The 52,203-nt window shown below is 71.0% G+C and carries 38 protein-coding genes and 3 pseudogenes (1 of these 41 running past the window's edge); 19 read left to right on the top strand and 22 right to left on the bottom strand.

Annotated features, from left to right (window positions below):
* From LJ657_RS06925 to LJ657_RS06905, 5 genes are all read left to right on the top strand, one after another.
* Positions 1 to 732: SDR family oxidoreductase (locus LJ657_RS06925; protein WP_232647392.1), on the top strand; the 732-nt coding region annotated here is incomplete at its 5' end.
* A complete protein-coding gene (gene eda / locus LJ657_RS06920) occupies positions 729 to 1,367 on the top strand; it encodes a bifunctional 4-hydroxy-2-oxoglutarate aldolase/2-dehydro-3-deoxy-phosphogluconate aldolase (protein WP_232647390.1) in 639 nt (212 codons plus the stop codon). The genes LJ657_RS06925 and eda, both read left to right, overlap by 4 nt.
* On the top strand, positions 1,355 to 2,392 hold the full coding sequence (locus LJ657_RS06915) for a sugar kinase (RefSeq protein ID WP_232647389.1): 1,038 nt from the start codon (positions 1,355 to 1,357) through the stop codon (positions 2,390 to 2,392). The genes eda and LJ657_RS06915 overlap by 13 nt, the downstream gene beginning before the upstream one ends.
* Before the next feature lie 35 nt (positions 2,393 to 2,427).
* Entirely contained in the window at positions 2,428 to 3,459 is a 1,032-nt protein-coding gene (locus tag LJ657_RS06910; RefSeq protein WP_232647387.1) for an aldo/keto reductase, read from the top strand.
* A 72-nt stretch (positions 3,460 to 3,531) separates the two neighbouring features.
* Positions 3,532 to 6,687: an RICIN domain-containing protein gene (locus LJ657_RS06905; RefSeq protein ID WP_232647385.1), complete on the top strand. Its 3,156-nt coding sequence runs from the start codon at positions 3,532 to 3,534 to the stop codon at positions 6,685 to 6,687.
* Between the two features lie 77 nt (positions 6,688 to 6,764).
* Here the strand turns inward: LJ657_RS06905 and LJ657_RS06900 are convergent, their stop codons facing one another.
* From LJ657_RS06900 to LJ657_RS06875, 6 genes are all read right to left on the bottom strand, one after another.
* Positions 6,765 to 7,454: an RICIN domain-containing protein gene (locus tag LJ657_RS06900; protein WP_232647384.1), complete on the bottom strand. Its 690-nt coding sequence runs from the start codon at positions 7,452 to 7,454 to the stop codon at positions 6,765 to 6,767.
* A gap of 2 nt (positions 7,455 to 7,456) precedes the next feature.
* Positions 7,457 to 8,077: a hypothetical protein gene (locus LJ657_RS06895; protein WP_232647383.1), complete on the bottom strand. Its 621-nt coding sequence runs from the start codon at positions 8,075 to 8,077 to the stop codon at positions 7,457 to 7,459.
* A gap of 232 nt (positions 8,078 to 8,309) precedes the next feature.
* Positions 8,310 to 10,310 carry a glycoside hydrolase family 31 protein gene (locus LJ657_RS06890; RefSeq protein WP_232647381.1) on the bottom strand — a complete coding sequence of 667 codons (2,001 nt, stop codon included), beginning with the start codon at positions 10,308 to 10,310 and terminating at the stop codon, positions 8,310 to 8,312.
* Positions 10,311 to 10,364: 54 nt separating this feature from the next.
* Positions 10,365 to 11,786 (bottom strand): GH1 family beta-glucosidase, encoded by a 1,422-nt coding sequence (locus LJ657_RS06885; protein ID WP_232647380.1) that lies wholly within the window; start codon positions 11,784 to 11,786, stop codon positions 10,365 to 10,367.
* Complete coding sequence (locus LJ657_RS06880; protein ID WP_232647378.1) at positions 11,783 to 14,677, bottom strand: glycoside hydrolase family 3 protein; 2,895 nt, start codon at positions 14,675 to 14,677, stop codon at positions 11,783 to 11,785. Before LJ657_RS06880 ends, LJ657_RS06885 begins: the two co-directional genes overlap by 4 nt.
* Before the next feature lie 69 nt (positions 14,678 to 14,746).
* A complete protein-coding gene (locus tag LJ657_RS06875; RefSeq protein ID WP_232647377.1) occupies positions 14,747 to 15,355 on the bottom strand; it encodes a hypothetical protein in 609 nt (202 codons plus the stop codon).
* A gap of 455 nt (positions 15,356 to 15,810) precedes the next feature.
* On the opposite strand from LJ657_RS06875, the pseudogene LJ657_RS06870 reads away from it, so the two are divergent.
* From LJ657_RS06870 to LJ657_RS06855, 4 genes and pseudogenes are all read left to right on the top strand, one after another.
* Positions 15,811 to 16,950, top strand: a pseudogene (locus tag LJ657_RS06870) (beta-galactosidase); the annotation flags it as partial.
* Between the two features lie 108 nt (positions 16,951 to 17,058).
* Positions 17,059 to 19,206, top strand: a pseudogene (locus LJ657_RS06865) (glycoside hydrolase family 36 protein).
* A 4-nt stretch (positions 19,207 to 19,210) separates the two neighbouring features.
* Positions 19,211 to 20,719, top strand: a complete 1,509-nt coding sequence (locus tag LJ657_RS06860; protein ID WP_232647375.1) for a glycoside hydrolase family 43 protein — start codon at positions 19,211 to 19,213, stop codon at positions 20,717 to 20,719.
* A 122-nt stretch (positions 20,720 to 20,841) separates the two neighbouring features.
* A complete protein-coding gene (locus LJ657_RS06855) occupies positions 20,842 to 22,593 on the top strand; it encodes a cellulase family glycosylhydrolase (RefSeq protein ID WP_232647374.1) in 1,752 nt (583 codons plus the stop codon).
* Between the two features lie 47 nt (positions 22,594 to 22,640).
* On the opposite strand, the pseudogene LJ657_RS06850 reads toward LJ657_RS06855, so the two are convergent.
* Positions 22,641 to 23,442: pseudogene (locus LJ657_RS06850) on the bottom strand (LacI family DNA-binding transcriptional regulator).
* A 141-nt stretch (positions 23,443 to 23,583) separates the two neighbouring features.
* Between LJ657_RS06850 and LJ657_RS06845 the strand changes: the two are divergent.
* Positions 23,584 to 24,801 (top strand): beta-galactosidase small subunit family protein, encoded by a 1,218-nt coding sequence (locus tag LJ657_RS06845; RefSeq protein ID WP_232647373.1) that lies wholly within the window; start codon positions 23,584 to 23,586, stop codon positions 24,799 to 24,801.
* Between the two features lie 27 nt (positions 24,802 to 24,828).
* Here LJ657_RS06845 and LJ657_RS06840 read toward each other — a convergent pair whose 3' ends face one another.
* Both LJ657_RS06840 and LJ657_RS06835 read right to left on the bottom strand, forming a co-directional pair.
* Positions 24,829 to 25,104, bottom strand: coding sequence for a hypothetical protein (locus tag LJ657_RS06840; RefSeq protein WP_232647372.1), 276 nt, complete (start codon positions 25,102 to 25,104; stop codon positions 24,829 to 24,831).
* Positions 25,101 to 25,919: a phytanoyl-CoA dioxygenase family protein gene (locus tag LJ657_RS06835; protein WP_232647371.1), complete on the bottom strand. Its 819-nt coding sequence runs from the start codon at positions 25,917 to 25,919 to the stop codon at positions 25,101 to 25,103. The genes LJ657_RS06840 and LJ657_RS06835 overlap by 4 nt, the downstream gene beginning before the upstream one ends.
* Positions 25,920 to 25,992: 73 nt before the next feature.
* Here LJ657_RS06835 and LJ657_RS06830 point away from each other — a divergent pair, with 73 nt between their 5' ends.
* Positions 25,993 to 26,853 carry an AraC family transcriptional regulator gene (locus LJ657_RS06830; protein WP_232647370.1) on the top strand — a complete coding sequence of 287 codons (861 nt, stop codon included), beginning with the start codon at positions 25,993 to 25,995 and terminating at the stop codon, positions 26,851 to 26,853.
* A 117-nt stretch (positions 26,854 to 26,970) separates the two neighbouring features.
* On the top strand, positions 26,971 to 27,450 hold the full coding sequence (locus tag LJ657_RS06825) for a GtrA family protein (protein WP_232647368.1): 480 nt from the start codon (positions 26,971 to 26,973) through the stop codon (positions 27,448 to 27,450).
* A gap of 22 nt (positions 27,451 to 27,472) precedes the next feature.
* On the opposite strand, the gene LJ657_RS06820 is transcribed toward LJ657_RS06825, so the two are convergent.
* The 4 genes from LJ657_RS06820 to LJ657_RS06805 form a co-directional block, all read right to left on the bottom strand.
* Entirely contained in the window at positions 27,473 to 29,113 is a 1,641-nt protein-coding gene (locus tag LJ657_RS06820) for a hypothetical protein (RefSeq protein ID WP_308117012.1), read from the bottom strand.
* A 363-nt stretch (positions 29,114 to 29,476) separates the two neighbouring features.
* Complete coding sequence (locus LJ657_RS06815; protein ID WP_232647367.1) at positions 29,477 to 30,745, bottom strand: alpha/beta hydrolase; 1,269 nt, start codon at positions 30,743 to 30,745, stop codon at positions 29,477 to 29,479.
* A gap of 144 nt (positions 30,746 to 30,889) precedes the next feature.
* The gene (gene rfbC / locus LJ657_RS06810; protein WP_232647366.1) at positions 30,890 to 31,495 is read right to left on the bottom strand and encodes a dTDP-4-dehydrorhamnose 3,5-epimerase; all 606 of its coding nucleotides are present in this window, start codon (positions 31,493 to 31,495) and stop codon (positions 30,890 to 30,892) included.
* 26 nt (positions 31,496 to 31,521) lie between these two features.
* Positions 31,522 to 33,531 carry a glycosyltransferase family 2 protein gene (locus LJ657_RS06805; RefSeq protein WP_232647364.1) on the bottom strand — a complete coding sequence of 670 codons (2,010 nt, stop codon included), beginning with the start codon at positions 33,529 to 33,531 and terminating at the stop codon, positions 31,522 to 31,524.
* Positions 33,532 to 33,752: 221 nt separating this feature from the next.
* Here LJ657_RS06805 and LJ657_RS06800 point away from each other — a divergent pair, with 221 nt between their 5' ends.
* From LJ657_RS06800 to rfbD, 3 genes are read left to right on the top strand one after another with little or no spacing between them, the layout of a single operon-like run.
* Positions 33,753 to 34,820: a glucose-1-phosphate thymidylyltransferase gene (locus LJ657_RS06800; RefSeq protein ID WP_232647362.1), complete on the top strand. Its 1,068-nt coding sequence runs from the start codon at positions 33,753 to 33,755 to the stop codon at positions 34,818 to 34,820.
* Positions 34,817 to 35,803 carry a dTDP-glucose 4,6-dehydratase gene (gene rfbB / locus LJ657_RS06795; protein WP_232647360.1) on the top strand — a complete coding sequence of 329 codons (987 nt, stop codon included), beginning with the start codon at positions 34,817 to 34,819 and terminating at the stop codon, positions 35,801 to 35,803. Before LJ657_RS06800 ends, rfbB begins: the two co-directional genes overlap by 4 nt.
* 32 nt (positions 35,804 to 35,835) lie before the next feature.
* Positions 35,836 to 36,684 carry a dTDP-4-dehydrorhamnose reductase gene (gene rfbD, locus LJ657_RS06790; protein WP_372487821.1) on the top strand — a complete coding sequence of 283 codons (849 nt, stop codon included), beginning with the start codon at positions 35,836 to 35,838 and terminating at the stop codon, positions 36,682 to 36,684.
* Between the two features lie 91 nt (positions 36,685 to 36,775).
* On the opposite strand, the gene LJ657_RS06785 is transcribed toward rfbD, so the two are convergent.
* Both LJ657_RS06785 and LJ657_RS06780 read right to left on the bottom strand, forming a co-directional pair.
* Positions 36,776 to 37,816, bottom strand: coding sequence for a hypothetical protein (locus tag LJ657_RS06785; protein WP_232647358.1), 1,041 nt, complete (start codon positions 37,814 to 37,816; stop codon positions 36,776 to 36,778).
* A gap of 1 nt (position 37,817) precedes the next feature.
* Positions 37,818 to 38,135 (bottom strand): hypothetical protein, encoded by a 318-nt coding sequence (locus LJ657_RS06780; protein ID WP_232647356.1) that lies wholly within the window; start codon positions 38,133 to 38,135, stop codon positions 37,818 to 37,820.
* Between the two features lie 178 nt (positions 38,136 to 38,313).
* Between LJ657_RS06780 and LJ657_RS06775 the strand changes: the two genes are divergently transcribed.
* Complete coding sequence (locus tag LJ657_RS06775; protein WP_232647354.1) at positions 38,314 to 39,522, top strand: hypothetical protein; 1,209 nt, start codon at positions 38,314 to 38,316, stop codon at positions 39,520 to 39,522.
* Here LJ657_RS06775 and LJ657_RS06770 read toward each other — a convergent pair.
* Together LJ657_RS06770 and LJ657_RS06765 are read right to left on the bottom strand one after the other, a co-directional pair.
* Positions 39,497 to 41,155 (bottom strand): sensor histidine kinase, encoded by a 1,659-nt coding sequence (locus tag LJ657_RS06770; RefSeq protein ID WP_232647352.1) that lies wholly within the window; start codon positions 41,153 to 41,155, stop codon positions 39,497 to 39,499. The genes LJ657_RS06775 and LJ657_RS06770 overlap by 26 nt on opposite strands.
* The gene (locus tag LJ657_RS06765) at positions 41,149 to 41,835 is read right to left on the bottom strand and encodes a response regulator transcription factor (protein ID WP_232647351.1); all 687 of its coding nucleotides are present in this window, start codon (positions 41,833 to 41,835) and stop codon (positions 41,149 to 41,151) included. Before LJ657_RS06765 ends, LJ657_RS06770 begins: the two co-directional genes overlap by 7 nt.
* A 374-nt stretch (positions 41,836 to 42,209) precedes the next feature.
* On the opposite strand from LJ657_RS06765, the gene LJ657_RS06760 reads away from it, so the two are divergent.
* Positions 42,210 to 42,632: a hypothetical protein gene (locus LJ657_RS06760; protein ID WP_232647349.1), complete on the top strand. Its 423-nt coding sequence runs from the start codon at positions 42,210 to 42,212 to the stop codon at positions 42,630 to 42,632.
* A gap of 104 nt (positions 42,633 to 42,736) precedes the next feature.
* The gene (locus LJ657_RS06755) at positions 42,737 to 43,468 is read left to right on the top strand and encodes a SigE family RNA polymerase sigma factor (RefSeq protein ID WP_372487818.1); all 732 of its coding nucleotides are present in this window, start codon (positions 42,737 to 42,739) and stop codon (positions 43,466 to 43,468) included.
* Here LJ657_RS06755 and LJ657_RS06750 read toward each other — a convergent pair.
* From LJ657_RS06750 to LJ657_RS06730, 5 genes are all read right to left on the bottom strand, one after another.
* A complete protein-coding gene (locus tag LJ657_RS06750; protein WP_232647347.1) occupies positions 43,366 to 45,045 on the bottom strand; it encodes an SWIM zinc finger family protein in 1,680 nt (559 codons plus the stop codon). The two genes, LJ657_RS06755 and LJ657_RS06750, sit on opposite strands and share 103 nt — an antisense overlap.
* Positions 45,046 to 46,223: 1,178 nt before the next feature.
* Positions 46,224 to 49,061: an SCO1167/SCO6262 family helicase gene (locus tag LJ657_RS06745; RefSeq protein ID WP_232647345.1), complete on the bottom strand. Its 2,838-nt coding sequence runs from the start codon at positions 49,059 to 49,061 to the stop codon at positions 46,224 to 46,226.
* Between the two features lie 101 nt (positions 49,062 to 49,162).
* Positions 49,163 to 49,744 carry a sugar kinase gene (locus tag LJ657_RS06740; protein ID WP_232647344.1) on the bottom strand — a complete coding sequence of 194 codons (582 nt, stop codon included), beginning with the start codon at positions 49,742 to 49,744 and terminating at the stop codon, positions 49,163 to 49,165.
* The gene (locus tag LJ657_RS06735; protein WP_232647429.1) at positions 49,741 to 50,889 is read right to left on the bottom strand and encodes an ROK family glucokinase; all 1,149 of its coding nucleotides are present in this window, start codon (positions 50,887 to 50,889) and stop codon (positions 49,741 to 49,743) included. The genes LJ657_RS06740 and LJ657_RS06735 overlap by 4 nt, the downstream gene beginning before the upstream one ends.
* A 216-nt stretch (positions 50,890 to 51,105) precedes the next feature.
* The gene (locus LJ657_RS06730) at positions 51,106 to 51,843 is read right to left on the bottom strand and encodes a GntR family transcriptional regulator (RefSeq protein WP_232647427.1); all 738 of its coding nucleotides are present in this window, start codon (positions 51,841 to 51,843) and stop codon (positions 51,106 to 51,108) included.
* Between the two features lie 129 nt (positions 51,844 to 51,972).
* Here LJ657_RS06730 and LJ657_RS06725 point away from each other — a divergent pair, with 129 nt between their 5' ends.
* Positions 51,973 to 52,203: the 5' portion of a Gfo/Idh/MocA family protein gene (locus LJ657_RS06725; RefSeq protein WP_232647343.1), read on the top strand. 792 nt of this gene lie beyond the right edge of the window; the window shows 231 of its 1,023 coding nt (coding positions 1-231); it begins with the start codon at positions 51,973 to 51,975; the stop codon falls past the right edge of the window.

Below are 52,203 nucleotides of genomic sequence, written 5' to 3'. Positions count from 1 at the left end.
GCCGTCGTCACCGGTGCCCGGCGCGGGATCGGCCGGGCCATGGCCCGCGCGCTCGCCCAGGCCGGCGCGGACGTCATCGGGGTGAGCGCCTGGCTGGAGGAGTCCGGCAGTACGGTGGAGAAGTACGTCACCGCCACCGGCCGCACCTTCGAGGCGATCCGCACCGACTTCGCCGACCCCGACGCCGTACGAGCGTTGGGCGCGGACCTGGCGGGTCGGGAGCGCCCGGTGGACATCCTGGTCAACAACGCGGGCACGATCCGCCGCGCCCCCGCCGCCGAACACACCGACGCCGACTGGGAGTTGGTGCTCCAGGTCAATCTGAACGCGCAGTTCGCGCTGACCCGGGCGGTCGGCGCGGCGATGGTGGCCCGCGGCCGGGGCAAGGTCATCTTCACCGCGTCGCTGCTCAGTTTCCAGGGCGGCATCACCGTCCCCGGCTACACCGCCGCCAAGCACGGCATCGCCGGTCTCACCAAGGCGCTGGCCAACGAGTGGGCCCCGCACGGCGTCAACGTCAACGCCATCGCCCCGGGTTACATCGCCACCGACAACACCCAGGCGCTGCGCGACGACCCGGCGCGCAGCACGGCGATCCTGGACCGCATCCCGGCCGGACGGTGGGGCAGCGCCGACGACCTCGCGGGCGCCACCGTCTTCCTCGCCTCGGACGCCGCCGCGTACGTCCACGGCACCACCCTTCCGGTAGACGGCGGGTGGCTGGGCCGATGACCGCCGACCTCACCGATCTGCTCGCCGACGCGCGGATCGTGCCGGTCCTGACCGTGCCCGACCCCACCACGGCCGCCCCGCTGGCCCGTGCCCTGTCCGCGGGCGGCGCCCGCTGCGCGGAGGTCACCTTCCGCACCCCCTCCGCCGAGCAGGTCGTGAAGGCGATGGCCGCCCAGGGCGATCTGGCCGTCGGCGCCGGTACGGTGCTCACCGCCGAGCAGGCGGAGCGGGCCGTCGCGGCCGGCGCGCGCTTCGTCGTCTCCCCCGGCCTGGACCACGAGGTCGTCGCCCGGTGCCGGGAGCTTGGGGTGCCCGTGGTTCCCGGCGTCGCCACCGCGACCGAGGTGATGGGCGCCCTGCGAGCCGGCCTCGACACGGTCAAGCTGTTCCCCGCCGAACCGCTCGGCGGCCGGGCGATGCTCCGGGCGCTCGCGGCGCCCTTCCCCGGGGTGCGGTTCATGCCGACCGGCGGGATCGACGCCGCCGGCCTGCCCGGCTATCTCGCCGAACCGTCGGTCCTCGCCGTCGGCGGCAGCTGGATGGCGACCCCTGCCCTCCTCGCGAGCGGCGACTACGCGGAGATCCGCAGGCTGACAGCCGAAGCGGTGGAGCGGAGCATGCGATGGCCGACGTGATCGCCCTCGGCGAGGTCATGCTGCGGTTCGACCCGGGTGAGGGCCGGATCCGCACCGCCCGCAGCTTCCAGGTGTGGGAGGGCGGCGGGGAGTACAACGTCGTACGCGGACTGCGCCGCTGCTTCGGGCTGCGCACCGCCGTGGTCACCGCCCTGGCGGACAACGCGGTCGGACGCCTCGTCGAGGACCTGATCCTCCAGGGCGGGGTTGACGCCTCGATGATCTGCTGGATGCCCGACGACGGCATCGGCCGCACCGCCCGCAACGGTCTCAACTTCGTCGAGCGCGGCTACGGCATCCGCGGCGCGCTCGGCGTCAGCGACCGCGCCCACACCGCCGTCTCGCAACTGCGCAAGGGCGACGTGGACTGGGACACGGTGTTCTCGACCGGGGTGCGCTGGTTCCACACCGGCGGCATCTTCGCGGGCCTGTCGGAGACCACGGTCGACGTCGCCGACGAGGCGATGGCGGCCGCACGCCGGCACGGCGTCACCGTCTCCTACGACCCCAACTACCGCCCCAGTCTCTGGGCCGACCGCGGCGGACCGGAGCGGGCCCGTGAGACCGACCTGCGGCTCGCCCGGCACGCCGATGTCGTCGTGGGCGCACTGGGTCTGGCGGGCGAGCACCCGGGCGCCGTGCGTTTCGGCGCGCACGAGGTACCGGACGCGCTCGCCGCCGTGGCCGGCCTGTTGCCCGATGCCAGGGTCCTCGCGACCACGCTGCGTGAGGTGCCCTCGGCGGGCGTGAACGACTGGACCTCGGCGGCCTGGTCCGCCGGCACCGGGTACGTCACCGGACCCCGCATGCCCGGCATGCACGTCCTGGACCGCATCGGCTCCGGCGACGCGTTCGCCTCCGGACTGATCCACGGCCTGCTCGCCGGCCACTCCCTGGAACGTTCCCTGGCCTACGGCACGGCCCACGGCGCCCTGGCCATGACCACTCCCGGCGATGTCTCCATGGCCACCCTCTCCGAGGTCGAGGCACTCATCGACGGAGGCTCGGCCCACGTCCGACGCTGACCGGCGTCCCCCACCCCTGTCCCCAGGAGCACGTCTTGCACCACCGGAAGATCCAGCACACACCGGTCACCGTCACCGAACTCGGCTTCGGCGCCTCGGTGATCGGCAACCTCTACCGGGTGACCGCCCCCCAGGCCGCGTCGGCCGCCGTCGACGCCGCCTGGGACGCGGGCATCCGCTACTTCGACACCGCACCGCACTACGGCCTCGGCCTCTCCGAACGCCGGCTCGGCGCCGCTCTGCGCGACCGGCCGCGCGAGGAGTACGTCGTCTCCTCGAAGGTGGGCCGCCTTCTCGTCCCCAACGAACAGCCGCGGGGCGTCGACGACGAGGGTTTCGTCGTACGGGACGACCTGCGCCGGCAGTGGGACTTCAGCCGTGACGGTGTGCTTCGCTCCATCGAGGAAACGCGGGAGCGCACCGGCCTGGACCGCCTCGACGTCGTCTACCTGCACGACCCCGACGAGCACTGGCGCCAGGCCGCCGACGAGGCCGTGCCCGCACTCGCCGAACTGCGCGACCAGGGCGTGATCGGAGCCATCGGCGCCGGCATGAACCAGTCCGCCATGCTCGCCCGCTTCCTGCGCGAGACGGCCGCCGACGTGGTGATGCTCGCCGGACGCTACACCCTGCTCGACCAGTCGGCGCTGGACGACGTCCTGCCCGCCGCGCAGGAACACGGCAAGAGCGTCGTGGCGGTCGGCGTCTTCAACTCCGGCCTGCTCTCCCAGGACCGGCCCGCCGAGGGCATGAAGTACGACTACCAGGACGCCCCGAGAGACCTGGTGCAGCGGGCCCTGGCCATCGCCGAGGTCTGCGAACGGCACGGCACCACGCTGCCGGCCGCCGCCATCGCCTTCCCCCGCACGCATCCCGCCGTCGTCAACGTCACCCTGGGCATGCGCACCGCGGAACAGGTCCGGCGCAACGTCGAACTGCACGCTCAGCGTGTCCCCGACGGCCTCTGGGACGAGCTGCGTGCGCAGGGCCTGATCAGGGCTGACGTGCCCATCGCGGGCGGCGACGGCCGCCCGCCCCGAAACCCTCGGAGCCGAAGCGCTGAGTGATCCGCACCAACCCGTGACGACAACCCCCTGGACCGCATCAACCGCACACCAGCACCCCCGTGGAGCCGCCCCGTGTACGCCAGTCCGAGCACCAGAACCACCAGGAGAGGCAGAAACTCCGCCGCCTCCGTCCGCCGTCTTCTGCCGGGAGCACTCGCGGCGGCGGTCACCGCCGCCCTGCTGACCTCCCTCACGACGCCCACCCCGGCCTCGGCCGCCACCCAGGCGACCTACTACGTCGCCCCCAGCGGTGACGACTCCAACGCCGGCACGATCACGGCGCCGTTCAAGACCCTGCAGCACGCCCGGGACGTCGTGCGCACGGTCAACAGCAACATGACGGGGGACATCAACGTCTATCTCCGGGGCGGTACCTACCCGGTGAGCAGCACCATCGACTTCACCTCCGCCGACTCCGGCACCAACGGCCACCACGTCGTCTACTCCGCCTACCCGGGCGAGAAGCCGGTCCTGGACGGGGGCGTTCCGGTGACCGGCTGGACACAGCAGAGCGGGAACATCTGGAAGGCCACCCTCAACCGCGACAACAAGCTCCGCTCGCTCTACGTCAACGGCAAGCGCGCCCAGATGGCCTCGAAGACGATCAACTCGGCCGGATGTTACGCGAATTACAGCTTCCCGAGCCCCCAGCCTTCCTGGGCCTGGGACTCGCCGAAGACGACGTGCGACCAGATCAAGTACAGCCTCTCCGACCTGCCTGCCATCGCCTCCAACCAGGACGACGTCGAGATCAAGACGGCGACGACCTGGACCACGGCCATCGTGGGTGTCAGCCAGGTCACCACGAGCTCGGACGGCACCAACCGCGTGGCCAAGCTCCAGGAGCCGGGCGCGGCGATAGCCCAGGCCGCGTTCAACGCCAACTTCCAGCCCACCGGTACGCAGACGTTCATGAACGCGTACGAGTTCCTGGACCAGCCGGGCGAGTTCTACTTCGACAAGTCCACCCACACGGTCTACTACTACAAGTCGAGCTCCGACGACATGACGACGGCGCAGGTCTTCGCGCCGAACAACGTGTCCACCATCATCAAGATCGCCGGCACGTCCACGTCCGACCACGCGAAGAACATCACCCTCTCCGGTCTCACGGTCGAGCACTCCGACTGGAATCTGACCAACGTGGCGGGCTCCGTGTTCCGGCAGGGCCAGCAGGGCAACGCCAGCACGAACGTGTACACGACGCAGAACTTCCACGCCTACTCGTACCGCAACGTCGACCTGCCGCCGGCTGCCGTCCAGATCGAGAGCGCCGACGGGATCGTCCTCCAGCGCGACACGGTGCAGCACACCGGCGCCGACGGGATCACCCTGGCCAACGACGTGACCGACTCGCAGCTGACCGGCAACTTCACCAATGACATCGCCGGATCCGCCCTCACCGTGGGACACCCCCAGCACGTCTACATCGGGAGCGCGGACCCCGACCCGAACGACCCCCACGAGAAGTACCCGGCGAGCGTCGAGGGCGTCTGCAAGAACATCACCGTCACCGACAACTACCTCTACGACAGCGCGGTCCTGTTCCAGGGCTCCAGCCCTGTGTCGGCGTACTTCGCCGACACCCTGGACCTGGAGCACAACCGGATCGAGAAGTCCCCGTGGGCGGGCATCACGCTCGGCTGGGGATGGGACAACTTCGACGGTACGTCGAACTCCAACGTCATCTACCCCGGGTCCCCGACCACGACGGCGAAGAACAACACCGTCAAGTACAACGAGCTCCTCGACACCATGCAGGTGCTCGGTGACTCCGCTCCGATCTACACGCTGGGCAAGCAGCCGGGCACCGAGATCAGCAACAACTTCATCCAGGGTGAGCCGGCCGGCCACCGGTACGGGATCCACCCCGACGAGGGCTCCGCGTACATCAACGAGCACGACAACGTCCTCGACGTGGACCCGAACGTCATGTGGGTCATGAACACCGGCACCTGGGGACGGCAGAACAACCTGACCGTCACCAACAACTACGGCCCCCGCAACACGATCTTCAGCAAGAGCGTGACGAGCAGCACCATCGACAACGTGCGCGTGTACCGGGACAACGTGTGGCCGTCGCAGGCGTACGACATCGCCGTGAACGCGGGCCTGGAAAACGCCTACAAGGACATCGTCCCCGCCGGCAACACGACTCTGCAGGACTACGCGCTGCCCGCCGGCGTCTTCACCGGCAAGGGTGACGTGACCATTCCGGTGCGCAGCCCGGGAGACTCGACCAAGACACTCTGGCTGGCTCCCTCCGGCACCTCGACGTTCGCCGCCGGTCCCACCATGACCAGCGCGAGCGGCACCTCGACCAGCATCAACGTCCCGCAGGCCACCGGTGACTACCGCCTCTACGTCCTCGACGCACAGGGCCATGCCTCCGCCGCGTCGAAGGCGCTCGTGCGGCAGCGCTGGAACCACGTCGACGACAAGGCGGCCGGCGTGACCTACTCCGGCACGTGGTCGAACTGGAACGACACGAAGGACATGAACGGGTCCGAGAAGTTCACGAGCACGGCGGGCAACTACGCCGAGTTCTCGTTCACCGGCTCGGGCGTCCGGTACCTGAGCATGACGCAGCCGAACATGGGCAAGGTGGACGTCTACCTCGACGGCACCCTCGCCCAGGCGGGCATCGACGCCTATGCCTCGGTGGTGACGAAGCAGGTGCCGCTGTTCGAGAAGACGGACCTCGCGGCGGGCCCCCACACGATCAGGGTGGTGTGCACCGGCACGAAGAACGCCGCCTCGTCCGGCACCGTCTGCGCACTGGACGCGTTCGCCTCCATCGGGTTCCCCGTGACGAACGGCAACTACAAGATCGTCAACAAGGGCAGTGCCAAGACGGTCGACGTCTCGGGCGGATCGACGTCCGCCGGAGCCAACGTCATCCAGTGGACCGACACCGGAGCCGTGAACCAGAACTGGGTCTTCAGCCCGGTGGGTGACGGCAGCTACGAGATCGTCAGCCGGAACAGCGGCCTGCTGATGGACGTCAGCGGTGGCGTCACCACGGACGGCGCGAACATCGTCCAGTCGTCCGACAACAACGTCGCGAACCAGCGCTGGAACCTGGTCGCCGCCTCGAACGGCTACTACAAGATCAAGAACGTGAACAGCAACGACCTGCTCACCGTGTCCTCGGGAGGTACCCAGCTCGTCCAGTCGGCGGACACCGGCGCCGACAGCCAGCTGTGGAAGCTGGTGAACGTGGACTGACACCCCACATGAACCACTCGGCGGCCGCCCCGTTCACGGGGCGGCCGCCGGGCGTTTGGGCCCTTCGGTTCACTCGGTCACTGGATGGTCCACGCCTGGTTCGGCTGGTTCAGCGCCATCCACTGGTCGATGGCCGCCCCGTTGGCCGTCGAGTTCCCGCCGACCTCGAGCACCTGCCGGCTCTCGAAGTTGCGGATGACGTACCCACCGGTCGTCGGCTCGAAGTACCACAGTTGGTTGTTGCCGCCGCTGTAGGTGTACTGCTGAAGGTTGGCTCCCCTGCTGTGCGTCGAGGCGTTCATGTCCAGGGCCTTGCCGCTGTTCCTGTTGACGATCTTGTAGAGCTGACCGCTGACCTTCACGATGCTCCACTGCTGGTTCGTGCCGCTGTTGCTCGGCCACTGGACGACGTTCGCGCCGTCGCCGGTGGCGGCCTGGTACACGTCCGCCACCTGACCGCTGTTGACGTTCTTGATCGTGTAGTACGTCGTCGGGTTGACGTTCGGCGTACCGGTCGCGTCCTCCAGGGCGCCCCCGGCCTGCTGCACGCTGAAGTCCGAGAAGAAGAAGTACGCGCCGTCGGTCTTGGCGACCCGCACGTAGCGGAACTTCTGACGGACGTCGATGTTCCCCGTCAGCGTGGACGCCATCGGCAGGGTGGCGCTGTCCTGGCGCCCCACCACGGTGTAGGTGGCGAACGACGGGTCGTTGGAGGCGCGGATCTCGAAGTTGCCGCGCGTCTCGGGCTGGTCGATGTCCTGGCGCATGGTCAGGGAGTACTGGCCGAGCTGGTAACCATCTCGGTCTGGCTGAGGTTGCTCCAGTTGGAGATCTGCGAACTGAGCACCTGCAGCAGCTTGTTGGTCTTGTCGCTGCCCTGCAGCTGGAAGTCCGAGCCCAGGTCGGGGTAGCGGGCGCGGGTGGCGCGCACCCCGTTGACGTACAGCTGGCGGAAGTTGAGGCTGCCCACCGACGCCTTGTACTCGCCGTTGCCGACGGCGGTCCAGCCGGTGATGGTCCGACCGCTGCTGATGACGGGCGTCTCGCCGTTGTAGGCCTGGTAGACGACCGTGTGGCCGTTCGTGCCGGAGTCGCTCGTGCCCAGCGTGATCGGGCTGGTGAGGTTGTAGGTGCCGCCGCGCAGGTTCACGACGATGTCACTGGACATGTTCGCGTCGACCGCACGCACCGCCGCCTGGGCGGCCTGGATGGTCTTGAACGCCGAGGCGGTGCTGGTGCCCGGGTTGCTGTCACTTCCGTTCACCGGATCGACGTAGAAGTTCGTCGTCGCCGCGTAGGCGGGCTGGACGGGCAGCAGGGCCGCCGCGAAGACGACGAGAGCCGCCGCAAGAGCCTTGCTCAGCCCTGCTGCGGTGCGTGGGCGTCTCATACGTACTATCCTTTCTTCGATACTCAATGATTATGAGTTGTATTTATCGAGGGACGAAGAAGGGACGTCAAGGCAACGGGCGTGGATGTTTTTCACGCACGTAACGGTGATGCTGCACAACCATGCCGAATCGGCGGGAAACGACCCACGGCCTGACGGGTGAGTTACGGACAGGCACTCATTAATGAGTCGTACTCATTTTCCCGCAGACATCGGGGTGAGCTGTACTCGCTCAGTACAGCCGCACTCCGGTGAGGTGTGCGCCCGCGCGGACGAAGACGGGGATGCGCTCCAGCGGCGCCGGGACGGAAAGGTCCCGGCCGCCGCGGTGTTCCACTCCCGTGGCGGCGTCGACCCAGTCGCTGCCCTGCGGCAGGTGGACCGTCCGTTCCCGGGCGCCGGCCTCGGTGACCGGCGCGACGAGCAGGTCGGGGCCGAGCAGGAACTGGTCGTCGACGTCCCAGGAGGCCAGGTCCTCGGGGAAGTCGAAGAACAGCGGGCGCATGGGCGGGGCGCCGGTGCGGTGGGCGGTCTCGGCGAGTTCGTGCAGGTAGGGGCGCAGGCGCTCACGCAGCAGGAGGTGCTCGCGAAGGATCGGGTAGGCCTGTTCGCCGTACGACCAGATCTCGTTGGGGCCGCCGGTCATCGTCGCGCTGAAGGGCTGGTTCGGCTCGCGGTCGCCGTGCAGGCGCATGAGCGGGCTGAAGGTGCCGTACTGGAACCAGCGGATCAGCAGTTCCCGGTAGGCCGGGTCGTCCGGGTTGCCGCCCAGGAAGCCGCCGATGTCGGTGTGCCACCAGGGGATGCCGCTCAGAGCGACGTTCAGGCCCGCGCGGACCTGGGCGGCCAGGGAGTCGAAGGTGGGGAGGATGTCCCCGGACCAGAGGGCGGCACCGAAGCGCTGGCTGCCCGCCCAGGCCGATCGGATCAGGCTCAGCGGCCGGTCGTCGCCGGCCTCACGCAGTCCTTCGGCGACGCCGCGCGCGTGCTCTCGTCCGTAGATGTTGCCGACCTGCGGGCCAGGTCCGGCGTGGTGGACGGCTCGGGAGGCCAGGGCCGGGGACAGGTCGGGTTCGCAGGCGTCCAGCCAGAAGGCGGTGACGCCCAGGTCCGTGTAGTTGGCGCGTAGTCGATTCCACAGGAGGTGGCGGGCGCGCGGGTGTGTGGCGTCGTAGTACGTCATCGGGAGGTAGCGCTCGTCGCCGCCGCGCGCCGGCCAGTGCTGGCGCAGCAGTCCGCCGTGGCTGTCGCGGACCAGGCCGCCGCAGGCGCGCAGGGCCTCGAAGCCGGCACTGTCGTCCTGCACGGTGGGCCAGACGGACACCAGGAGCCGTACGCCGAGGGAGTGCAGCTCCTTGGTCATGGCGGCGGGGTCGGGCCAGTCCTGCGGGTCGAAGGACCAGTCGCCCATCCGGGTCCAGTGGAAGAAGTCGCACACGATGACGGACAGGGGCAGACCGCGTCGGTGGTGTTCGCGGGCGACGGCGAGGAGTTCGGCCTGGGTGCGGTAGCGCAGCTTGGACTGCCAGAAGCCGCTCGCCCAGCCGGGCAGCAGGGGCGGGTGGCCGGTCGCGTCCGCGTAGGCGGCCGTGATCTCGGCCGGGGTGTCGCCCGCGACGATCCAGTAGTCGATCTGCCTGGTCTGTTCCGCGACCCAGCGGGTGGCGTCCGTAGCGAGTTCGACGCGGCCGGTGGCGGGGTTGTTCCACAGCAGTCCGTAGCCGCGCGAGGAGTGCAGAAAGGGGATCGTCACGACGGTGTTGCGCTGGACGAGGTCGATGACGCGGCCCTTGTGGTCCAGACCGCCGTGCGGCTGCTGGCCGAGGCCGTGGACGCGCTCACCGTCGTACGCCTCGAAGATCTGCTCGGCGGTGTAGGTGCCGTCACCGCGCGCGGTGTGGACGCGCGGGCCGGGACAGCCGTGGTACGGGCGCTTCTCGGCCAGCAGTTCGCGGGGGCCGTCCGCCTCCCCGGTGCGCAGGAAACGCAGTCGCCCGTCCGTGTCGGCCTCGACGGTGAGGCGTCCGTTGACCAGGCGAGCGGTTTTGTCCTCGCCGACGAGGACCGATGCGCCTTCCGCCTCCTGCGGGGGCAGGTCCAGCGCCCAGTCGAGCTCGTCGTCGATCGTGTCGGCCGCGGCCCGTACCCGGACCGCGTGCGGTCCCCAGGGCTCGACACGCAGGATCTCGGCCGCGGTCCGCCGTTCGAGCGCGGCACCAACATGCTGGTACATGGGCGGGTGGGGTCCTTCCGGTTCAGTCCGCGCACTCGTGGGGGACGTCGGTCGTCATGGTTCCAGCTGGGTTCGTGTGCGTCGGGCGTCCTTCGTGCGGGCGCGGTGCGCGGTGATCAGGTCCCGGTACCAGCGGTAGCTGTCCTTGGGCGTGCGGGTCTGGGTGCCGTAGTCGACGCGGACCAGGCCGAACCGCTGGTCGTAGCCGCGGGCCCACTCGAAGTTGTCCAGCAGCGACCAGACGAAGTACCCGCGTACGTCGACGCCGGAGGCGAGGGCGTCCGCGACCGCCTGGAGGTGGTCGGCGAGATAGCGGGTCCGCTCGGGGTCATGGACCAGGCCGTCCGGGGTGACCGTGTCGGCCTCGGCGGAGCCGTTCTCGGTGATCCAGATGGGGGGCAGGTGTGCGTAGCGGACATGGAGGTCGCAGAGCAGTTCGGTGAACGCGGACGGGACGACCGGCCAGCCCATGGTGGTGTGCCGGGTGCCGTAAGGGTCCGTTTCGGCCACGCCGACGTCCACCGCGGTGCGCCGCTCGGGGTCGGGCTCGCGGTGAGGTGCGGCACTCACGCAGATCGGGCGGTAGTAGTTGAGGCCGACGAAGTCCAGCGGTGTACCGATCAGGCTCAGGTCGCCCGGCTGTCGCCAGGGGCCGTCCGCGAGTCCGGCCCAGGTCTCGGCCTCGTGGGCGGGGTAACGGCCGGCGAACAGCGGCTCCGCCCAGAGGTCGTTGTGCAGGGTCTCGGCGCGGCGGCGGGCGGCGAGGTCCTCGGGCCGGTCCGAGGCGGCGTGGACGCGGTCCAGGTTGAGGGTGATGCCGACCTCCTGGTCACCCGCCGCGCGCAGCGCGCGTACCGCCAGGCCGTGGCCGACGAGCAGGTGGTGGGCGGCGGCGAGGGCACCGCGGCCCTCGCGTGCGCCGGGCGCGTGACGGCCTTCGGCGTAGCCGACGAAGGCCGAGCAGTACGGCTCGTTGAGGGTGATCCAGCGGTGCACCCGGTCGCCGTAGCGCTCGGCGGCGAGCGCCGCGTACGCCGCGAAGGCCTCCGCGGTGTCCCGGACGCGCCAGCCGCCGCGGTCCTCCAGCGCCTGTGGCAGGTCCCAGTGATAGAGGGTGACGGTGGGTGCGATGCCCGCGGTCAGCAGCTCGTCGATCAGACGGTCGTAGAAGTCCAGGCCCTTGGCGTTGACCGCGCCGGTGCCGCCGGGCAGCAGGCGGGGCCAGGAGACCGAGAAACGGTAGTCGTCGACGCCGAGTCCGTGCAGGAGACGGACGTCCTCGCGGTGGCGGTGGTAGTGGTCGGCGGCCGTGTCGCCGTTGGCGCCGGCGAGCGTACGCCCGGGGGTGTGGCTGAAGGTGTCCCAGACGGAGGGGCCGCGGCCGTCCTCGTCGTGGGCGCCCTCGATCTGGTACGCGGCGGTGGCGGCGCCGAAGCGGAACCCGGGGGGCAGCACCGGGAAGGCGGGGCCGCTCATACGGCTCCGTCCTCGCCGCGGGTGCCGTCCCCCGCCGAGCCGAAGCGGAAGGAGCAGAGGCGGAAGTCGCCGTGCAGGGTCAGCCGCAGGTCATGGACGCCTTCGCCGGGTGGTGCCGCGTCGGCGGTCACCGTCGTCCAGGTGTAGCGGTTGCCGGTGACCGGTACGGCCGTTTCGGCCACGAGCCGGTCGTCGCCGGTCCGTACCTCGATGCGCGCCTCGGCCGATCCCGGCCCGGCGCTCTCGCGCGCGACCTCCGCCTGGAAGCGGGCGGCGCCGGACAGGTCGGCCGAGTCGAACAGCAAGGTCGCGGGGTGTGCGGGATCGGTCGGGGTGACCGCGTCACCGGCGGTGCGGGTGGCATCGACGAGGGTGACGTTCGCGTAGTCGTCGAAGTCGGCGGCCGAGGTGCGGCGGCCGGTCACCGCGCGGGGTGCGGGGGGCGCGCCGGTCACCGTCAACGGCGCCGTCAGGACGACGTGTTCGGCGGAGCGGGCGACGAGGACCTCGTAGGCGCCGGGGTCCACGGTGAACGCGCCCGTGGCGACGTCCCAGTGCGCGAACCGGTCGGCGGGCAGCCGGAAGGTCAGCCGCCGGCTTTCGCCGGGCGCGAGCCGCACCTTGCGGAAGTCGGCGAGGCGCAGCCGGGGCGCCTGGTAGCGGGCGTCCAGCGCGCGGACGTAGAGCTGGACCACCTCGCTGCCGCGGCGGCCACCGGCGTTGGACAGCGTCAGCGAGACGTCGAGTGCGCCGTCCTGAGGCACTGTTGCCGTGGACAGCCGCAGGTCGCCGTAGGAGAAGTCGGTGTAGGACAGGCCGTGGCCGAAGGCGTACCGAGGTGCGGCGCGGTGGTACTGGTAGGTCCAGCCCGCCTTGATGACGTCGTAGTCGAGGGGGTGCGGGAGTTCGTCGTCGCCCCGGTACCAGGTCTGCGTCAGCCGGCCCGAGGGGTCTGCCGCGCCGAGTAGTACGTCGGCCAGCGCACCGCCTGTCTCCTGCCCGCCGTGGGAGGTCCACACCACGGCGGGCAGGTGTTCGTCGGCCCAGTCGAGGGCGTAGGGGTAGCTGCTCATGACGACCAGCGCCGTCTGCGGGCGGACCGCGGCGACGGCTCGCAGCAGCGCCTCCTGGGTCCCGGGCAGCGCGGTGCCCGTACGGTCCTCGGTCTCGCGGCCGTTGATGAGGGGGTGGTTGCCGAGGACGACGATCGCGACGTCGGCAGCCTCGGCGGCCCCGCGGGCTTCGGCGGTGCCGTCGCGGAGAAGTTGCCGCTGCCAGCGTTCGGCGGCCTGCGGAGTCTCGGCGGTCACGGTGACTCGGCCGTCGGCGGGGTCGACGACGGCGTAGCGGCCGGTGAAGACGTTGCGCAGGAGCACGGTGTCCGCGTCGCCGGAGGGATCCGGTTCCAGAGAGAAAGTTTCGTTGACGAACCAGGTCTTGATGATTTCACGGTCCGCGACGAGCGAGTCGTCGTCCTTGCGGGTGAGGTAGCGGCCGGTCTCGGCGTCACGCAGGGTCAGGACGCCGTCGCCCCACTCGCTGACGTCGAAAGCCGCCCCGCCCAGTGGGTCACCCGTGGTGCGGGAGCGCAGTGCGATCCGGTCGGCGCCCTCGGCGGTGACGACGTTGCCGCCACTCTCGTCGAGTGCTGCCCGCAGCCCTGAGGCGATACCGATCTGGTAGGGCAGGGTGCCGCTGTACCAGTCCTCGTACAGGGTGTCGGCGAGCGGGCCGATGACGGCGACGCGGGGTGTCCGCTCCGCCTGGAGGGGCAGCAGACCGTCGTTCTTGAGCAGGACCACCGACTCGGTCGCGGCGCGCCGGGCCAGAGCGCGGTGCTCGGGGGAGTCGATCACTTCCGGGCCGATCCCGCTGTACGGGTCGAGGTCCGGGTCGAACTCGCCGAGCCTGAAGCGGAGTTGCAGCTGACGCCGGACCGCGCGGTCGATGTCGGCCTCGTCGATCAGGCCACGCTCCAGGGCTCGGCGCAGCCTGCCGATCACGGTCGAGCTGTCCTCGTTCTGGTCGGTGAAACTGTCGATGCCTGCTTTCAGCGCGGCGGCGTGACCGGCGGGGTGGTCGTCGAAGTAGTGCTCCTGCTCGACCAGGTTGGACGGCGCCTCCGCGTCGCTGACGCAGAACAGCTCGTGTCCGGTCGGCAGGGCCCAGCGGCGCAGTTCGGTCTCCAGGAGCGGACTGACGTGGCAGGGACGGCCGTTGACCAGGTTGTACGCGGCCATCGCGCCGGTCGCGGCGCCCGAGGCGACGACGGGCCGGAAGGCAGCCAGGTCGTACTCCTGCAGGACGCGGGGGCGCAGGCCGGAGGAGGTGACGCAGCGGTCGTCCTCGTTGTTGTAGGCGAGGAAGTGCTTGAGCACCGGAGCCGCCCGCAGGTAGGCGGGGTGGCCGCCGGACAGGCCGCGGCAGTAGGCGGTGCCGAGCCGGGCGGTGTGCACCGGGTCCTCGGAGTAGCCCTCCTCGTTGCGGCCCCAGCGGGGGTCGCGCAGCAGGTTCACCACGGGGGCCCAGGCCTGGAGGCTGTTGGCGCCGACGCCGTTCGCGGTCGGGCGGTGGCGGTGGAAGGCCCGCAGTTCGACCGAGACGGCCTCGGCGACCTCGTGGACCAGGTCCTCGTCCCAGGTCGCGCCCAGGCCCACGGCCTGCGGAAAGACCGTCGCCTCACCGAGCCAGGACACGCCGTGCAGCGCCTCCGAGCCGGTACGGAACGAGGCGACCCCGAGGCGCTCGACGGCCGGCGCGCACTGGTGCAGGAACGCGACCCGCTCGTCGAGCGTGAGCCGCCCGAGCAGGTCGTCGACGCGCTTGTCGACCGAGAGGGCGGGGTCACGGAACGGAGGCCGGCCGGCGGCGGACAGGGACGGAGAACCCACGCTCAACTCCTGAACAGGCTGATGCGAAGTGTTGAAGCGCTTCGACGCTCCCACTGACGTCGCGGGCTGTCAATCACTGGGTGAATGGAGAGTTTCGCCGCGTTCTCCCTCTTGTTCCGCGAGAAACATGTCATTAACGTTCCCGGCCAAGTGAAGCGCTTCGACGCCCGGAAGGAGAAGGGCCGCCGCCATGAGTGACGAGTTGGATCGCAGAACCTTCGCCGGCCGGGCCGCCGCCGTGGCAGGGGCCGCCGCGATGACGCCGCCACTGTCCGCGTGCGGAGACGGCGGGAAGCAGCAGACCGGCGCGAACAGCACGTCGGGCCTGAAGAAGGCTCTGCCCGCCTTCGTGCCCAGCGCCTCCCTCAAGCCGGACTTCCCGTCCGTGTCCAGCGGCCCGGACGCGGCCACCGGCCCCGGCTTCCTGCACTGCCCCACCGAACACCCGGTCACCGTCGCCGGCGCCCCCGGCAAGGGCGGCGAGTACACCGCGGTCACCCCGCTCCGCGGCACCGTCCCGTCACCCGGCAACTCCTTCTGCCAGGCCATGAACAAGGCCCCGGGCCTGGACCTCGCCGTCAAGCCCGCGGACGGCAACGACCACGCGACCATGATCCCGACCACGACGGCCGCCAAGCGGCTGCCCGACTGGATCTCGCTGCCGAACTGGTTGAACAACAACGTGAACCTCGGCCGGCCGGCAGGCACCCGACTCGCGGACCTGACTCCCCACCTGTCCGGCGACAACATCAAGACGTATCCCGACCTGGCCGCCCTCCCCACCGGCGGCCGGCAGGCCGGCGCCTGGGGCAACAAGCTGTGCGGCATACCGTGCGTTGCCAGCAAGTTCATCATGGCCGGCAGCACCTTCCACCGGCGCGACATCCTGGAGCCGAAGGGCAGCACCGCGGACGACGTGAAGTCCGCCGCCGACCTGATGAGCCTCGGCAAGGAACCGACCGACGCCGAGCGAGGCGTGAGGTCCTTCGGCGACGTGTGGATGTCACCGGCGCGATCAAGGGCTGCCCCGACCAGACACCGCCCCTGGACCGGAGGCGGCTCCGACCGCCCCTCCCCGCTGCTGGAGCGGAGTCACTTCCCGCCACCGTCACGAAGGACAGGGACCCACCGTCATGACCTCGCGCAGCCTGACCGACCGCCTGGGCGGACTCGCCTTCGGCGGGGACTACAACCCCGAGCAGTGGGACGAGCCGACCTGGAAGGAGGACGACGAGCTGATGCGCCGGGCCAGGGTCAACCTGGCCACCGTCGGCGTGTTCTCCTGGGCCCTGCTGGAACCCGAGGAGGGCCGCTACGACTTCACCTGGCTCGACGCCCACCTCGACCGCCTGCACGCGGGCGGCGTGGCCGTCGACCTGGCCACCCCCACCGCCTCCCCGCCACCCTGGTTCACCCTGGCCCACCCCGACGCGCTGACGGTCCGGCCCGACGGCACCCGACTCACCCACGGCAGCCGGGACACGTACTGCCTCGCCGCGCCCGCCTACCGCGACGCGGCCCGCCGGATCGCCGGGGCGCTCGCCGAACGCTACGGCGACCACCCCGCCCTCGCGCTGTGGCACGTGCACAACGAGTACGCCACGCTGTGCCACTGCGACCACACGGCCGCCGCCTTCCGGGTGTGGCTGCGCGCTCGCCACGGCTCGCTGGACGCCCTCAACACGGCCTGGGGAACGGCCTTCTGGAGCCAGCGCTACGGCTCCTGGGAGCAGGTACTGCCACCACGTGCGACGAACTGGCACAAGAACCCCGGCCAGCAGCTGGACTTCCACCGCTTCTGGTCCGACGAGGTGATCGCCGCCTACCGCGAGCAACGGGACTCGATCCGCCCGCACAGCGACCGGCCGGTGACGACGAACCTGATGCTGCCCGGCTACCAGAACGTGGACCTGTGGGCGTTCGCCCGCGAACTCGACCTGGTCAGCTCCGACCACTACCCGAGCGCTCCCGGCCTGGACGCCGCCGCCGACGTCGCCTTCCACGCGGACCGCGCCCGCTCGCTGGCCGGCGGCCGGCCCTGGCTGCTGATGGAGCAGGGCACCAGCACCGTCTACGACGGCGACCGCACCCTGGCCAAGGAGCCCGGGGACATCCTGCGCCACACCCTCGGTTACATCGCGCGCGGTTCGGAAGGCGCCCTCTTCTTCCAGTGGCGGCAGTCCCGCGCCGGCGCCGAGACCTGGCACTCGGCGATGGTCCCGCACGCCGGGCCCGACAGCCGGATCTTCCGTGAGGTCACACGGGCCGGCGAGGCGGTCGCCCGGCTCGGCGAGCTGGCGGGGTCGGCGGTCACCGGGTCGGTGGCCGTCCTGCACGGCCCCGACGCCTGGTGGGCGCTCGGCGTGGACGGCCGGACCACCATGACCCGCGCACCGCAGACCCTCCGATGGGGCCATGAGGCCCTGGAGGTCGAGATCGGCGTCGGCGACGACGGCGTCCCCCGTCTCAGGCACGTCGGCCTGCCAGGCGGAAGGCCGGCCGGGCGGCGCAACTGGCCGCCACTGCCCCTGGTGGAGGTGACGGCCGCGGGCCACGGCCGTAACTGGTCGGGCGGCCGCCTGATCGACACGTCCCTCGGCGGGCGGATGCGCTACCGGGCACACCAGGTGCGGCGCGACGGCGACCGGCACGAGCTCACCGTCGAACTGCACGACCCCGAGACCGGCCTCGTGGCGGAGGCGGTCTACCGATCACCGGACGGAATCCCCGTACTGCGCGGCGAGGTGGCCCTCCACAACGAGGGGGAGGCCACGCTGCACCTGGAGTCGGTCTCCTCCCTCGTGGTGGGCTGCCTCGCGGAGGGTCCGGCCGCCATCGACGGCGCGGACCTGCTGTGGGCCGAGAACGACTGGGTCGCCGAGTGCCGCTGGCAGCGCAGACCGATGAGGGTGACCTCCCCGGTCCTGGGCGACCGCGTCGTCTACGACAACGGCAAGGGGGAGTTCACGCGGACCGGTCGGGGCGTGTGGTCCAGCTGTGGCCACCTGCCCATGGGCGGCCTGACGGACCGTCACTCCGGCCGCACCTGGCTGTGGCAGATCGAGCACAACGGCGGCGGCTGGCACTGGGAGTGCGGCGAACGCGACGGCCTGGCCTACGTGGCACTGCTCGGCCCCGACGACACCCACCACGGCTGGCGCCACCCGCTGGAGCCCGGCGACCGGTTCCGTACCGTCCCCGTCTCCCTCGCCTTCAGCGACGACGGCGGCCCGGACGAGGCGTTCGCCTCCCTCACCCGCTATCGCCGTGTCATCCGCCGCCCGCATCCGGACCACGAGCGGCTCCCCGTCATCTTCAACGACTACATGAACTGCCTGATGGGCGACCCCACCACCGAGAAGCTGCTGCCGCTGATCGACGCGGCGGCCGAGGCGGGCGCGGAGTACTTCGTGATCGACGCCGGCTGGTACGACGGCGAGAACGGCGGCTGGTGGGACAGCGTCGGCGCCTGGGAGCCGGCCGCCTCCCGGTTCCCGGGCGAGCGCGGGATCCACGAGGTGCTGGACCGCATCCGGGAGCGCGGCATGGTGCCCGGCCTGTGGCTGGAGCCGGAGGTCATCGGTGTGCGCAGTCCCATGGCCAAGTCTCTTCCCGACGAGGCGTTCTTCCGCCGCGACGGCGTGCGCGTCACGGAGACCGGCCGCCACCACCTGGACCTGCGCCACCCCGCCGCCCGAGCCCACCTGGACCAGGTCGTGGACCGTCTGGTCGGTGAGTGGGGCGTCGGCTATCTCAAGCTCGACCACAACATCGACCCCGGTTCCGGCACCAGCGCCCACCCCGGCGAGACCCCGGGCGCCGGTCTGCTCGGCCACAACCGGGCCCACCTGGACTGGCTCGACGCCATCCTGGACCGCCATCCGCACCTGGTGGTGGAGAACTGCTCCTCAGGTGGCATGCGCTGGGACCACGCCCTGCTGTCCCGGGTGCAGCTGCAGTCCACGAGCGACCAGCAGAACCTCCAGCTGTACGCGCCGATCGCCGCGTCCGCGCCCACCGCCGTCACCCCCGAGCAGGGCGCCGTCTGGTCCTACCCGCTGCCGACGGACTCCCCGGACGAGGTGGCCTTCACCATGGCCAACGCCCTCCTCGGCCGGATCCACCTGTCCGGACCGCTTCCGGACCTGCCGCCGGGGTCCCGTGCCCTCGTCCACGAGGGCGTCGCCACGTACAAGGCCATCCGCGCCGACCTGGCCCACGCCGTCCCCGCGTGACCACTGGGTCTCCCGGCCTGGGACGACCCGTGGCTGGCCCTGGCCCTGCGCACGCCCGCCACCACCTACCTCACCGTCTGGCGTCGCCCAGGCGCCGACACCACCGCGGCCCTCCCGCTGCCTCACCTCGGCGGCGCCGCGGCCCGCGTCGAGGTCCTCTACCCCGCCGCGAGCCGGGCCGTCGCCGTCCTGCACCCCGACACCGCCCGGCTCACGCTGACGCTGCCCACGGCTCCGTCGGCGGTGCTGCTGCGCCTCGACCACCCCAACGCCCTTGATCAGAAACGGATTTGACTACGTGTCAGACATACAGCAGGCAAACGCCACCGTGTCCAACCCCGTGCTCCCCGGCTTTCACCCCGATCCGAGCATCTGCCGGGTCGGCGAGGACTACTACCTCGCGTGCTCCAGCTTCGAGTACTTCCCCGGTGTACCCGTCTTCCACAGCCGGGACCTGGTGAACTGGACCCAGATCGGCAACGCCCTCGACCGGCCGAGCCAACTGCGCCTGCCGCTGGACAAGCCGTCCTCGGGCGGGATCTACGCACCCACCCTGCGCCACCACGACGGCCGGTTCTGGCTGATCGTCACCAACGTGAGCGCCGACGGCAATCTGCTGGTCACGGCCACCGACCCGGCGGGCCCCTGGTCCGATCCGGTCCTGCTGCCCGGAGTTCCGGGCATCGACCCGGATCTCGCCTGGGACGAGGACGGCACCTGCTGGTGCACCGTCGCCGGGGTGTCCCAGGTCCGCCTCGACCCCGACACCGGGGAGACTTTCGAGCCACCGCGCAAGCTCTGGTCCGGCATGCCCGGCGCCAAGGCCCCAGAGGCACCGCACCTGTACCGCATCGGCGACTACTGGTACCTGCTCATCGCCGAGGGCGGCACCGAACGCTGCCACGGTGTCTCGATCGCCCGTGGCCACACGCCGGGCGGCCCGTTCGAGCCGTGCCCGGCCAACCCGATCCTGACCCACCGGGGCACCGACCACCCCATCCAGAACACCGGCCACGCGGACCTGGTCCAGGCACCCGACGGCTCGTGGTGGATGGTACTGCTGGGCGTGCGGCCGGGCGGTGGCACGCCGGGCTGGCACGTGCTGGGCCGCGAGACGTTCCTGGCACCGGTGACGTGGGTGGACGGCTGGCCGGTTGTCGGCGAGGTTGCGCTCGAACTGCCCGCGCCCGCCTGGCCGCTCGTACCGGGCCCGGTGCAGCCCGGCCGGGACGACTTCGACCTCAGCGAACTGCGCCCGCAGTGGATCTCGGTGCGCGACCGTCCGGCGGAGCGCTGTACCACCAAGGAACGCTCCGGCTGGCTGACGCTGCGTGCCCGGGGGGCTTCCCTGGACGAGCCCGACGTCATCTTCGTCGGCCGCCGCCAACAGCACCTCACCTGCGGCGCGCGCACCCGGATCGACCCGGCCGAGGGGCGTGGCGGCCTCGCCGTCCGGCTGGACGAGGAGCACCACTACGAGATCGAGGCATCCGAAGGAGAGGTGCGGCTGCTCAGCCGTATCGGTCCGCTGAACAGCGTCGTGGCGTCCCGGCCGGTGCCCGCCGGGCCCGTGGTCCTCGGCGTCCGCGTCTCCGGCACCCCCCTGCGGGACGCCCGCACCGGGCCCGACGTTCTCACGTTCGGCGTCGAGGAGCCCGACGGCACGTTCACCGAACTCGGCACCCTCGACGGCCGCTATCTGTCGACCGAGGTGGCCGGCGGCTTCACCGGCCGGGTCATCGGCATGTACGCCGCCGCGGGCACCGTCCACTTCGACTGGTTCGACTACGAGCCGCTCGGCCCCTGAGCGAACGCCGCGAGCCGGGCCCCCGGGCGCCGCCCGAAGACGACCGGCCCCTCCCCTGCCACCCGTCCTCAGCATCCCCCCACCGGCGGAACCTCCGCTCGGAAAACAGAGAAGGGTCAGAGATGAAGGGAACGCAACACCTCACCGGCCACCGCAGACGCGGCCCCGGCCGGGTGCTCGGCCTCCTGCTCGCCCTGGTCACGGCGATCGGGCTGACCAGCACCACAGCACTCGCCGCACCGGGTCACACGGTCACCTCCCCGGTGGCAGCACCGCGGGTGCTCAGCCCGGTGAGCGCGGTGGCGGCGATGCAGCCCAGCTGGAACCTGGGCAACACCCTGGACGCCATCCCGGACGAGACCTCCTGGGGCAACCCGCCTGTCACCAAGTCCCTGTTCGACACCATCAGGTCCCAGGGCTTCCGCAGCGTCCGCATCCCCGTCACCTGGAGCGGCCACCAGTCGTCCACCGCCCCCTACACCATCGACGCGACCTGGATGACCCGCGTCAAGCAGGTGGTCGACTGGGCGCTTTCCGACGGCCTGTACGTCGTGATCAACGTGCATCACGACTCCTGGCAGTGGATCGCCACCATGCCCACCGACCACGACAACGTCCTGGCCCGCTTCAAGGCCACCTGGACCCAGATCGCCTCCACGTTCAGGGACGCCCCCCGGCGTCTGCTCTTCGAGAGCAACAACGAGCCGCAGTTCAACAACACCACCGACGCCCAGGGCAGCCAGTACAACAACGAGCTCAATACCGCGTTCCACACCGTGGTGCGCCAGACCGGCGGCAACAACGCGACCCGTCTGCTCGTCCTGCCCAGCCTGGGCTGCACGGCCTCCCAGGAGCGTATGGACCCGCTGGTCAGCGAGATCGACTCGCTGAAGGACCCCAACCTGGTGGCCACCGTGCACTACTACGGCTGGTACCCGTTCAGCGTCAACATCGCCGGCGGCACACAGTTCGATGCCACCTCGCAGAAGGACATGAGCGACACGTTCACCCGCATCCGCAACACCCTCACCGCCAGGAAAATACCCGTCTACATGGGTGAGTACGGCCTGCTCAACTACCCCGACTACCACCACCCCGCACGTGTCGAACAGGGCGAGGCACTGAAGTACTTCGAGATGCTCGGCTACGAGGCCCGCACCACCGGAGTGACAACGGCCCTGTGGGACGCCTTCAACTTCCTGAACCGCACCACGCTGCAGTGGCGTGAGCCCGAACTGATCAACCAGATCAAGTCGAGCTGGACCACCCGCTCGGGAACCGCCTCCTCGGACCGGATCTTCCTGGCGAAGTCGAGCGCGATCACGGCGAAGACGCTCACCGTGAACCCCAACGGCCTCTCGTTCCGGGGGCTTTGGCAGGGCAGCAAGAGGCTCTCCCCGGGCCAGGACTACACCGTCTCCGGCAACCAGCTCACGCTGACGGCCTCCGCACTGACCCGACTGGCAGGCAACCGCGCCTACGGGACGAACGCCACGATCGAGGCCAGGTTCTCGCGCGGGGTCCCCTGGCAGATCTATGTGACCACGTACGACACGCCGGTACTCTCCGACGCCGGCGGCAGCACCAACGGGCTCAGCATCCCCACCCGGTTCCGCGGCGACCGGCTCGCGACCATGGAGTCCAGGTACGCCGACGGCAGCACCGCGGGCAACACCAGCTGGACTCCGTACCAGGAGTTCAACGGCGCCTTCTCCCCCGACTACCCGGGCAACGCTCTCACCCTGACCCCCGACTACCTCAACGCCCTGCGTGACGGTGCGCAGGCGACGCTCACCTTCCACTTCTGGAGCGGAGCAACCGTGACGTACCGCGTGACGAAGTCCGGCAACTCCGTCACCGGGACCGTCGGCTGACGGTTCTCACCCCGGGTGCCGCCACGGGCGGCGCCCGGGGGCCTCGCTCAGCTCTTCGGCGGGGCGGTGCTCTCACGGACGGCGAGCGTGGTCGCGATCTCCACCCCGACCTGGGGAACGTCCTCGCCGCGGCCCAGCGCCAGGGCGAGTTCGGTGGCGGCCACCGCCATCTCGGCCAGCGGCTGGTGGACCGTGGTCAGCGGCGGGTCCACCCAGGCCACGGCCGGTACGTCGTCGAAACCCACCACGCTCAGGTCGTCCGGGATGCGCAGACCGAGTTCACGGGCGGCATCGTAGACGCCGAGGGCCTGCATGCCGTTGGCGGTGAGGACCGCGGTGGGGCGGTCGGAGCGGGAGAGCAGATCACGTGCCGCGGTGCAGCCGTCCTCGCGGGTGCGCTGAGTCCTGACCACCAGGTCGGGGTCCACCGGCAGGCCGGCCACCGTGAGCGCGGAGGAGTAACCCGCCATCCGCGCGAGACAGAAGGGATGGTCAGGACCGCTGATCATGGCGATGCGACGATGCCCCGGTTCGACCAGGTGCCGGGTCGCGGCCTGGCCGCCCCGCCGGTTCGTGGCCCCCACGAACGGCACGTCGTCGGGCAGCTCGGGCGAAGGGCAGGTGGCTGCGGTTCTTCGGGGGCTTGCGGTATCCGTACCGGGCGATCAGTTCCTCGATGCGGGCCCGGGTCTCGTCCGACGCACCGGACCGGCCGTTGAGCACCTTCGACACGGTGGGCACCGAGACGCCTGCGGTCTCGGCGATGTACGCGATGGTCACCGCAGCCGGTCCGTCACCGCGTGCGGGCTGCTCTTCCGCCGAAGGGGTCTCTGATCCGTTGTCCGGCACGGTCGCGTTTTCCCCATCCCCTCGGCCAGTGAAGCAGTCGTTCTGGCACCCCCCGTTGCCGGGACGGCGCCGCTTGGCGGCCCCGAGGGGGTCATCGAGCCCGTCGTCATCGGCCCCGGCAGCACGCCAGGTCACCTCCTCGTGCACAACCGCTACGACTTCGTCGGCCTGGCACATCTCCGGTTCACCTGGACACTCACCCGGGACGGCGTCCCACTGGACGAGGGCACACTGGCGACGCCGGACCTCGGCGCCGGAGACAGGACCGAGATCCCCCTCCCGCCGCTCGGGGCGGGCGGCGACGGCGAACGTCTGCTGACCGTACGGGCGGAGCTGGCCAAGCCCACGGTGTGGGCCCCGGAAGGGCATACGGTGGCCTGGGGCCAGGTCCCGTTGCCCTCTGACGGCCACCCGGCACGCACCGTACTCGACGCCCGGCTGCGGGCCGCGGACACCTCGGGCCCGCGGATCGTCCTCGGCCCCGCCCGTTTCGACCGGAGCACCGGCGCACTGCTGGGCCTCGGGGGCCATGAGTTCCGCGGTCCACGGCTGGGCCTGTGGCGGGCGCCGACCGACAACGACCGCGCCTGGTCCCAGCGCGACGCCCTGTACTGGCAGGCACGGGGCCTGGACCGGCTGCGCCACCGGACCGTGTCCGTCGACCCGGCCGCAGAGGGCCTGACCGTCGTGGTGCGCAGTGCCGCCGCCGCGACGGACTGCGGCTACCTCACCACCTACCGCTGGGAGACGGACGGGCGCCGGCTGCGGGTGCGCGTCCACACGGAGCCGGTCGGCCACTGGCCCGAGCGCGAGGACGTCTTCGGCGAGCCGATGGTGGACGCGGACCTGCCGCCGGAGCGGTACGCCGAACTCGTCCGCCGGGACAAGGCGCCCTCGCTCGCCCGTATCGGTCTGCACTGGGAGCTGCCCGGGGAATGTTCCCGGGTCAGCTGGTTCGGCGCGGGTCCCGGAGAGGCCTACCCGGACTCCCGGAGGGCGGCCCGGGTCGGCCTCTTCCACTCGAGTGTCGACGAGTTGCAGACGCCGTATGTGCGACCGCAGGACAACGGCAACCGGGCGGACGTGCGCTGGGCCGAGGTGGTCGACGAGGAAGGCGCGGGCCTGCGCGTCGAGGGAGCCGAACTGTTCAACCTGGCCGCCCGCCGGTGGGACGACCGGCACCTGGCCGAAGCACGGCACCAGAGCGACCTGACCGCCGGGCCGACCGTCCATCTGTACACCGACCACGTCGTGCAGGGCCTCGGCTCCGGTGCCGTGGGCCCGGGCACCCTGCCCGAGTACCGGCTCGAAGTCCGGCCCGCGGACTTCACATTGGTGCTGACCGCGCTGCCGTCCTGATGAGACGCGGCCGGCGCCCGTGCCGGGTCACGGGCGGGGGTCTTCCTCCAGTTTCTCGAAGAAGAACTCGTGTTTGAGGAAGGAGACGTCGTACTCGTGGCCGGCCTGCGGCGGCAGCATCTGCGACGCCTGGAACAGGCGCCACCCGTCCTGCAGCGCGGCGAGGCCGGTCGGGTAGGGCGGCTCGTCGCTGTCGCCGGTCGTCGGACGGGAGCGGCCGGTGCCGTCGTAGCGGGACCAGCCGACGACGTGGGAGTCGAGTGCCGACGTCGAGAGGTAGAGGACCAGGACCTGCTGCCTCATGCGTGACTCCTCAGGGCCGGGCGGTTGCTGACGCGCGTGACCCAGTACTCGATGTCGAAGGAGTCGTCGCCGGTCAGGGCCCGCCACAGCAGGATCCGGTTGTAGATCTCCAGTCGGGCGGTGGCCTGCTCACACCAGGGGAAGTACGTGCCGAGCTCCGCGGTCACGGCCTGGTCGTGCAGATCGGTGGTGTCCCAGAGCCGCACCTGCGGCACGGTCGGGTTGAGACGGAGTTTGTACATGTAGCGGCGGCGCGCGGTGTCGTTGCGGCGGCCGCTGTGCCAGATGCCGTGATGCAGGAGGACGACCGTGCCCGCCGGGCAGGTCAGACGCCTCTGTCCTCTGAGGTTCTGGACGCGGCCGATGTCAGTCTCGTTGATCCTGCGCAGATGGGTTCCCGGCACGCTGAGCGTGCCGCCCATGTCGGCGGTCACCTCGTGCGGGTAGTACATGAGCTGGATGTCGAACGCGTCCGGCCGTACGTCGATGATCGCGTCTCCGTGGAGGGGCTGTGCCTGCCCCTCGTGCGGCTCACGCACGTGTACCGCATGGTGGTCGACGGTCGGCGCGGGCCCGACCAGGCTCTTGACGGCGCCCGCGACGACCGGCAGGGCGAGCAGCTCGTGGACGAAGGTGTCAGACGCGAACGCCTCGTCCAACGGGATGCCGTAGGGCAGGTCGGGCAGGCCGTCGGCCAGGGTCGCGACGGCCCGTTCATTGATCTCCTGCGGCACCACCGCGTCGAGGCGCAGGAAGCCCTGCGAGACGAAGCGCGCCATCTGAACTGACGTCAGAAGTCGGTCACTGGTTGGCATGCGACGAACGTACGGGCCGTGTCCGGCTCTGTCGTGGGTCGAATTCATCCAGTGCTGGTAGTTTTCCATCCTCATGGAGCTTGTGACACTGCGGCTCGACGAGCCGCCCACCGTGGCGGCCGCCGGCATCGGGATACACGGTGTCGCCACCGATCACGACGTCTTCCGGCTGCCCGGTCTGTGGCAGCTGCACCTCTACAACTACGAGGGCACGCTGACCATCGGCCGGTCCATCCACCCCATCCGGCCCGGTCATGTCAGCCTCGTGCCCCCTGACACGGAGGTTCACTTCCGCTATCGGGGCAGGTCGGAGCACTTCTACGTCCATCTGCGGCTGAACGGGGCCGGAACTTTGCGATCGGTCCCGGTGATGCAGGACGCCGGGGCCGAGAGCACACGCCTGGCCGATCTGCTCGGGTACGCCGTCGCGGCCGTGCCGTCTTCCCTCCCGCGCGCCACCGCCGAGGTCTGGGCCGCCCTGTGGCGCGTCGCTGAATTGCCGAGGAACGACGGAGCCGGGCGTCAGCACCCTCTCGTGGCCGCGGCGCAGGCGTACATCGAAGTGCATCTGGCGGGCCCGCTGTCCGTACCGGACGTCGCCGACGCCGTCGGAATCTCCCACACCCACCTGACGCGGGTGTTCCGTGCCGAGACCGGCCACACGGTGGTGTCGTACATCCGGCACCGGCGCCTTCAACGCGCCCGTCATCTCCTGCTGGCGTCCACCCTGTCCATCACCGCCATCGCCGCGGCCGTGGGCATCGCCGACCTCCAGGCGTTCAACAAGGCCTGCCGCCGTGAACTCGGCGCGAGCCCGCGTGACATACGAGGGTCCGGGCCCACCCCTCCGGGCGAGAGCCCATACGGTCGGCGCGGTTCCCTCACCAGAGCCACAACCGGCCGACGATCTGCGCCGGCACCCGACAAGTCGTAGGGTGATTGCCGAGGGGCAGGCAACCCCGGACCCCGGACCCGGCAGCCCAGCCCATGGGTACCGCACCGGGTGGTCCCCGCTCACCTTCCGAGCCGGGAAGGGACTGAATTGATCGTGATGGGCCACGGCCCCCGTCGGGCACTGACGGGCGAGATCGTGAGGTTCGCGCTGGTCGGCGGAGTCGGCGTGGCGGTGAACTTCGCGGTGTTCAACCTGTGCCGCGCGGCCACGCACCTGCCCGTGGTGCGGTGCAGCGTCATCGGCACCTGTGTGGCGCTCCTCGTCAACTACCTGGGCTTTCGCTACTTCGCCTACCGCGACCGGGACAAGCGGCGGCCGGCCCGTCAGTTCACGCTGTTCTTCGTGTTCAGCCTCGTCGGCCTGGTCATCGAGAACGGCGTGCTGTACGCGGCCACCTACTGGTTCGGCTGGGACACGGCCCTGCAGAGCAACCTGTTCAAGGCCGTGGGCCTCGCGGCGGCCACCGCGTTCCGTTTCGGGGCGTACCGGACCTGGGTGTTCCGGCCACCGGATTCCCTCGACCGGCCCGCCCCCTCCCCGTCGCGGGGCGATACCGCGCGGCCCCGTGCGCGCTGAGTGACCCCGCCGCCGCGGACGCTCACCGGGCCGACGGCCCGGCGGGCGGGATGTGGGCCGTCGTGATCGTCATCGGGGTGCCGGTGACGGCGATGAGGTAGGTGCGTTCGTGTGTGCCGCCCGGGAGGGTGCGGAACCCTCCCTGGGGTTCGACGACGTATTCGGCGGAGGCGTGCGGGGCCAGGGTCGACGGGCCGGAGGTGATGGTCCACCAGTTGGAGGCACCCTGTCCGGTGCGGCTGGCGAAGTGCGGGGCGAGGGTCGTTCCCGTGGTGTTGACGGCCCGTACGTCGATGGCGGTGACGCCGGCGCGTGAGTGGTGCGTGGCGTAGCGCGGCGCGAGGCTCAGGCGCAGGGGCGGCGGGCTCGCGGCGGCGACCGCCACACAGGCGAGGGCGGGCACGAGCAGGCCCACCGCCACGGCGGCCTTCGTGCGGCGGCCGGTGACACCGGGCAGACGTGGCTGCCAGGCGGTGGCGAACGCGGCGGCCGGAGCGGTGGCGGCGGCCGCGAGCCACAGCGGGGTCATCATCAGGAAGTACCCGTCCTGGGAACGGGTGGACAGATAGAACGCGCACCAGGGCAGCACCGTGATCGCGGGGCCGAGGCGCCGGACGAACAGCAGCGTGGCGGCGAGCAGGCCGAACAGGAGCAGCATGCTGCCGTAGGAGTAGTAGTCGAGGCGGCTGCTGCCCGCGGTGAAGTAGTACGAGATGCCCATCAGGCCCTGGCCGTGCAGGATCGCCTTCTGGTCCAGGGGCAGCAGCAGCCCGTGCAGCCAGGTGGAGAAGTCCTGGACGGCGAAGTAGGCGTTGACAGCGGCCCAGGCGAATACCGCCGTGGCGGCATACCGGGCGGTGACGGCGAGCGCCCGCCGGGGGCCGAGTTCACCGCGTCGGACGGCGTACAGGCCGATCAGGAGGAACGGGGTGAGGAACCAGGCGAGTTGCTGCGCGGCGCAGGCCGCGCCGAGGCAGGCCGCCCGCAGCACTCCCCTCCCTCCCAGTCGGCCGCCGGCGCCGGTGCGGGGCCAGCGCACCACGACGGGAACGAGCAGGGCGAGGGCCGTGATCGCCGGGTAGCCGGCGTAGGCGTAGTGAGGCAGGAAGCCGAAGCCGAGACAGACCGCGGTGGCCGCGGACCGCCAGGGCGCCGGCAGCAGGATCCACAGCAGGACCGAGGAGGCGAGGAGCGCCCCGGTGGTCACCAGCGTGACGGCCGCGGCCGAGTGGAGGACGGCATACACCGGGGCGGCGACCAGGGCCGTCAGCGGCGGGTAGCCGTAGGTGTAGTCGGCACCGCCGGACATGGTCTTGGTGATCCCGACGCGCGCGCTGTCGAAGAGCCATCGCCAGGACTGGCCGTAGACCGGATGGCCGTGCAGGATCTGGTTCGCGGCCTGCGCGGTCAGCACGCCTTCGTCGGTGCCCGCGTGGTCGAGCAGATAGCCGCAGGCCACCAGGGCCACAGCGGTCATCAGCACCAGCACGTCCACCCGGACCAGCGCCCGCCGGGTGCGCACCAGGAGGGCGAGTACGGCACACACCAGGATCGAGGCGTAGCAGACGGAGATCGCCCCGGCGACGGCCGGGCGGGACTCCATCGCGGCAGTCCAGGCGTCACGCGTCCCGATGAACAGGCTGATCGTGGCCACCAGCGTCATCCCACGATGCAGCTGCTGGGGGCCCGCCCCCGGAACTCCGGCCGCCGCGGCCCGAGTCGGAGACGGTGCCATCAGGTCTGTGCCGGAGCGACCGCTGAGCTCGAGGTCCGTTCCGGCGTGATGGGCGTCAACCACGCGACCGCCTCCTCTTCCTCATCCCCATTGGGCGGCACCCACGTGTGGTCGGCCACTCGGAACCAACTACTACAACGTGTAGGTAAGTGCCTGAGGGCGAGGTTTCTCAGGAGCAGGCCGCCATCCTTCGGCGTCGGCGCGGCGGCCCGGTGGAGGGCGGGCTCCTTCTCACCCACCTCTCACCCTACAGACCGTAGGGTGGCGTGATCCCGTACCGTCCGCCCAGGGTCACCTGCGCCTGGTGGGGGCCTCCGAGGGCTCCTGGCCCGAGGCACGCACCGTGGTGTGGCCCGGCTTCGGCTTCGGGAGGTGCCGGGGCACGACGTCCTGGGGGAAGGTCAGCTGCTGGTTCATCCACTTCAGGGTGGCCGGCATCTCCCGTACCCAGGTGGGGAAGTTGTGGCTGCCGTTGTCGGGCAGGATCGACACGACGCGCATGGGCGCCTTGACGGCCTTGATGAAGGCCAGGGTCTGCGGGTACCCCTTCTCTCCGTGCTTGCTGTCGGCGACCAGGACGGAGACCTGGGGCACGGGAAGGTGCTTGAGCCGCCACATCAGGTCGTGCCCGTTGATCCGGTTGACGCGGCCCAGCCCGCTGCCGAAGAGGTTGCCGGTCGTTGCGTCGTCCTTGATCTTGTAGTCGGGAGACAGGGCACCGGCCGTCGTGTAGACGTGCGGGTTGCGCATCGTCAGCTGCAGGGCGCAGGTGCCGCCGGAGGAGTACCCCATGACGCCCCAGGCGGTGGCGTCGTGACCCACCCGGTAGTTGGCCTTCAGGGCGTCCGGCAGGTCCTTCGCCAGGAAGGTCTCGGTCTGCGGTCCGCCCGGGACGTTCACGCACTCGGTGTCGCGCGGCGGAGCGATCGTCGGCCGGATCATCACCATGATGGTCGGCTGCATCTGGCCGCTCTTCTGCAGCTCTCCGGCGGTCTGTGACACCCGCAGGTACTGCGCGAGGTTGAAGATGCTGCCGGGGTAGCCGCTGAGCGCGACGATCACCGGGAAGCGCTGCCGGTGGTACGCCTTCTGGAAGTACTGCGGCGGCAGGTACACGAAGGCGGGGTCGACGACGCCCGTGCGGCGGCCGATGACCTTCACGGACTCGACCCGCCCGTTCACCGCCGGGTTGCCGGTGGGCAGCCCGCTCACCCGGTTCAACTGCTCGTTCCCGTTGGGCTGTATAAGGGCGCCCTTCACCGAGACGCCGGTGATGGCCCCGCCGTCGTTGTTTCCGCCCGCCTGGGTGACGCCGACGGGAGCGGTGTCGACGTTGCCGAAGAGCTCACCCCACGAGCCGAAGAACTGGTACGAGGAGTTCAGCCAGCACGCGAAGGCCGCGATGATCGTCACCTGGGCCACTCCGACGGCCGCAAGCCGTCCGAGCACCTGCCACACACCCTGCTTGGCCAGCCGTGGCCACAGCCAGACCAACAGCGCCACACAAATGGCGGCCACGGCCGCCATCACGTACACAGTCGTCTCGCTGGTCAAACCCATGCCACTCAGTCCCCGGTTTCCTTGCCCGTGGTTTTTCCGTCACCCAGGAGGAGGGTTGCGGACCCTTCCGCGTTCCCCAAGAAACGCTAATGGGACAAAGCCCATACCTCTTTCTTGTTTTCGCGGAAGGTCCGTCGACAGAGGTCAGGAGCCGTCAGCCGTTCGGAGGGACCTGCGGTATGTGACGCAGTCCTCATACACCGGGAGCAGACCCTGGGCCTCCGCCTCGGCGAGCGTCGGTGCCTGCTCGTCCTTCGGGGACAACAGCGGCTCGATGTCGGCCGGCCACTCGATGGCGAGATCCGGGTCCAGCGGGTGGATACCGTGCTCACGCCCGGGGGAGTAACCCTCGGAGCAGAGGTAGACCACGGTCGCGTCGTCCGTGAGGGCGAAGAAGGCGTGGCCGAGGCCCTCGGACAGGTAGACGGCGTGGTGGGTCTGGTCGTCCAGCCGGACGGCTTCCCACTGCTTGTACGTCGGTGACCCGACGCGGATGTCGACGATGACGTCGATGACCGCGCCGCGCACGCACTTGACGTACTTGGCCTGGCTCGGCGGCACGTCGGCGAAGTGGATGCCGCGCAGGGTGCCCCGCCTGGAGACGGAGCAGTTGGCCTGGGCCAGGTCGAGATCCTGGCCGGTCGCCTCGCGGAACTCGGCGCCCCGGAACCACTCGTGGAAGCTGCCGCGTTCGTCGGGGAAGACCTTGGGCTCCAGCACCCAAGCGCCCTCGATACCCAGTGGTCGCACGTGTTGATCCTTGCTCGCGTGTTCGTTTACTTCTTCAGAGCCCGACGGAGCTTGCCCGCCGCCCGGCGGAGGAGCGTCGATTTTACGGGGCGAGGGGCGGGCCCGCGCCGTCCGGGATCCTTGGCCGCCAGGTCGGCGGCAGCGGCGGCGAGGGGCTTGACCACGGCACCGCCGGTGGCGGAGACGGCGAGCACCAGTGGAAGGGCCACCGGCTTGCCGGCCCCGGTCGCGGGCACGGTCAGCTCCAGCCGCCACTGGCCCTCCGCCGGCTCACCGACCGGGAGGTCGGCACTCAGGTCGGCGTCGCCGGTCCCGCGGGCGGTCAGCGTGGCGGGGAGGTCGACCGAACGGCTGCTCGCGACGTTCGTCAGTTTCAGGGTCGCCCCGGTCTCCCCCTGGACGTGGAACGGCAGGACGGCGGAGAGGCGGCCGGGGTCCGTCGTCACGGTGACGTCGGCGGGGGTCAGCGCGGCGAACTCGTACGAGAGCCGGTTGGTCTTCCGGTCGACGTCGAGGGAGAGGTTGCCGTGCGGATCGGTCCAGTACGGCAGGACCAGGCGGGCCGGGGAGCCGACGACGGCGGCGGCGCGCCCTCGCCCGGCCTCCTCGTCGCGTACGGAGCCGAGGCGGGTCTCCTTGGTCCAGCCGCAGGAGCTTATGCGGATGAGGACGTCCCAGATGCCGGCGTCCAGTGCGGCGCCGTTCGCGGCCGTCAGCGGGTCGACCTGCGAGGTGGCGCGCAGGATCTGGCGGAAGTCACCCTCCCGGCCCTCCACGGCGACCTTCTCGCGGGTGAGCTCGACCGGCTGGAAGAACTCCGCGGCCGTCGCGCGCTCCCGTACGACGAGGTCGACCTTGGACTTGGCCAGCGGCGCGGAGGTGTTCGCGCCGAGCAGGGCGATGGCGTCCAGGCTGGTCTGCGGCAGCGGCGGAACCAGCAGGTCCTTGTCGCCGTCGGCGCGGAAGGTGATGGGCTCGCCGGCCGACTTGTACTCGGCGGTGAAGCCTATCGACAGCTTGCCGTCCTCCCAGCCCAGGGTCTCCAGCACGCCGGAGGGCTTGATCCCCGACTCCCACTGGGCGAACTCCTCGACGTCGGCCAGCCGGTTCGCCGCGATCAGGCCGGCGACGATCTGCTGCGTGGGCTGCAGACCGGCCGCGACACCGGGTCCGAAGCGCTCGACGACGACCTTGTGGATCTCGTCGAACAGCTCCTGGCGGTAGTCCTCCGGCAGCTTCAGCAGGCGCTGTCCGCGCATGCGCTCGACCATCTCGTTGCGCAGCCAGCGGCGGAAGAGCCGGTCACGCAGCGGGCCGGGCTCGGTGAGCTTCTCGACGACGTCGAGGGCCTCGCGGAGGTTCTTGAAGTAGCCGACCGGGTCGAAGCGCTGGAAGCCCGCGTTGGACGCGTCCTCGCGCTTGACGTGGTAGTAGCACAGGTAGTCGCTGAGCACGGCGACGTTCTCGGCGCGCAGGTATGCCTCGGTGACGAAGACGTGGTCCTCGAGGCGGCGGCGCCCCTCCATGTAGCGGAGGTCGTACTTGTCCAGGAACGCCTTGCGGAACATCTTGTGCGGGGTGAGGCTGTCGATCAGCGGGGCGTTCTCGACGTTCGCGTGCGGGCGGTTCTTGCGGAACAGCTCCAGCGGGACCGGGCGGCCCTTGCCGGCCATCTTGCCCACGATCACGTCGGCGCCGTTCTCCACGCCGTATTTGTACATGCGTTCGAGCGCTTCGTCGCCCAGCCAGTCGTCGTTGTCGACGAACTGGATGAACTCACCCTTGGCGGCGGCGATGCCGACGTTGCGCGGCTTGCCGGACCAGCCCGAGCCCTCCTGGTGGATGACGTGCATGTGGGGGTACTCGGCGGCGAGCCGGTCGAGGCGCTCGGGGGTCTCATCGGTGGAGCCGTCGTCCACGAAGATCGCTTCGTATTCGTCGTCCGGCAGGCTCTGGCGGAGAAGAGAGGAGATGCAGTCCTCGATGTACTTGCCCGGGTTGTAGACCGGGATCACCACGCTCACCTTGATGGGCATGTCTCTTCTTCCGCTTCAGTCACTGGGGAGTCATAACGTCATGACCCGGCGTACACCGCCGCTAGCTGACGGACAAGGCTAACGCGTGGCAGTCACACCGTGGTCACGTCAAGCGGCGGCAGCGGCCACGAACGGATCACAAAGTCCACACGATGGTTTGGCCAACGGTGACGAAACGCACGGAGCGGTGCCTGCGCCGGACCCCGGTTAGGATGCGCCGCATGAAGGCTCTCGTTCTCTCCGGTGGCTCGGGCACTCGCCTGCGTCCGATAACCCACACATCGGCCAAGCAGCTGGTGCCCGTCGCCAACAAGCCCGTCCTGTTCTACGGGCTGGAGGCGATCGCGGACGCCGGCATCACGGACGTCGGGATCATCGTCGGCGACACCGCCCAGGAGATCCGGGAAGCCGTGGGCGACGGCTCGAAACTCGGGATCAGCGTCACATACATTCCCCAGGACCAGCCGCTCGGCCTGGCCCACGCGGTGCTCATCGCCCGCGAATTCCTGGGTGACGACGACTTCGTGATGTACCTCGGCGACAACTTCATCGTCGGCGGCATCACCGGTCTCGTCGACGAGTTCCGCACCGAACACCCGGACGCGCAGATCCTGCTGACCCGGGTGCCCAACCCGACCTCGTTCGGTGTCGCCGAGCTCGACGAGAGCGGCCGCGTCAAGGGCCTGGAGGAGAAGCCGAAGCAGCCCAAGAGCGACCTCGCGCTGGTCGGTGTGTATCTCTTCACCCCCGCCATTCACGAGGCCGTCCGCAGCATCGAGCCCTCCTGGCGCGGCGAACTGGAGATCACCCACGCCATCCAGTGGCTGATCGACCAGCGCAAGGACGTCCGCTCGACGACGATCTCCGGCTACTGGAAGGACACCGGGAACGTCGCCGACATGCTGGAGGTCAACCGCTCCGTCCTGGAGACGCTCGAGCCGGGCGTCGAGGGCACCGTGGACGACTCCAGCGAGATCATCGGCCGTGTGCAGATCGACGCGGGTGCCGAGGTCCGCGGATCACGCATCGTCGGCCCTGCCGTCATCGGCCCCGGCTCGGTGATCAGCGACTCGTACATCGGCCCCTTCACCTCGGTCTCCGAGGGCTGCCGGATCGACGACAGCGAGGTCGAGTACTCCATCGTCCTGCGTGACTCCTCGATCACCGGCGTACGGCGGATCGAGGCCTCGCTCATCGGCCGCAACGTCCAGGTCACCCCCGCGCCCCGCAATCCCGCAGCCCACCGATTCGTCCTCGGCGACCACAGCAAGGTACAGATCTCTTCATGACCACCCGAATCCTGGTGACCGGCGGTGCCGGTTTCATCGGCTCCCACTACGTCCGTACCCTGCTCGGCCCCGAGGGCCCCGGGGATGTGGCGATAACCGTCCTGGACAAGCTCACCTACGCGGGCAACCCGGCCAACCTCGACGAGGTGCGCGCCCACCCGGGCTTCCAGTTCGTCCAGGGCGACATCTGCGACCCCGAACTGGTCGGCAAGCTGATGGCCGAACACGACGAGGTGGTCCACTTCGCGGCCGAGTCGCACGTGGACCGCTCCATCGACGGCGGCGCGGAGTTCGTCCGGACGAACGTGGTGGGCACGCACACCCTGATCGACGCCGCGCACCGGGCGGGGATCAAGACCTTCGTGCACATCTCCACCGACGAGGTCTACGGCTCCATCGACGAGGGTTCCTGGCCCGAGACCCACCCGCTGCAGCCCAACTCGCCGTATTCCTCGGCCAAGGCCTCCAGCGACCTGATCGCCCTGTCGTACCACCGCACCCACGGCCTCGACGTGCGCGTGACCCGCTGCTCCAACAACTACGGGCACCACCACTTCCCCGAGAAGGTCATCCCGCTGTTCATCACGAACCTGCTGGACGGCAAGAAGGTCCCGCTGTACGGCGACGGCGGCAACGTCCGCGACTGGCTGCACATCGACGACCACATCCAGGGCATCGACCTGGTGCGCACCAAGGGCCGGGCCGGAGAGGTCTACAACATCGGCGGCGGCACCGAACTGTCCAACAAGGAACTCACCGGACTGCTGCTGGAGGCCTGCGGCGCGGACTGGGACACCAGCGTCGAGTACGTCCAGGACCGCAAGGGCCACGACCGCCGCTACTCCGTGGACTGCACCAAGATCCGCGAGGAGCTCGGCTACCGGCCCCGCAAGGACTTCGCCACCGGCCTCGCGGAGACCGTGGCCTGGTACCGGGACAACCGCGCCTGGTGGGAGCCCCTCAAGGAGCGGGCCGCGCTGTGACATCCACCTGGCTCATCACCGGTGCGGGCGGCATGCTCGGCATGGACCTCCTGGCCCGTCTCGCGGCCGACGGCGGGCAGAGCGTCGGCCTGACCCGGGCGGACCTGGACATCACGGACCCGGAGGCGGTGCACAGTGCCGTCGCCGAGCACGAGCCGGACGTGGTGGTCAACTGCGCCGCCTGGACGGCCGTCGACGACGCGGAGACCCAGGAGGCCGAGGCGCTGCGGATCAACGGCGACGGTCCCCGGAACCTGGCGGCCTCCTGCGCGAAGACCGGCGCCAAGCTGCTCCAGGTCTCCACGGACTACGTCTTCGCCGGCGACGGCACCGCTCCGTACGCGGAGGACGCCCCACCGGCTCCACGCAGCGCCTACGGTCGCACCAAGCTGGCCGGTGAGCAGGCGGTGCTGACCGCACTCCCGGACGCGGGTCACGTGGTGCGCACGGCATGGCTGTACGGCGCGGGCGGCGGCAATTTCGTCCGCACGATGATCAAGCTGGAGGGCGTCAAGGACACCCTGGACGTGGTCGACGACCAGCGCGGCCAGCCCACCTGGACCGTCGACCTCGCCGACCGGCTCGTCCGCCTCGGGCACTCGGCGCTGGCGGGTACCGCCCCGGCCGGGATCTACCACGGCACCAGCAGCGGCGAGACCACCTGGTACGGGCTCACCCGGGAGATCTTCCGGCTGCTCGGCGCGGACCCCGAGCGGGTCCGTCCGACCACCAGCGCCGCCTACGTCCGCCCGGCCCCCCGACCGGCCTACAGCGTCCTCGGCCACGACCGCTGGGCAGCCGCCGGGATCGAGCCCATCCGAGACTGGCGCGAGGCCCTGAGGGAAGCGTTCCCGGCGCTGCTGGCGGCCGAGCGGCCCTGAGCCGACGTACGACTCCCCTCGAAACGGGCGGGGTTGGCTGAAACCTGTTGCTGGTTCAGCCGACCCCGCTCGTTTTCGCTTCGTCCGGCGCTCAGTGCGAGCCCCTGCGGCGACGTACGACGAAGACCACACCGCCCAGCAGAGCGGCACAGCCCGCCGCGCCGACGACGAGTGCCGCCCGGCCCGCACCGGCGGCGGCCAGGATGCCGCCGGACGGTGCCGTCGCGGTCGATGTGGCCGACGCACCGAAGGCGAAGGCGACACTGTCGTTGGCGGCGTCCGGGTCGTGGAGCGGGACACCGGCCGGGCCGCGACGCACGGTCGCCGTGCCCCCGGCCCCGTCGTACCCCTTGGCGGTCTTCACCCACAGCTCGAAGAACTGGCTCTTGCCGGCGGCGACACCGAACGGCACGGGGCACACGTAAGGCCGATGGCCCGCCTCGAAAGGTGCCGTCCGGGTGTCGCTGACCCGGAGCAGGCACTGGCCGTACGGACTGTCCTCGCCCTCCTCGAAGGCATTGCCGGTCGCCACCGTGCCCTTGGGCAGGACGACATCGACCAGGGCCACGGCCTTGCCGACCGTGCTGTACACGGAGGCGGGGCCGTGATTGACGGCGTTGAGATCGAGAGTCCATTCACCCGGGTGGCGGCCGGGCCTGACGGTGGCGGTGGCGGCGAGATCCGCGAAGTTGTCGGCCGAGACGGTGAACCGGCCCTTGGCACCGGCCTCGAAACCGTTGCCCGGCCCGGAAGCCGGGACGAGGGTGAGTGCGGGGCCGGTACCCCGCTCGCTGCCGCCGCCGGGTTGTACGTTCGGCCTCAGGAGGGTGACCGAGTAGTCGGTCACGGCGTTCAGGACCCGCTTGCCGACGGTGGCGGTCAGGAGGCTGCTCAGCTCCACGGTGGTACCGGCAGGCACAGGGGCCTCGAAGATGCAGGCGACGGATGTGTGGCCGCCCGGTTCAACCGCATCGTCCCCTGAGCCGTAGGTGCAGTTGGAGAACTTCCGGTCGAAGGCCAGACCGCCCTCCGACTCCCACTGCACCATGACGCGCCGGTCGGTGGCCAGATCCCCGATGTTGCGGAGCTGGAGCGGAAGAGCGATCCGGGAGCCGATCCTGGCGTGCGACACATCAGGAACCCTGCCGACGACCAGGTTCGGGGACAGCGACGCTCGCGATGCCCGCCAGGTCACGCGCGTCGATCACGAGCGTGTCGTTCGTGGGTACGGGTACCTGCGCCCCGCCGTCCCAGAACATCCAGTTCACATAGGCCGACTGCGCCGCCCGCGCCACGTTGAGCTGCTTCTCCGCCTCGATCGTGGCGTAGGCCCGCGTCGGCGGCGGCGACGGTGTGACAGCCGGACCGTCGGCCACGGCGGCCGCCCCCGGCGCCAGAGCGAGCACCGCGGCGGCCGGTACCGCCCCGAACACCGTCCACTTGGACTTCATGCACATGTGATGCACGAGACACGCGGAAGGTTGCCGCGCAAGTGGAGCGCCCGCGGTGAAAATTACCTGATGCCGCATTAACGACGAATGTCGTTGGTTCTCACGAAGTAAGAGATTTCTTGTCCATGGAACCCGGCCTTCGGCCGCCCCCTCCTGCATGGGAGAGAAGGAGGTCGAAATGGGCGACAGCCCCATGAAGACGAGCAACGCGCTCACGCGGCGGTTCACACCGGTCATCGATCCAGCGCCTCAGCAGCGGCGGTGGCGGGTCGAGCTGGGGAAGGCACTGCCGGCACTGACGTTGTTCGTCTCCGTGCGGCTGACCGGGGTGATCATGGCGACCCTGTGGTCGATCCACCTCGGCAGACACCCGCGAACCGTGGCCGGCCTGGAATGGGACGGCCACTGGTACTGGCACATCTCCCAGTATGGCTACGGCCTGATCACCCACGCCAAACACGGCCACGCCGTCTACAACGACCTGGCGTTCTTCCCCCTCTTCCCGGGCCTGATCCGCGCGGTGAACACGGTGCTGCCGATCGGGGCGGTCAACGTGGCGCTGCTCATCGCGTGGAGTGCCGCCCTGATCGCGGCCTGGGGCGTGTACGCGGTGGGCGAGCTGCTGCACGGACGGCGCATCGGGATCCTCCTCGTGGCGCTGTGGGCGCTGCTGCCGCACGCGATCATCCTGACGATGGCGTACACCGAACCCGTCATGACCGCCTTCGCCGCCTGGTCGCTCTACGCGGTGCTGACCCGCCGCTGGCTGACCGCGGGGACGCTGGCCGTGCTGGCCGGGCTGTGCCGTCCCAACGGCCTCGCCGTGGCCGCCGCCGTCGTCACCGGCGCCGTCGTTCATCTGTGGCAACTGCGCCGCGCCGGTGCGCCCACGGCGCCCCGCGCCTGGGCGGCCGCCGCCGTGGCTCCCCTCGGATGGCTGGGCTACATCGGCTGGGTGGGGCTCCAGACGCACGACCCCCTCGGCTACTTCCACGTGCAGAGCCTGTGGGGCTCACGGTTCGACTTCGGCCGCAACACGGCCCACACGTTCAAACACCTGATCGTGGGGCACGACACCCTCGTCGTCTATCTGACCGCCGCGATCGTCCTCGGCTACCTGCTGCTGTTCGTCTTCTGCGTCCTGAACAGGATGCCCCTGCCTCTGCTCGCCTACTGCGCGCTCCTCATCGTGATGGCCGTCGGCGGCACCCACTTCTTCAGCAGCAAGCCGAGGTTCCTGCTGCCGGCCTTCCCGCTGCTGCTCCCGCTCGCCCGGCATCTGGCGCGCAGCCGCCTGCGCACGATCGTCGTCCTGCTCAGCGCGCTGGCCGTCGTCTCCCTCTTCTACGGCACCTACCTGCTCACCGTCTCCCACCGGGCCCTGTGACGCCCCTTGCGGTGCGGGCGGCGAGGAGTTCGTCGGCGGCCGCGGGCATGCCTTCGTCCCGGAGGATGTCGGCGAGGCCGGTGACCTCCCAGGCGGATGCCTGCCGTGCGACGTGGCGGAGCAGTGCCTGGAGGTGGTCGTCGCGTCCGGCCGTGATGAGGGCACGCACCAGGTCGGGCACGACGTCTTCGAGGGGCTGGTGTCCGGCCTTGTGGGTGAGTAGCGCCGGGATGTCGTCGGGCTGGTCGCAGGCGTGCAGGAGCTCGGTCACCACCGGCAGGACGTCCTCGTGCGCCAGGGGCAGCCGTACGGTGAACCGGGCTCCGGCCCGGTCGTCCTGACCGGCGGCGAGGGTGAGCGTGCCGTGGTGGAGGGTGCTGATGCGACGGGCGATGGCCAGGCCGAGGCCCGTGCCCCCGGCGTCCCTTGTGCGGGCGTCGTCGAGTCGGCTGAATCGTTCGAAGATCGTCTCGTGGTGCTCGGGCGGGACGGGCGGGCCGTCGTTGGCCACGTCGAGTACGGCCTGCCGGCGTTCGTGGTCCCGGGTGAGCGTGACGGTGATGGTGGTGGCCGCGTGGCGCTCGGCGTTGTCGAGGAGGTTGGCCAGGACGCGACCGAGGAGACCCGGGTGGCCGGTCACGGGCGCGGGTTCGTCGGGGGCCGTGACGACCAGGCTCAGGTGATCGGGTACGTCACGGCGGGCGACGGCTTCGCGTACCAGGCCGGGCAGGTCGACTTGCTTGGTCAGGAGGGTTTTCGCGTGTGAGGCCTGAGCGTCGAGGCGGGCCAGGAGCAGCAGGTTCGTGGTGATGTCCTGGAGGTGAAGGGTGTCGTGCAGGGCGTCACGGGCGGCGTCGGGCCAGTGGGCTGTCCCGGAGCCGGTGAGCGCGAGTTCGAGTTCGGCACGCAGGCAGGCGATCGGGGTGCGCAGTTCGTGGGCGACGTCGGAGGTGAACTGCCGTTGCCGGGCGGCCGCCGCGTCGAGGCGGTCCAGGGCGCTGTTCATCGTCGCCACCAGCTGCGTGAACTCCCGGCCGCCGCGCCCCGTGGGTATGCGCTGGTCAAGGCGGCTCAGGCTCAGTGCGGCGAACTGCGTTCGGATCACATCCACCGGCTTCAGGGCCCGGCCGACGACCAGCCAAGCAGCGCCGGCCGTCAGCGCGGTGAGCGCCAGCGCGCCGCCTGTCAGCCACCACACGGCGGTGTTCAGCCGCCCCTGATCCGTCCATGCCTCCGGGAACTCGATCGGGTCGGAGCCGTCGGCCGGAATGAGACGCACGGGTACCGCGTCGTCGGGGTCGCTCCACGGCCACAGCGAAAGGCGTTCGCCGCGGATCAGGGGAACGGTGTCCCGCCGGACCGCGTCCCCGTGAGGAGGCGCCGCGGTGCACGACACCGTGCCGGAGTCGTCGCTCACGCACAGCGACGTCTCCACCGACGACACGACGCCGCCGTCGGTGACCCGCTGCAGCGCCGAGGCCGTGAGCGACTCGCGCACCAAGGCGGCGGCAGCGACGGCGCCCACTGCCACCAGGACGGCGGCGACCAGGGCCGCGGCCAGCGTCAAGCGCAGACGCACACTGCCCGGGCGCAGACCGCGCCGGAACCGTCGTGTCCGAAGAGTCCTCAGCATGGCCCCTCCGGTGCCCCCTCCAGCCGGTAGCCGAGCCCCCGTACGGTGCGCAGGGAACGACGTCCGAAGGGGGCGTCGATCTTGCGGCGCAGGGCGCTGACGTAGACCTCCACCACGTTGACGTCTCCGTCGAACCGGTCGTCCCAGACGTGCTCCAGGATCTCGGTCTTCGTGACCGTCTGGCCGCCGCGCCGCGCCAGGTACTCCAGCACCGAGAACTCCCGCACCGTCAGAGCCACCGGCACCGTGCCGCGACGGCAGTGCCGGGCCGCGGGATCCACCTCCAGGTCCCCGACGCGCAGCACGGCGGGGCGCTGCGGCTGTCCGCGCCGCATCAGCGCCCGCAGCCGGGCCAGGAGCGTCACGAACGAGAACGGCTTGGTCACGTAGTCGTCCGCACCTACGTCCAGCCCTTCTGCCTCGTCGTACTCCCCGTCCATCGCGGTCAGCATCAGCACCGGCGCCCATATGTCCGCCTGGCGCAGCCGGCCGCACACCCCGTATCCGTTCAGGCCGGGCAGCATCACGTCCAGCACGATCGCGTCGTACGCGTTCTCGCCCGCCCGCTCCAGCCCTGACGGTCCGTCGTACGCGACGTCAACCGCCCATCCCTCACCGACCAGGCCGCGCCGCAGCAGCTCCGCCATCCGCCGGTCGTCCTCCACCACCAGTAAGCGCATGGCCCCAGCATGAGGGAGGCGGCCTGTGGCCAACCTGAAGAACCGCACGCTCTCGGGGAGTTGACGCACGGACCTTCAGCAATCCTCAGCTTGCCCACAGCTGCTCACTGCCACAGTCGTTGCCTGCGCCGGGCCCATGACCGGTACATCGGCCATTGATCAGGGCGGCGGATCCGACTGCCCGTTCAATTCCCCGACGGGGAAGGTCGAGGTCGTACGGCACCTCCGGCGCAAGCGGCCGGCCTTGATGGGCCGTCAGCACCGGGGCCGGGCTGCCGGCCGGCGCGAGGGGAGCGGCCGGCAGCCCGGCCCGATGGCCGGCAGGCCCCGTGCGTGCGCCGTGCAGTGCGGCGCCGGTGAGAAGGAGTACGGAAATGACCTCCACGGTACGTAACGGGTTCACGTTCGCCGCGATCACTCTTGCCCTGGCCGGCGGCCTTGCCGTGGCCGGCCCCGCACACGCCGGTGCGCCCGGCACACCGCCCACGGCCGCCCGGACCGTGACTCCGGCGCCGGTGTCCGACCACACCTCGGCCGCCGCCGGCGTCAGGAAGATCCGTGTCAAGGGCGCGCAGGTGGCCCTGCGGGAGTGCCCGCGCACGAGTTGCCGGGCCGTCACACGGGTGTCCCGTACGAGCCTGCGGGCGTCCTGCCAGACCAACCGGCACACGACCAAGGTCTCGGGCAACAGGTGGTGGACGAAGGTCACCCTGCTGTCGGGCAGCGACCCGGCCTGGGTGAGCAACCGCTACGTACGCGGAGCGGCACCCAAGGTGCCCCACCTGCCCGGCTGCTGACGGTCGGCCGCCCACGCCCACCCGTCGACCACCCGCGCCGCTGACCGGCGCCCGGCCCCACACGCGCCGACCTCTCATGCCAGCGCAGAAAAGGAGTCCCCCGTATGAACACCCGCAGGCGTCACGCCACGATGCCGGAATTCGAGGAGTACGTCCGTGCGCGGCATGATGCTCTGCTGCGCAGCGCCCGCCGTCTGGTCCACGACCCGCTCGACGCCCAGGATCTGCTCCAGACGGCCCTCGTACGCACCTACCGCCGGTGGGACCGCATAGCGGACAAGCGGCTCGCAGACGCGTATCTGCGACGTGTCATGATCAACACTCGCACGGAGTGGTGGCGGGCCCGGAAAATCCAAGAGCTCCCCTCCGCGCAGCTGCCCGACACGAGCGTCGAGGACTGCACCGAACAGCACGCCGACCGCGCGCTGCTCATGGAGGTCATCAGGACGCTGCCCCATCAGCAGCGCGCTGTCGTCGTGCTGCGCCACTGGGAACAGATGTCCACGCAAGAGACAGCTGCCGCCCTCGGCATGGCGCCCGGCACGGTCAAGAGCACACTGCACCGGGCGCTCACCCAGCTCCGCCACGAGCTGCAGAGCCGTGACCGCAACACTGCATCGGCATCGGCCACCGGTCGGAGGACGGAGCCGATGGGGCCTCCCGCGAGTTCGCGGGACAGCCACAGCGCGCCGAGGATGTCCGACTCGACGGCGGCAGAGGGACGGCGCACCGCTCACAGGCCGCTCGGTGTGCCCAGGCCCGTGAGGGCGCCCACCGGGTCGAGGTCCGGGGTGCCGCGGGGCCACCAGTCGTCGTGGCCCGGCTCCGACTCGTAGGCGTACCACAGGCCGTCCCGACCGAGGCGGAGCTGGACGTGGCCGCGGGGGTGGGTGAGGTGGTTGCGCGAGGGTCTGAAGGCGGGGAGGTCGGCTGCGAGGAGGAGGGGGCGGGCGCGGTCGAAGCGTCCCGCCGGCGGGTCCCAGGGTTCCTCGAGGACGGCGAGGCCTTCGAGGCCGCCCTGGCGCCAGGCAGCGACCGCTCTGGCCAGCTCGGCGGGGGTGCGGCCGGCGGCGGAGGCGAGCGAGGCGTAGAGCGCGCGGGTGCCGGCGGTGAGGCCGGAGCCGGGGCGGGCGGCGGCGAGCCGGACCGCGTCCTGCCACAGCGTCAGCTCCGCCACCGGGTCGCGGCCGGTGCTGAGGAGGGCGTGGGCGCGGGCGGCGGCGTCGGTCGCAAGCTGGTCCAGGGCGAAAGGGTCGGGGCCGCCCGGGGCCGCCGGGTAGACCGGGGGCTGCTCGGGGTGCGGCGGGACGGGCAACGGGGCCGGGAGCGGCGGGAGTTGGCGGGGCAGAAGGGCTTCGGTCGCGCGCACGCCGGGAAGGGGGGCTGGTTCCCGCTCCTGGGCGGCGCGGGCTGCTCGGGCGGCGCTCAGGCGGGAGAGGGCGTCGAGCAGCTCGCGTTCCCCTCGGCCGCGCAGCAGGAGCAGCACGAAGGGGTCGGCGTCGAGCAGGCGTGCCGTCTGATAGCAGAGGGCGGCGGCGTGTTTGCAGGGGTGGCCGTAGTCGGGGCAACTGCACCGCGGGTCCAGGTCGCGCGGCCCCGGCAGCAACGGCACTCCGCAGTCGGCGAGGGCCTGGGGCAACTCCTTGTCCAGCAGTGCCGCGATGTGCCCGGGCCGCTCGGCGGCGGCTTCCAGGAACCGCGCCCAGTCGGCGTCGTCCAGCGTGCGCAGCCGCACCTGCACGCGGTACGAGCGCGGGCGGCTGCCCTGCACATACGCGAGCACGAGTCCGGGCGTCACCGTGATGGCATCCACGTTGCCCTGCTCGGCGTAACTCCGGCCGCGTGCCAGCCGCTTGGCGTCCAGTGCCCCCTCTTCCAACGCCGTGACCCAGGCATTGCCCCACCACGTCTCCGCGAAGCGGGCGTCGGCGGCGGAAGCCGACGAGGCAGGAGAACGGGAGGGGCGGGGCGGGAATGCGGGGAAGGTACGGCGCAGTTCGCTGTCGCGGGCGGGGGCGGCCATGGAGTGGGGGCGGTGGGCGGTGGGGGCGGTCGGGGAGTCGCCGGTTACGGGGGGCCGGGCGGTGCCGCCGGTACTGGCGGTGCTTCCGGTACTGCCGGTGCCGGCGGTACTGCCGGTACTGCCGGTACTGCCGATACTGCCGGTACTGCCGATGCCGCCGATGCCGCCGATGCCGCCGATGCCGCCGATGCCGCCGATGCCGCCGGTGCCGCCGGTGCCGCCGGTGCCGGGACGGTAGGGCTCCGCGAGTCGTCCGGTTGCCGCCGGGCCTTCATCGGACGTGGGCGCGGGCGTGGCCCTCGACGAAGACGTCCGGGAATCCGGACTGCCCTCATGTGCGGGATCGTCGTCCTCCGGGGTCTCGCCCGACCCGGCCGCCGAGGCAGGCATACGGAAGGCGTCGGCGAGCAACTCCCCGAGATCCCGCGCCTGAACGCCGGCAGCCCGGCGGGAGACCCCGCCACGACTCCCGTCCGCCGCCCTTCTCGGCCGACGCCGGGCCTCGGCTCCGGCACGCTCGGCATCCTCCCGAGCCTGCCGCGACTCCGCCCGCGCGGCACGCAACGCCTCACGCGCGACATCAGCGGGGCGCCCACCGGCAGGGGCGGCTTCGCGGCTCCGAGGTCCCACACCGGGCCCCGACCTCGCGCCTCTCCCGTCCGGCGGCACACCGGGCGGATCGGAACTCGGCGCGCCATCGCCCAAGTCCGACGATGCGGGCTTCGGCACCTCATCGGCCCCGGGCCGAGGCGACCTCCTCACCACATCAGCCGCAGGCCGAACAGACCCCAGCTCCTCGACGGCACCCGCCCGGACAGGCCCCGGCACCTCATCATCCCGAGGCTGGGCGGACGTCGGTGCGTCACTCGCCTGGTCCGGCAGGGCAGGGCTCGGTGCGTCACTCCCCCGACCCGACAAGCCAGAACCCGGCGCGTCACTCCCCCGACCCGACAAGCCAGGGCTCGCTGCACCACTCCCCCCGCCCGACAGACCAGAACCCGGCACACCACTCCCCCGACCCGACAAGCCAGGACCCGGCGCGTCGCCGGGGCGATCCGTGTCCGCTGTCGCACCGGCGGGACCGCCTGACGTGCCTGCGGGCGATGCACCGTCCCCCGCATGGTCCGGCACAGGAGCGGGGGCCACTGCGGCCGTACCGCGGCCCGCGGCGCTCCCGGAGATCGCGGCCCGGGCAGCCCCCTCCGCATTCGCTTCCCCGCCGGACGCCACGCCCGGCACGCCCCCGCCCGGGCCGCCCGACTCAGAGGTTCCGGCGTCCGCGGCCAGGCCTGTGCCGCTCGCTTCGCGCTTCGCCGAGATCGCCCGGCGGAGTGCCGCGCGCGCGGCGTCTGCGGGCCGGGCCCGGTCGGGATCGGGCGTCTCGGAGGCCTGTCCCTGCTCGGGTCGCGGATGCCCCTTCCGCGTCGGCTCGTCCTCCGCACCGCTCTCCTCGGCCGGATTCTCGTCCGCGGCCCTCCCACGTCCCGGTACGCCGCCCCCGCGGGTCTCGGTGCCGTGCTCCCGCGCCTCCCGCAGCGCTCGGCGGGCCTCGTCCGCCGGGCCCGGGGTCATGTCGGCCTCCGAAGGGTGACCAGGTCGGTGAGTTCGCGGTCGGTCAGTTCGGTGAGGGCCGACTCGCCGGAGCCGAGGATCGCGTCGGCCAACGCCCGCTTGGCCTCCAGCATTTCGGCGATTCGGTCCTCGACCGTGCCCTCGGTGATCAGGCGGTGGACCTGGACCGGCTGGGTCTGGCCGATACGGTAGGCGCGGTCGGTGGCCTGTTCCTCGACCGCCGGGTTCCACCAGCGGTCGAAGTGGATGACGTGGCCCGCGCGGGTGAGGTTCAGGCCGGTGCCGGCCGCCTTCAGCGACAGCACCAGGACCGGGGTCGCGCCGCTCTGGAAGCGGTCCACCATGCGTTCGCGCTCCGGGACCGGGGTACCGCCGTGCAGCAGGTCCACCGGAACCGCCCGGGAGACCAGGTGCGCGGTGATCAGGCGGGCCATCCCCACGTATTGGGTGAAGACGAGCGCCGAGCCGTCCTCCGCCAGCAGCGTGTCCAACAGCTCGTCCAGAAGGGCGAGTTTGCCGGAACGCGCGAGAAGCCGCTCGCCCTGGGGGGCCTCCTCCTTGAGATACAGCGCGGGGTGGTCGCAGATCTGCTTCAGCGCACCGAGCAGCTTGAGCACCAGGCCCCGGCGTGCGATGCCGTCCGAGGTCTCGATGGCCAGCATGGACTCCCGCACCACCGCCTCGTAGAGGGCCGCCTGTTCGCGGGTGAGCGGCACCGGGTGGTCCGTCTCCGTCTTGGGCGGCAGCTCGGGAACGATGCCGGGGTCGGACTTCTTGCGGCGCAGGAGGAAGGGACGGACCAGACGGGCCAGGCGGGTCACGGCCTCCTCGTCCTCGCCGTTCTCCACGGCGCGCGCGTGCCGGGCGCGGAAGGACTTCAGGGGACCGAGGAGTCCGGGTGTCGTCCAGTCGAGCAGGGCCCAGAGTTCGGAGAGGTTGTTCTCCACGGGGGTCCCGGTGAGGGCCACGCGCGCCGGGGACGGAATCGTGCGCAGCGCCTTCGCCGTCGCCGAGTACGGGTTCTTGACGTGCTGTGCCTCGTCCGCGACGACCATGCCCCACCGCTGCTCGGCGAGCCGCGGTGCCGTCGTCCGCATCGTGCCGTAGGTGGTGAGGACGAAACCGTCGGTCAGGTCGTCCAGGGTGCGGTCGGGGCCGTGGAAACGGCGGACGGGAACGCCGGGCGCGAACCGGGTGATCTCCCGCTGCCAGTTGCCGAGCAGGGAGGCCGGGCAGACGACCAGGGTCGGCTCGCGGCGGGCGCGCTTGAGGTGCAGCGCGATGAGCGTGATCGTCTTGCCGAGCCCCATGTCGTCGGCGAGGCAGCCGCCCAGGCCGAGGGAGGTCATGAGGTCCAGCCAGGCCAGGCCCCGGAGCTGGTAGTCCCGGAGGGTGGCGTGCAGGTCCGAGGGCGGTTCGGCGGGGCGCACCCCGGCCGTCAGGCGGTCACGCAGGGCCGCGAGGGCGCCGACCGGTACCGCCTCGACCGTCTCCCCGTCCACCTCCGCGCTGCCGCTGAGCGCGACGGAGAGCGCGTCCACCGGGTCGAGCAGGCCCAGTTCGCGCTTGCGAGCCTTGCGGACCAGGGCGGGGTCGACCAGGACCCAGCGGTCCCGCAGCCGCACCACCGGGCGGTGGGCCTCGGCGAGGGCGTCCATCTCGGCCTCGCTGAGCGGGTCGCCGCCGAGCGCCAACTGCCAGCGGAACTGGAGGAGTTCGTCGCTCTCGAAGAAGCCCGTGCCGTCGGTCGCGGAGCCCGGCGCGGGCCGGACCACCGCGGCCGCGCTCAGGTCCTGGGCCAGATCCCGGGGCCAGTGCACGGCGACCCCGGCGGCCGCGAGCCGGGTCGCCGCCACTCCGAGCAGGTCGCCCAGCTCCTCGTCGTACAGCGCCAGGACGTCGGGCACGTCCTGCTCGGCGAGCCGGTCCAGGGGCGGCCAGATCCGGGCCGCACGCCGCACGGCGAGGGCCGCGTCCACGCGTGCGCGGGGGCCGAACGCCGCGTCCGCCTCCCCCGCCCACAGGGCCGCCGCGTCGGCGATCAGCGTGGGGTCGGCGAGGCTGTGCACCTGGACGATCGCGGCGCCCGCGGTGCGCACCCCCTCGTCCCGGTCGAACAGCTCGTACGCCGACAGGTCGAGGCGGAGCGAGATGCGCACGCCCGCGTCCATGCCGGCGGCGACCTCGGCGGCCCAGTCCTGGGCTTCGGGCAGGCGCTGCGGGCGGCGGTCGGCGAAGGGCCTGCCGGAGGCGTGCGGTGCGGCGGGGGTGCGCGGGAGGGTGTCGGCGACCGCGTCCAGGAAGGAGCGCATCAGCGCCTCCGGCTCGGGCAGCCGCAGCGGGCCCGGGCCGGGCAGCGGGACCGCATGGCCCTCGTACGGCAGGGCCGCGGCGACCGACCGGATGTGCGCGATGTCGTCCGGGTCCAGGGGGCCGGCCCGCCATGCGTCGTGACCGGTGGCCGTCAGGCCGGGCAGCAGCCGTCCGCGGGCGATGAGCCGCAGGGCGTGCAGTGCGGCCGCGCCCCAGCAGACGGTGGCGGGGTGGGCGGCCGGGTCGCGCCGGGCGCGGACGAGGTGGGGCAGTGCCGAGCCGACCGGGAGGGAGAGCGCGGGGGCGGTCCTGCGCCGGACTCCCGCGCCGTGCCGTCGTACGACGGTGAGCTCGGTGTCCCCGGCGGTCAGGGCGCCGCCCTCCGGGTCCCAGAAGGCGATCCGGCCGTCCCGCGGCAGCGGCGCGGGCAGGAAGACGGCCGCGAGCCGGACGGGCACGGACTCCCCCGCGACCGGCTCCCCCTCGGCCGCTCGCCCGGCCACCGCAGCCGTGTCGCCCATACGACCTGTCACCTCCCGCCCCGTGTGTCGGATCAGACGTCTTCGACTCTACGGGCGGGGTCTGACAATCGGCTCCGGCGGCCGCGCCGAAGCCCGCCGCGTCACGGAACCGTCCGGGAGACGACGTAGAAGAACGGGTTGTTCCTGTTCCCCAGGCTCATCATGACGTACTGGGTGGGCTTGGGTGCCTTCTGCTCGTGGACCAGGCCGTACCAGGGGCCCGGGCTGGTGAAGTCCCAGCCGGTGATCTTCTGGTCGCGGGCGCTGATGGTGATGTCGCCCCGCTTCAGATCGGCGCGGGTGACGCCCATGTCGTGGAGGAAGACGTCGAGGTTGCGCAGCGGGGTCTGGAACTGGACGTAGAGACGGCTGGTCTTCCAGTTGTTCGTCTCGTAGCTGGCGACCTTGCCCGACGGGTGCGGCATCGGCACCTGGTAGAGGCGGCGCTGCACCTGCGACGGCCAGCCCTTGGTCAGGCCGGTCGCCGCGTACTTGGCCTCCTTGTCCTTGCCGCTGTCGCGGCTCTGGTTGGCGGAGATCACCAGATAGCCGGCCGGGACGCCGATGAGCAGCACGATGATGAGCAGGGTGAGCGCCCTGCGGCGGATCTTGTGACGGCGGTCCTCGGCCGGCCGGCGCGGCTCGTCCGGGGGCAGGACCTGACGCGGCAGCGAGGCGGTCATGCGCTGTCCCTGGCGGAGCGGCGGGTCTCCAGGTACCGCTCGTAGCGCTCGTGCCGCTCGACCCTGCGTCGATTGGCGCGGCGGAAGCGGCGGGCCACCAGGCGGGCGAGGTCGGCGGCGCCGACCATACCGGCCTCGGGGCCGAGCTGGGCGCGCGCGATACGGGCCTCCGGGCGGTAGCCGCGGCCCGTGAGCTGGCGCTTGAAGGCGTCCCGTGCGGGGCCGATCAGCAGGTCGTCGGCGGCCGAGACGCCGCCGCCGATCACGAAGCAGGACGGGTCCAGGGCCGCCGCCAGGTTCGCGATGCCGACGCCGAGCCACTGCCCGATGTCCTGCAGCAGCTCGATGCACATCGCGTCGCCGTCCCGGGCCAGCTCGGTGATCATCGGGCCGGTGATGTCGGCGATGTTGCCCTTGACGTGCTCGATGATCCCGTACGCCACCGGGGAGTCGGCGGCGGCCAGCTCCTTGGCCTCCCGGACCAGCGCGTTGCCGGAGCTGTACTGCTCCCAGCAGCCCCGGTTGCCGCACGGGCAGCGATGACCGCCGGGGACCACCTGCATGTGCCCGAACTCACCCGCGACACCGTACTTGCCGCGCTTGACCTGGCCGTCCTCCAGGATGGCGCCGCCGATGCCGGTGCCGAGCGTGATCATGACGAGGTGGTCCTCGCCGCGGCCGGCGCCGAAGCGCCACTCGGCCCAGGCGGCGGAGTTCGCGTCGTTGTCGACCAGGACGGGCACGGCGAGCCGGCCCGCGAGGCGGTCCCGGAGGGGCTCGTTGCGCCACGACAGGTGCGGGGCGAACAGGATGCGGTTGCGGTCGGCGTCGACCCAGCCGGCCGCGCCGATGCCCACCGCGTGCACGTCGTGCCGGTCGGAGAGGTCCAGGACCAGCTCGACGATGGTGTCCTCGACGACCTTGGGGCTCTTGGACTTGTCCGGGGTCTCCGCGCGGAGCTTCTCCAGGATGTTGCCGTCGGCGTCGACGACGCCCGCCATCACTTTTGTGCCGCCGATGTCGATGCCGACCGTCGGCACACGGGGTGCGGTCAGGTGCGAGCGGCGCTCCCTCGTGCCGACCGTGCGGAGCGCGGGGGCACGGCGGGAGCCTATGGGGGCGGTGAAGTTGCCGTAGGTGCTCATCAAGGCCCGATTGTGCCTCAACGTGACTCTGGGTGCTGTGCGGGGGAGCAAAGGCGGTGCGCGATGGGTGCCGGGTGCGGGTTGTTCGTGGCTGGTCGCGCCCACGCGGCGGAGCCGCATATCGACACAGCCCCGCGCCCCTCGACGGCGCGCTTCCGCACAGACCGTTTTCTTTGTCCTGACATTGCGACCAACCGATCTCCGCCCATGTCGCCTTCAGGACCGTACGAGCAGCTGGAACTCGAAGGAGTAGCGCGTCGGCCGGTACGTGTGCGTGCCGTACTCCACCGCCCTGCCCGTGTCGTCGAAAGTCACGCGTTGCATGGTGAGCAGCGGGGCGCCCTCGGTTTCGGCGAGGCGGTCGGCCTCGGCGGTCGTGGCACCGCGGGCGCCGATCGTCTGGCGGGCGCTGTGCAGGGTGATCCCGGCGGCGCGCATCATGCGGTACAGGCCGGTGACCTCCAGCTGCGCGGTGTCCAGGTCGAGCAGGCCCGGCGGGATGAAGTTGCACAGGTAGGCCATCGGCTCCCCGTGCGCCAGCCGAAGGCGCTCCACCCGGTGGACGTCGCTGCCCTCGGCCACGTTGAGGGCGGCGGCGACCTCGGCGGTCGCCGGGACGACCGTGTTGACCAGCACCCTGGTCGCGGGGCGCTGGCCGGCCGCCTCCAGGTCGTCGTAGAGGCTGGAGAGCTCCAGGGGGCGCTTGACCTGGCTGTGCACGACCTGCGTGCCCACGCCGCGGCGACGCACCAGGAGGCCCTTCTCCACGAGCGACTGGATGGCCTGGCGGACGGTGGGCCGGGACAGTCCGAGCCGTGCGGCCAGCTCGATCTCGTTGCCCAGCAGGCTGCCGGGGGTGAGTGCTCCGTGCTCGATCGCCGCTTCGAGCTGCTGGGACAGCTGGAAGTACAACGGCACCGGAGAACTCCGGTCCACTCTGAGCTCGAGCGACAGGGTCGGGTCCACTTCAGGTTTCGGCACGGGCCGAGCGTAGCTCCACGAGTTGTTGACGGGAAGTTGTGTAGTTCGATTGTCCGGACATATGCATTGACAGCGTACGCACTGAACCCTCACTTTGTTTCCATGCGCATCGGGGTCATCGGTACGGGCCGCATCGGCACCATCCATGCGAACACGCTCAGCCGCAACCGCGAGGTCGGGTCACTGATCCTCACGGATGTGGATCCGGCGCGGGCCCAGGAGCTCGCGCTCCGCCTCGGAGAGACGGCGGCGCCGGGAGTGGACGAGATCTTCAAGTGGGGCGTGGACGCCGTGGTGATCACGACGGCGACGTCGGCCCACGCCGAACTGATC

Source organism: Streptomyces guryensis (genome assembly GCF_021261325.1).
GTDB lineage: Bacteria > Actinomycetota > Actinomycetes > Streptomycetales > Streptomycetaceae > Streptomyces > Streptomyces guryensis.
The sequence above is the reverse complement of the archived record's forward strand: the minus strand, read 5'-3'. Positions and strand labels throughout refer to the sequence as shown.

Excerpts from the sequence above, each read along its gene's own strand:
- LJ657_RS06750 (WP_232647347.1), bottom strand. The coding sequence starts at position 45,045 with ATGCCTGCCTCGGCGGCCGGGTCGGGCGAGACCCCGGAGGACGACGAT.
- LJ657_RS06890 (WP_232647381.1), bottom strand. The coding sequence starts at position 10,310 with ATGTACCAGCATGTTGGTGCCGCGCTCGAACGGCGGACCGCGGCCGAG.
- LJ657_RS06855 (WP_232647374.1), top strand. The coding sequence starts at position 20,842 with ATGAAGGGAACGCAACACCTCACCGGCCACCGCAGACGCGGCCCCGGC.
- LJ657_RS06820 (WP_308117012.1), bottom strand. The coding sequence starts at position 29,113 with ATGACGCTGGTGGCCACGATCAGCCTGTTCATCGGGACGCGTGACGCC.
- LJ657_RS06830 (WP_232647370.1), top strand. The coding sequence starts at position 25,993 with ATGGAGCTTGTGACACTGCGGCTCGACGAGCCGCCCACCGTGGCGGCC.
- LJ657_RS06825 (WP_232647368.1), top strand. The coding sequence starts at position 26,971 with ATGGGCCACGGCCCCCGTCGGGCACTGACGGGCGAGATCGTGAGGTTC.
- LJ657_RS06745 (WP_232647345.1), bottom strand. The coding sequence starts at position 49,061 with ATGGGCGACACGGCTGCGGTGGCCGGGCGAGCGGCCGAGGGGGAGCCG.
- LJ657_RS06800 (WP_232647362.1), top strand. The coding sequence starts at position 33,753 with ATGAAGGCTCTCGTTCTCTCCGGTGGCTCGGGCACTCGCCTGCGTCCG.
- LJ657_RS06770 (WP_232647352.1), bottom strand. The coding sequence starts at position 41,155 with ATGCTGAGGACTCTTCGGACACGACGGTTCCGGCGCGGTCTGCGCCCG.
- LJ657_RS06740 (WP_232647344.1), bottom strand. The coding sequence starts at position 49,744 with ATGACCGCCTCGCTGCCGCGTCAGGTCCTGCCCCCGGACGAGCCGCGC.
- LJ657_RS06755 (WP_372487818.1), top strand. The coding sequence starts at position 42,737 with ATGAACACCCGCAGGCGTCACGCCACGATGCCGGAATTCGAGGAGTAC.
- LJ657_RS06760 (WP_232647349.1), top strand. The coding sequence starts at position 42,210 with ATGACCTCCACGGTACGTAACGGGTTCACGTTCGCCGCGATCACTCTT.
- LJ657_RS06765 (WP_232647351.1), bottom strand. The coding sequence starts at position 41,835 with ATGCGCTTACTGGTGGTGGAGGACGACCGGCGGATGGCGGAGCTGCTG.
- LJ657_RS06915 (WP_232647389.1), top strand. The coding sequence starts at position 1,355 with ATGGCCGACGTGATCGCCCTCGGCGAGGTCATGCTGCGGTTCGACCCG.
- LJ657_RS06900 (WP_232647384.1), bottom strand. The coding sequence starts at position 7,454 with ATGCGCCAGGACATCGACCAGCCCGAGACGCGCGGCAACTTCGAGATC.
- rfbD (WP_372487821.1), top strand. The coding sequence starts at position 35,836 with ATGCTCGGCATGGACCTCCTGGCCCGTCTCGCGGCCGACGGCGGGCAG.
- LJ657_RS06895 (WP_232647383.1), bottom strand. The coding sequence starts at position 8,077 with ATGAGACGCCCACGCACCGCAGCAGGGCTGAGCAAGGCTCTTGCGGCG.
- LJ657_RS06840 (WP_232647372.1), bottom strand. The coding sequence starts at position 25,104 with ATGAGGCAGCAGGTCCTGGTCCTCTACCTCTCGACGTCGGCACTCGAC.
- eda (WP_232647390.1), top strand. The coding sequence starts at position 729 with ATGACCGCCGACCTCACCGATCTGCTCGCCGACGCGCGGATCGTGCCG.
- LJ657_RS06885 (WP_232647380.1), bottom strand. The coding sequence starts at position 11,786 with ATGAGCGGCCCCGCCTTCCCGGTGCTGCCCCCCGGGTTCCGCTTCGGC.
- LJ657_RS06805 (WP_232647364.1), bottom strand. The coding sequence starts at position 33,531 with ATGCCCATCAAGGTGAGCGTGGTGATCCCGGTCTACAACCCGGGCAAG.
- LJ657_RS06815 (WP_232647367.1), bottom strand. The coding sequence starts at position 30,745 with ATGGGTTTGACCAGCGAGACGACTGTGTACGTGATGGCGGCCGTGGCC.
- LJ657_RS06735 (WP_232647429.1), bottom strand. The coding sequence starts at position 50,889 with ATGAGCACCTACGGCAACTTCACCGCCCCCATAGGCTCCCGCCGTGCC.
- LJ657_RS06775 (WP_232647354.1), top strand. The coding sequence starts at position 38,314 with ATGGGCGACAGCCCCATGAAGACGAGCAACGCGCTCACGCGGCGGTTC.
- LJ657_RS06780 (WP_232647356.1), bottom strand. The coding sequence starts at position 38,135 with ATGAAGTCCAAGTGGACGGTGTTCGGGGCGGTACCGGCCGCCGCGGTG.
- rfbB (WP_232647360.1), top strand. The coding sequence starts at position 34,817 with ATGACCACCCGAATCCTGGTGACCGGCGGTGCCGGTTTCATCGGCTCC.
- LJ657_RS06835 (WP_232647371.1), bottom strand. The coding sequence starts at position 25,919 with ATGCCAACCAGTGACCGACTTCTGACGTCAGTTCAGATGGCGCGCTTC.